A 48,863-nucleotide genomic window follows, 5' to 3' on the forward strand; every position below is an offset into this window, starting at 1 on the left:
TCCGTGCTGCAGCGCGTGCGCGGCGTGCTGACCGACATCGACGGCACCCTGACCACCGACGGGCGGCTGCCGGCCTCGACCTACCTGGCGCTCGACGGGTTGCGCCGCGCGGGCCTGCACGTGATCCCGGTCACCGGGCGCTGCATCGCCTGGGCCGAGATCCTGACCCGGCTGTGGCCGGTCGACGCCATCATCGGCGAGAACGGTGCGTTCTACTCGCACCTGCACAACGGCCGCCTGCAGACCCGCTTCCTGGACGATGCCGCCACGCGCGCGCGCAACCTGGCGCGCATCGAAGCGCTGGGCCAGCACATCGTGCGCGAAGTGCCGGGCTGCGCGCTGGCCTCGGACCAGGCCTGGCATGCCGCCGACCTGGCCATCGACCATGCCGAGGACGTCGCGCCGTTGCCTGCAGACGCCGTGGCCCGCATCGCCGCCATCATGCGCGAGGCCGGCATGACCGCCACGGTCAGCTCGATCCATGTCAACGGCTGGTTCGGCCTGCACGACAAGCTGTCGATGAGCAGGCTGTGCGTGGCCGAACTGCTGGGCGAAGACGTGGACGCGCGCCGCGACGAATGGCTGTTTATCGGCGATTCGGCCAACGATGCCAGCATGTTCGCCCACTTTCCGCTGTCGGTTGGCGTGGCCAATGTGCGCGACATCCTGCCGCAGCTGCCGGTGCCGCCGGCCTATATCACCGCAGCGGCCGGTGGCGAGGGCTTTGCCGAGATGGCGCAGCGGCTGGTCGAAGCGCACGGCTGAATACCCCACGCATAACAAAAAAACCGGCCGGGAAAGTCCCGGCCGGTTTTTCTTGTCACCCGCCCTGCCCTGGCTCAGTCGAACCCAAGCTCCTGCAGCTTGCGCGTGATGGTATTGCGCCCGATCCCGAGCCGGGTCGCCGCCTCGACGCGGCGCCCGCGCGTGACACCCAGCGCGGCCTCCAGCACCGCCTTCTCGAAGCGGCGCGTCAGCACATCCATGACCTCCGGCTGGCCGGCTTCGAGCATTGCCCGTGCCTCGCCGGCGAGCAGGCTTTCCCAGCCGGCCGGGGCCAGGGCCGGGACCACCGTCGCCACGGACGCGGGCCGGACTGCGGTGGCCGTGTCGGCCTCTGCCACCGGCGTCGCATACCCGCCGTAGTCGGCCAGGTCAGGCGCGCTTTCATACTCGGGCGCACGCGCTTCGGCAACGCGCTCGGGCCGCGGCGCATTGACCGGCTCGCTGGTGCCGGCTTCCAGCATCTCGCGTGGCAGGTCCTTGACCTCGATGGTCTGGGCCGGCGCCATCACGGTCAGCCAGTTGCACAGGTTCTCCAGCTGGCGCACGTTGCCGGGGAACGGCAGCGTGCTGACATAGGCCAGCGCTTCGTCGGACATGCGCTTGGGCTCGACGCCCAGTTCCTTGGCGCTCTTCTGCAGGAAATGACGCGCCAGCAGCGTGATGTCCTCCGGGCGTTCGCGCAGCGGCGGCAGGCGCAGCCGGATCACGTTCAGGCGGTGGAACAAGTCCTCGCGGAACAGCCCTTCCTTGACGCGCAGCTCCAGGTTCTGGTGGGTGGCGGCAATCACGCGCACATTGGCGCGCAAGGGGTTGTGGCCGCCGACACGATAGAAGTTGCCATCGGACAGCACGCGCAGCAGGCGCGTCTGCAGGTCGAACGGCATGTCGCCGATTTCGTCGAGGAACAGCGTGCCGCCCTCGGCCTGCTCGAAGCGGCCGCGCCGCATGGTCTGCGCACCGGTGAAGGCGCCGCGCTCATGGCCGAACAGTTCGGATTCGAGCAGGTCCTTGGGGATGGCTGCGGTATTGAGCGCGATAAAGGGCCCGTTGGCGCGCGGGCTGTGCTTGTGCAGCGCGCGTGCGACCAGCTCCTTGCCGGTGCCGGACTCGCCGGTGATCATCACCGTCACGTTGGACTGCGAGAGCCGGCCGATGGCACGGAACACGTCCTGCATCGCCGGCGCCTGGCCGAGGATCTCGGGCGCATCGACGAGGCGGTCGTCCAGCTCTTCCTCACGCAGGCTTTCTTCGAGCGCGCGGCGGATCAGCTCGACCGCCTTGTCGACATCGAAGGGCTTGGCCAGGTATTCGAAGGCGCCGCCCTGGAACGCGGCCACGGCGCTGTCCAGGTCCGAGTAGGCCGTCATCACGATGACCGGCAGGCCCGGATGCCGGGCCTTGATGGCCTGCAGCAGGTCCAGGCCCGATCCGCCGGGCATGCGGATATCCGATATCAGCACCTGGGGCTGGTCTTCTTCCAGCGCGGCCAGCGCATCCCGCACATTGGTGAAGCTGCGCGAGAGCAGGCTTTCACGGGCCAGGGCCTTTTCCAGGACCCAGCGGATTGATTGATCGTCGTCGACTATCCAGATCGGCTTCATGTGCGTCGCTTGTCTGCTCGGTGTCATTTGGTCTTCCGCATGCCCGGCCACGGCGGATGCACCATCGCTCGCGGACGCCGGCAAAAGCTAGTGCAGCGGCAGCAGGATGCGGAAGTCGGTACAGCCCGGCCTGCTCTCGCATTCGATCAAGCCCTCGTGCTGCTGCACGAAGGTTTGAGCGAGTGTGAGACCGAGTCCGCTGCCGCCATCCCTGCCCGATACCAGCGGATAGAAGATGCGTTCGCGGATGTCTTCGGGAATTCCCGGGCCGTTGTCGATGACATGCAAGTCCAATGCCAGCTTGAACAAGCGCTTGGCAATCGTGACCTGGCGCGCCACGCGCGTGCGCAGCACGATCTGCGCATCGCCGCGCGCCATGCGGTCGGCCAGCGCCTGCGCGGCGTTGTGCACGATGTTGAGCACGGCCTGGATCAGTTGCTCCATGTCGCCCTGCAGCTCGGGCAGGCTGGCGTCGTAGTCGCGCACGATCTCCAGCCCGTTGGGAAACTCCGCCAGCACCACCGAGCGCACGCGCTCCAGCACTTCATGGATATTCAGGCTGGACACGATATGCGGATGCCGGTGCGGCTCCAGCAGCCGGTCCACCAGCGTCTGCAGCCGGTCCGATTCCTTGATGATGACCTGCGTGTATTCGCGCAGCGAGCGCTCCGGCAGCTCGAACTCCAGCAGCTGCGCCGCGCCGCGGATGCCGCCCAGCGGGTTCTTGATCTCGTGGGCCAGGTTGCGGATCAGTTCCTTGTTGGCCGAGGTCAGGTCCAGGATGCGCTCTTCGCGTTCGCTGCGCACCTTCTGTTCGTTGGGCAGGATTTCCACCACCACGGTGTCGCCCACCGCTTCCAGCGCAGAGATCACCACGTGCACATGGGCCGGCTCCTGCAGCGGCGGGTGCAGGATCAGGTCCTGCCGGCGCACGTCGAACTGCCGCGTGACCACGGTGTCGATCATGCTGTGCAGCTCATCGGAACGCCCGAACAGGTCAGGCAGCGTCAGCTCCACCATGCCCTTGCGCGACACGCCGAAGGTGGCTTCAGCCGCCGGGTTCGCAAAGACCACGCGCAGCCCCGGCTGCTGCACCAGCAGCACCGGGTTGGCCACTACGTCCAGGCCTGCATGGAACGCCACGGCGCCCATGGTCAGCACCTGGGCGCTGCCTTCGGCCGGCGCCGCGTCAGCCGCCGGCGATTCGCCACGGGCGCCGTCGGCACCGCCGGCCTTGCGCGACACTCCGCGAATCAGGCGACGCATAAGACTAGTCCTTCAAATTGCCAAGCTCGCGCCGCAGCGACGCCGCATTGGCCTCGCTGCGGGCGATGTCGTCGCGCAGCGCTGCGGTGCGGTCGAGGTATTTCTGATAGTTGCGCTCATTGCCCTGGCGCTCCGGCTGGCCGTTGTTGTACTCGGCGCGCAGCGCCTGCAGCTTGGCCTCTTCGGCCTGCAGCTCCTGCGCGAGCACCGCGCGGCGCTCGCCGTCGCGGCTCTTTTGCGTGGCGCTGTCCACGCGCGGGAAGCTGGTGCCTCCAGCCGCCGCGCCGGCGGTGCTGCCAGCGCCCTTGGCCGGCGCAGCGATGCGCCCGCCCGGAACCGTCACCACCTCCGGCAGTTTCAGCTTCTTGCAGCCCTTGCCGGCGTTGCCATTGCGATACTCGGGCACGCCATTGGGCCCGGTGCAGACATAGACGTCCGAGGACTGCGCGGCAGACTGCCCGGCCCATGCGCCCAGCGTCAGCGCCACGGCACTCACCAGAACAGGGAATCCGAGACGAAATTGGTGCAGAGAGCGGGGCAAGGTCAGGGTCCGGCAGGCCGTGCGTGAAGAGGCGTCCATGAACATGGCGTTAGGTTTGAACGGGGGTGGGAACACGATTCCCCATTCTAGCGAGCAAAGCAAAAAGGGACAGCCGAAGCCGCCCCTTTCTGGTGCAACTGTTGCCCGGTCACAACCTGTGTCATTCCCGGGCAAGGGCCGCTTACAGCGAGTAGTACATTTCGAACTCGACCGGGTGCGTGGTCATGCGGAAACGCGTGACTTCTTCCATCTTCAGTTCGATGTAGGCATCGATCATCGAGTTCGAGAACACGCCGCCGCGGGTCAGGAACTCGCGGTCGTTGTCCAGGTACTCCAGCGCCTGGTCCAGGCTCGAGCACACGGTCGGGATCTTTGCATCCTCTTCCGGCGGCAGGTCGTACAGGTTCTTGTCGGCAGCTTCGCCCGGGTGGATCTTGTTCATCACGCCGTCCAGGCCGGCCATCAGCAGCGCCGAGAAGCCCAGGTACGGGTTCATCAGCGGATCCGGGAAGCGGGTCTCGATGCGGCGGCCCTTCGGGTTGGCCACGTACGGGATGCGGATCGAAGCCGAGCGGTTGCGGGCCGAGTAGGCCAGCTTCACCGGAGCTTCGAAGCCCGGCACCAGGCGCTTGTACGAGTTCGTGCCCGGGTTGGTGATGGCGTTCAGGGCGCGGGCGTGCTTGATGATGCCGCCGATGTAGTACAGCGCGAATTCCGACAGGCCGGCGTAGCCGTTGCCCGCGAACAGGTTCTGGCCGTCCTTCCACACGGACTGGTGCACGTGCATGCCCGAACCGTTGTCGCCGACGATCGGCTTCGGCATGAAGGTGGCGGTCTTGCCGTAGGTGTGGGCGACGTTCTGGATCACGTACTTCTGCATCTGGGTCCAGTCGGCGCGCTGCACCAGCGTGCTGAAACGGGTGCCGATTTCGTTCTGGCCCTGGCCAGCCACTTCGTGGTGGTGGACTTCAACGGGGATGCCCAGCGATTCCAGGATCAGGCACATTTCCGAACGCATGTCCTGGAAGGTGTCGATCGGGGCGACCGGGAAGTAGCCGCCCTTCTTGCCCGGACGGTGGCCGCTGTTGCCATGCTCGAATTCCTTGGCCGACGACCACGGGGCTTCTTCGGAGTGGATCTTCACGAAGCAGCCTTGCATGTCGACGTTCCAGGTCACGCCGTCGAAGATGAAGAACTCGGGTTCCGGGCCAAAGAAGGCGGTGTCGCCCAGGCCGGTGCTCTTCAGGTAGGCTTCGGCGCGCTTGGCGATGGAACGCGGGTCGCGGTCATAGCCCTTGCCGTCCGACGGCTCGACCACGTCGCAGGACAGCACCAGCGTCGGTTCTTCGTAGAACGGGTCGATGTGGGCGGTGTTCGAATCCGGCATCAGCAGCATGTCCGAAGCTTCGATACCCTTCCAGCCGGCGATCGACGAACCGTCGAAGGCGTGGCCGCTTTCGAACTTGTCTTCATCGAAGTGCGACACGGGCACGGACACGTGTTGCTCCTTGCCTTTGGTATCGGTGAAACGGAAATCGACGAACTTGACGTCGTTTTCCTTCACCAGCTTCATCACGTCTGCAACGCTGTGGGCCATGCCAATCTCCTGGATATTCGGCGGAAGTCTGAGAAAGCCAATTCTTGGGCCTGTCGTCACCGGCGCCGATGCATGCTCTGCCGCGCCGTCCCGACCAGCCACGAAAGGACGAGGAATGTTAGCAGAAAGCGTGCCATGCAAACGCCCCACCGCCACCGGCAGCCCGAAAAATGTGCAACGTCGGCGAACCGCGCACCGCGGCGGCGTAAGGAAAGCAGCGGCTCCACTGCCGAGTGGCGCACCGGTTACACGCATTCCGACGTAGCGCCCCCTAATGAAACACCACAATGGTGCATCCAGCAAGGTACCGCACTGAAGCAGTGCATTTGCACCAAAAATAGTCATCAGACGCCCCAGCAGCCGGCAATGAGGTTTCGAATCGGCCCGGCGCTATAGAATAGTGTGTTGCGGCTTTGCCGCCCCCAATTCCATTCCTCAAATTTGTCACGCAGATGACCACCCGAGACGATCTCCTCCAGGCCGCCCGCCAGCGCCAACAACAGAACCAGCTCCCGTATTTCGGCGCGCTGTCGCCGCAGGAAGCCTTTGCGCTGCTGCAGAACGATCCTTCCGCCGTGCTGGTCGATGTGCGCACCCAGGCCGAGCTGGACTGGGTCGGCGGCGTTGACGTGCCGGACGCGCAGTTCGCCCATGTCGAATGGATGTCCTATCCGGGCGGTGCGCAGAATGCCCGCTTCGTCGAAGAGCTGAGGGCACGCGTGCCGGCCGACGTGCCGGTGCTGTTCCTGTGCCGCAGCGCGGCGCGCTCCAAGCACGCCGCGCGCGTGGCCACCGAAGCCGGCTACCACTTCGCCATGGATGTGCTGGAAGGCTTCGAGGGCAACCGCGACGACCACCACCACCGCAAGACTGTTGAAGGCTGGTGCGTGCGCGGACTGCCGTGGCACGGCGCCTGATCGCGGTCGGGCCAGGATGAGAGAAGGGGCAGCCAAGGCTGCCCCTTCTTCTTTTTGCGACCCGTGCCGCCTTAAGCCTGCGCCGCTTCGCGCGGCGGCTGCTCCACGGTCTCGAACCCCATCGCCTGCACGCCTGCGAGCAGCATCGCATAGGCCGGCGCCAGCAGGTCGGCCGGGCCCTTGACCCCCAGGTCGATATGGCGGCGCGCGAAGCGGTCGCCGCGCTGCACGTCGCCGACCGACGGCAGGCTGAACACACGGATGCCCGGATGCGCCGCTTCGACCGTCTCCATCAGCGGCGTCAGCGTGGACTCTGGCGCCTCGAACACGTAGAAGGCCCGCTCCTGCTGCTGCACCTGGTGGAACAGGTGCGCATAGTCGTGGTCCAGCACCCATTCCATCATCGGCCATGCCATCACCGGGAAACCCGGCATGAAGTGGTGGTGACCGACCGAAAAGCCCGGGATGCGGTTGTAGCTGTTGGGGATGATGCGCGCGCCCTCGGGGAACTCACCCATTTTGAAGCGGTGCTGGTTTTCCGGCTGGTTCAGGTCGGCTTTGACCGGGTCGCCGCCGGCGGTCTCGGCAATACGCAGCGCAATCAGCTCGCGCGCGTCGGGATGCAGCACCAGCGGCACGCCCAGCGCGGCGGCCGCGCACTGGCGGGTGTGATCGTCCGGCGTGGCGCCGATGCCGCCGGTGCAGAACACCACGTCCGGGCCGGCCAGCGTGCGCCGCAGCGTGGCGGTGATGCGGGCGCGGTCATCGCCGACGTATTCGGCCCAGTCCAGCGCCAGGCCGCGCGCGCCCAGCAGTTCGATGGTGCGGCGCAGATGCTTGTCTTCACGCCGCCCCGACAGGATCTCGTCGCCAATGACGATCAGGCCAAAACCCATATTGCCCTCGCTTCAGGAGTTTTCGATGCGGCGCACGTCGCTCGGCGCCAGGTCGATGACGTCGCCGTCAAGCGCCGGCTGGTCCGGCTGAGGCACCGGCGGCTGGGCCGGCACCGCCGCGCGCTCGGACCGCAACTGCGCCAGAGCGCGCAGGCAGAAGTGGCCGAACCACAGCGCCGAGAAAATAAAGATCAGCACATACAGCCACAGCGTGCCGGCCAGCACGAACGGAAACAGGAAGATCACCGCCGCCGACGACACCCACAGCAGCGTCGGCGCCGAGCCCAGCAGCCCCACCGCCACCCCGATCACCAGCAGCGGCGTGCGGTGGCGGCGCACCAGCGTCTTGCGCTCTTCGGCGCTGGCGTGGTCGGCGAGCGCGTCATACGTCATCACGCGGTAGGTCAGCCAGCCCCACAGCACCGGCGGGATCAGCGCAAAGAACGGCGGGATCAGCCATAGCGGCAGCGTCACCAGCACCAGCACCAGGAACACCAGCGTGCTGCCCAGCGACTGGAGCACGCTGCCCAGGATGCTGCCGCCATGGGCCTTGGCCAGGTCCGGGTAGCTGCGCTCCAGGTGGCGCACCACCGCCGGCACCGAGAACACGCCGATAAACATCAGCATCGAGGCAATCACCAGCGGGATCGCCAGCGCCGCCACGAACAGCGGCGCCACGATGGTGCGCATCGATTGCAGGCCGAACCAGTCGAGCGCACTGTAGATCCAGCTGGTCAGGATGGAGGTTTCCAGGAAGCTGCGCGTGGCGCCCATGATGGGGTCCCAGCCCCACCAGAGCAGACCGCCCCACAGCAGCGTGGCCAGGACGAAAGGCAGCACGGTCAGCATCAGCATGCGGGGATGCAGCTGGCTGACCAGCGCGCGGCCAAACGAGCGGAAGATATCGTTCATGCAGTCGAAGGCAAACAGGAGGAAAGGCGCCGGGCGCGGCAGAAGTCCGACTGGGCCGGACCGGCGGCAACCCGGAACACTAGCATACGCCGCTTGCCGCCGCGGCGCGCCGTGTTGCGCCGCGGGTGGAGGACTGCCTCCAGACCCGCCGTTTCAGCGCAGCCGCAGCAGCCGCTTGATGCCGTACCACTGGTGCGCCAGGAAGCCCGCGCCGTAGTCGTGGCCCTTGCCCAGCGGCGGCGGCAGCTGGTCGCGGATGCCGGTCGGATGGTAGGTCTCGGTGAAGACCGCGGTGCCGAGCAGCATGTCCCACCACGGGAAGATCACGCCGTAGTTGCAGCCGCCCAGCTTGGCCGGTGCGCCGTCGGCCTCATGGCCGATGCCCACGGCGTGGTGGGTGCGGTGAAAGCGCGGCGAGATCAGCAGCCGCTCGCCGATGGCGCCGAAGTGCAGCCGCACGTTGGCATGCTGCAGGCTCTGCAGCAACTGCGACAACGCCACCAGCAGCACGTACTGCGACGGCTCCACGCCCACGCCCAGCGCCACCAGCGCGAACACCAGATCGCGCAGCATGTCGTCCAGCAGGTGGTTGCGGTTGTCGCTCCACAGCGTCATCTGGCGCTGGCTGTGGTGCACCGCATGCAGATGCCACCACCAGCGGAACGAATGCGACAGCCGGTGGTACCAGTAGTCGAGGAAGTCGAACAGCAGCAGGTAGACAAAGAAGCTGACCAGCGGCACCGAGGTCACGCCCGGCCACCAGTCTTCCACATTGATGCGGTGCCAGCCCATCAGCCGCAGGTCGCCTTCCAGGGCGTCGGTCAGCGGCGCGAGCAGGAAGAACATGGCCAGCCGGAACAGCCCGAGCCGGTGGATCACCGTGTAGAAGATATCGGTGCGGATGCCGGCGCGGTCGGATACCGGCTCGACCGGGCGCCATTTCTCCAGCGGCCCCAGGATCAATGCCATCACCACGATCTGCACCAGGCCCACCAGCAGCCACTCGGTGCCGGTGAAGGCTTCCTCGGCATAGCGGCCAAACCCGAGGTCGTAGACCACGGGCAGCACCACGTCCTGGAACAGCGTGCCCTCGACCTGGCCGATCCAGCCGTTCAGCGTCTCCCACATCAGCGCCTGCCCTCCTTTTGCCCGACTGGCTGCGGCCTGGCGATCCAGTCGCGGTAGGCCGGGTGCTCGCGCAGCGTCGCGAAACAGAATCCCTTGCGCTCAAGGCCGGCGAGCAGCGGCTCCAGCACGCCGGGCGCCCACGGATCCTTGCGCGACCAGATGCCCAGGTGCGCCATGGTGATATCGCCGTCGCGCAGGTTGGCCAGCGCGCGTTCCAGCAGTGCCGCGTTGGGATAGCGGTCGGACGACAGCTCGTCGCCCAGGAACCCGGCCGGCGCCCAGCCGACGTGGCGGAAGCCGCACTGCTCGGCCCATTGCACCGTCTGCGGCGCGGTGCGCCCGCCCGGGGCGCGCCACAGCGGCACCATGGCGGCGCCGGTCATGTCGTGGAAGGCGTCGGCGCTGCGCCGCAGCTCCTGGCAGAATCCGGCCGCATCCATGGCCATGTCCTTGCCCGCCTGCGCGCCGAACTGCGGCCGCATGGTCACATGCCCGGCGCGCACGCTGCGCAGGTAGACATGGTCGAAGGTATGCGTGCCAAAGGCGTGGCCGTCGGCCACCAGCGACTTCCAGTACGGCGCCCAGGATGGGTCCAGCGAACTGTCCTGGCGCACGGTCGGCTCATTGGCCAGGAAGAATGTGGCGCGGATATGGTGGCGGCGCAGCGTATCGGCGATCAGCTGCGCCTGGCTCATGCTGCCTGTGTCGAAGGTCAGGTAAAGCGTGCCGGCCGGGCACGCCTTGGCGGCAGGCTTGGGCGCGTCAGCCGCCTGCAGCGCAGATGGCAGGCCGCAGGCAAGCGCCAGCGCAGCCAGCAGCCTGCCCAGCCGTCCGGATCGCGATGCCCTGGTGTCATCCATGGTCCCTGCCCTGCCCGGTCAATACAGCGGCGCGCGCGTGCGGAAATAGATGCCGTGCGGCGAGCGCCCGACGCGCACGGTCTTGACCAGCTTGCGGCTGGCCACGTCGACCAGGCCGACCGAGCGCGCCCAGCGGAAGGTGACCCACAGCGTCTTGCCGTCGGCGGTCAGCTCCATGTCGTCCGGGCCCGGCGGCAGGCCGGTGATGTCGCCGACCTTGGTCAGCGTCTGCTGGTCGATGATGCTGATGCTGCTCGTGACCCGGTTGCTGAGGAACAGGTGGCGCTTGTCGCCGACCGCGCGGAAGTTGTGCGCGCCCTTGCCGGTCTGGATCTGCTTGACCACCGTGCGCGTGCGCCAGTCGATCACGGCCACATAATCAGCCCCGGTCATGCCGACCAGCAGGTATTTCTGGTCCGGCGTGACCCAGATGCCCGCCGGCGCCGAGCCGGTTTCCATGCGCCACATCACGTTCTGCGTGACCAGGTCGATAGCCGCCACCTCATTGGAGTCCTGCAGCGTGATGAAGGCGATGCGGCTGTCGGCGGTAAAGGCGATATGGCTGGGGGTCTTGGCCAGCGGGAACTGCTTGGCCAGCTTCAGCGCCTTGCCGTCCCAGCGGTAGAGGTCGACACGGTCGAGCCGGTTGCCGGTGGCGACAAACCACTTCTGGTCCGGCGAGAAGCCGATCTGGTACGGGTCGTCGACATTGGGCACGCGCTGCTGGACCTTGCCCGAGACCGGGTCCAGGAACACCAGGTCGTTGCCGACCGCGTTGGCAACGATCAGCGACTTGTCGTCCGGCGTTGCGATCAGGTGGTGCGGTTCCTTGCCGATCGGGAAGGTCTCCAGCACCTTCTGCGTATCCTTGTCGATCAGCGTGACGGTTGCATCACCTGAATTCAGTATCACCACCACTTCTGCCGATGCCGGTGCGGCCAGCAGGCCCAGCGCCAGGGCGCCCACCGTGAAACCACCAGCTACAACACGACGCAATGCGAACCGCAGCGCAAACATAAGACCCGCCAGAAGAAGACTGAACCGGCGATTCTAACGGTTGAGCACGAAAATCCGCTGACGCCGCGGCCGATCCCGATCAAGATTTTGGCAGATTGTTGCGCCGGAGCGACCATTTGCGGTTCGCCCCGGCATTGCGCCCCGCGCCGGCGCTCAGCGCTGCATCGATTCCCACACTTTCTGCAGCCGCTTGACCGACATCGGCACCGGTGTGCGCAGCTCCTGGGCGAACAGCGCGATGCGCAGCTCCTCCAGCATCCAGCGGAATTCCTCCAGCCGCGCGTCCTCGCCGCCGCGGCCCTGGGTGCGCAGCTGCTTTTCGGCCCGCTGCCACTGCTGCACCAGCGGCGCCATCTCCTGCGTGCGCTGGGTGTCGCGCGCCGGGTCGCCCTTGAGCTTGTCCACGCGCATGGCGATGCCCTTCAGGTAGCGCGGGAAATGGACCAGCTGCGTGTACGGGGTCTCGCCGACAAAGCGCTTGCCCATCAGCCGCCCGAGCTGCGCTTCCATGTCCGCATGAGGCCCGGCGAACGGCTTGGCCTGCAGCAGCTTGCGCGGCAGCCCGGCGTATTCGGCCAGGATGGTCCCCACCAGCCGCGCGATCTCCTGCGCCAGCAGCGACAGCCGGGTGCGGCCCTCGTCCTTGCGCGCATTGAACTCGGCCTCGTTGCGCGGCAGCGGCGCCTGCATGCAGGCACGCTCCAGCGCCAGCATCACGATCTGTTCGCGCAGCATCTCCTGCGTGCCCAGCGTCATGTACTGCATCGCCATCTGCTGCAGGCCCGGGATGTTCTTCTCGATGAACTTGACCTGCTCGCGCAGCTGCAGCGCAAACAGCCGGCGCAAGCCCAGGAGGTGGACGCGGGCGGCTTCCTGCGGGTCGTCGAAGACTTCCACGTCGCAGTGCGTGCAGCGGTCGACCAGCGCGGGGTAGCCGAACAGGGTCTGGCTGCCCTTGCGGATCTCCAGCAGCTCGGGCAGCTCACCGAAGCTCCACCCGGTCAGGCCCTCGTACTTGCCGGGCTCGGCCGCGGCCAGCGGCGCCGCCTGCTCCGGGGACTGGGTTGCCGCCTGTGCCGCGGCTTGCGCGGCCACCCGCTGGAACGACTGCTGCGCCTGCCCGCCCAGCTCGGCACGCAACTGGGCCAGGTTGCGGCCCATCTCAAGCTGGCGGCCGTGCTCGTCGACCACCTTGAAGTTCATCGTATGGTGCGCGGGCAGCGTTTCCAGCTTGAAGTCGGCGCGCTTGACCATGGTGCCGGTCTGCTCGCGGATATCGGCGATCAGCATGTCCAGCAGCTCGCCCTCGCCAAGCGGCTGGCGCGCGACAAAGCCCGCGGCATATTCCGGCAGCGGCACGCAGTGGCGGCGCAGCTTCTGCGGCAGCGACTTGAGCAGCAGGTGCACCTTCTCCTTGATCATGCCCGGCACCAGCCAGTCGGCGCGCTCCTGGCGCACCTGGTTGAGTGCGTACAGCGGCACGGTCAGGGTCACGCCGTCGCGGTGGCTGCCTGGCTCGAAGTGGTAGGTCAGCCCCATGTCCACCCCGGCCACGTTCATGGCCTTGGGGAACAGGTCGGTGGTGATGCCGGCCGCCTCGTGCCGCATCAGCTCGTCGCGGTTCAGGTACAGCAGCTTGCGGTCCTTGCCGCTGTCTGCCTGGTACCACTGCTCGAAGCTGGCCTGCTGGCAGATGTCGGCGGGAATCGCGCGATCGTAGAAGGCGTAGATCAGTTCGTCGTCGACCAGCACGTCCTGGCGGCGAGACTTGTGCTCCAGGTTCTCGATCTCGCGCACCAGGCGCTGGTTGTGCGCATAGAACGGCAGGCGCGTGTCGAACTCGCCCTCGACCAGTGCACGGCGGATAAAGATCTCGCGCGCTTCCTGCGGGTTCATCGGGCCGTAGTGCACGCGCCGGTGCTGGTAGACCACCAGCCCGTACAGCGTGGCGCGCTCCAGCGCCAGCACCTGGCCCGCCTTCTTTTCCCAGTGCGGATCGCTCCAGCTGACCTTGAGCAGGTGGCGGCCCACCTGCTCCAGCCATTCCGGCTCGATGCGCGCCAGCGTGCGCGCGAACAGCCGGCTGGTCTCGACCAGCTCGGCCGCGACAATCCAGCGCCCGACCTTGCGCGCGATCAGCGAGCCCGGCCACAGGTGGAACTTGATGCCGCGCGCGCCCAGGTATTCGCGGCCCTTGCCGTCGCCATCCTCGATGCGGCAGCCGACATTGCCCAGCAGGCCGGTCAGCAGCGCCTTGTGCACCTGCTCATAGGTGGGCTCGCTGTCGTTCAGGCGCCAGCCCTGCTCGGTCACCGTGGTCAGCAGTTGCGAATGCACGTCGCGCCACTCGCGCAGCCGCAGGTGCGACAGGAAGTGGGCGCGGCACTGGTCCTGCAGCTGGCGGTTGGACTTCTTGTGCGCGACCGCGTCCTCGAACCACTTCCACAGCTTGACCCAGCCCAGGAACTCGGACTTCTCGTCCATGAACTTGCGGTGGGCCTGGTCGGCGGCTTCCTGCGCCTCCTGCGGGCGGTCGCGCGGGTCCTGCACCGACAGCGCGCTGGCGATGACCAGCACCTCGCGCAGGCAGTGATGCTCGCGCGCGGCCAGGATCATGCGCGCCACGCGCGGGTCCAGCGGCAGCTTGGCCAGCTGGCGCCCGGTGCCGGTAAGCTGGTTGGCGTCGTCGACCGCGCCCAGTTCCTGCAGCAGCTGGTAGCCGTCGGCAACGGCGCGGCCCAGCGGCGGCTCGATAAACGGGAACGACTCGATCTCGGTCAGCCGCAGTGCCTTCATGCGCAGGATCACCGCGGCCAGCGACGAGCGCAGGATCTCGGGGTCGGTAAAGCGCGGCCGGCCGGTGAAATCGGACTCCTCATACAGCCGGATGCACACGCCGTTGGCAACCCGGCCGCAACGGCCGGCGCGCTGGTTGGCGGCGGCCTGCGAGATCGACTCGACCTGCAATTGCTCGACCTTGTTGCGGTACGAGTAGCGCTTGACCCGCGCCAGCCCGGTATCGACCACGTAGCGGATGCCCGGCACCGTCAGCGAGGTTTCGGCGACGTTGGTCGCCAGCACGATGCGCCGCGCGTTGGACGGCTTGAACACCCGCTCCTGCTCCTGCACCGACAGCCGCGCAAACAGCGGCAGGATCTCGGTATGCGGCGGGTGATGCTTGCGCAGCGCCTCGGCGGCTTCGCGGATCTCGCGCTCGCCGGGCAGGAACACCAGCACATCGCCGGGACCGACGCGGCACAGCTCGTCGACCGCCTCGACAATGCCATCGTACAGGTCGCGCTCGCGCGCCTGCGGGCTGCGCGGCGCGCCCGCGGGCACGGCCTCGGTGATCGGGCGGTAGCGCACTTCCACCGGGTACAGGCGGCCGCTGACCTCGATCACCGGCGCCGGCTTGTCGCCCGAGGCGAAATGCTGGGCAAAGCGCTGGGCATCGATGGTGGCCGAGGTGATGATCACCTTCAGGTCCGGGCGCTTCGGCAGGATCTGGCGCAGGTAGCCGATCAGGAAGTCGATGTTCAGGCTGCGCTCGTGCGCCTCATCGATGATCAGCGTGTCGTAGGCGCGCAGCAGCGGATCGTTCTGAGTCTCGGCCAGCAGGATGCCGTCGGTCATCAGCTTGACCGACGCCCCCGACGACATGGTGTCGTTGAAACGCACCTGGTAGCCCACGTGCTCGCCCAGCGGCGTGCCGATCTCCTGCGCGATGCGTTTGGCGGTCGAGGTGGCGGCGATGCGCCGCGGCTGGGTGTGGCCGATCAGCCCCCCACCCTCGCGCCCCGGGCCGCGCCCGATCGACAGGCAGATCTTGGGCAGCTGGGTGGTCTTGCCCGAGCCGGTCTCGCCCGAGACGATCACCACCTGGTTGGCCAGCAGCGCCGCGGCGATCTCGTCGCGGCGGCCGGAGACCGGCAGGGCCTCCGGGAAGGTGATGGGCGGCAGCGGGTTGACCGGCCTTGGCGTACGCGGCGCACGCGCCTCGCGGGGACCGCGTGGCGGGCGCTGCCCGGCTTCACCGGCCGGCCGGGCAGCGGCTGGCTGCGCACGGACGTCCGGCTTCCTGGCCGGGCCTGGGGCCGGCCGGGGCTGGGTTGGGGGGGCTGGCTGAGCGGCACCGGCGCGCTGGCGCGGCGCGGCGGGTGGTTTAGGCTTGACGGGGCGTTGTTCTGACATTGGCCGGGATTATAATCCGCGGGATGAACGCCAGAACCGACGCGCCGCAGACGGCGCCTGCCTCCTCACCCGCCGCCCCCGTGCCGGCGGAGCCGCCCGCGGCTGAACTCCCCGCGCCTGCCCCGGCCTCTCCCGTGTCCGCCACCCCGGCGCCCACGGCGGCCGAGCCCGAGCGCAGCGGCCCCGACCACCAGCAGTTCGTCGACTGGCTGCGCATGGTGGCGCCGTATATCCATGCCTTCCGCGGCAAGACCTTTGTGATCGCCTTCGCCGGCGAACTGGTCAAGTCGGGCGTGCTCAATGCGCTGGTCAACGACGTCGCCCTGCTGCACGCCATGGGCATGCAGATCGTACTGGTGCATGGCTCGCGCCCGCAGGTGGAAGAACAGCTGGCGCTGCGCCATGTCGAGTCACAGTTCGTCGATGGCGTGCGCGTCACCGACAACGCCGCGCTCGAATGCGCCAAGGAAGCCGCCGGCGAATTGCGCCTGGACATCGAGGCCGCCTTCAGCCAGGGCCTGCCCAATACGCCGATGGCCGGCGCCCAGCTGTCGGTGATCTCCGGCAACTTCGTGACTGCCCGCCCGGTCGGCATCGTCAATGGCACCGACTACCAGCACACCGGCCTGGTGCGCAAGATCGACGCCGAGTCCGTGCGCATGTCGCTGTCGCACGGCAAGGTGGTGCTGCTGTCGCCGCTGGGCTTCTCGCCCACCGGCCAGGCCTTCAACCTGTCGATGGAAGACGTGGCCAGCGCCACCGCGACGGCGCTCAAGGCCGACAAGCTGATCTTCATCACCGAGGTGCCGGGCGTGCCCGACCCGGTCGGCAAGATGATGCAGGAAATGTCGCTGCGCACGGCGGTGGAGCGCCTGCAGAACAACCACCTGCCGCCGGACGTGGCCAACTACCTGCAGCACCTGGTCAAGGCGCTCAAGGGCGGCGTGCCGCGTGCGCACCTGATCCCCTATTCGCTCGACGGCGCGGTGCTGCTGGAACTGTTCCTGCACGACGGCGTCGGCACCATGCTGTCAGACACCGACCTGGAAAGCCTGCGCGAAGCCACGCTCGACGATGTCGGCGGCATCGTCCAGCTGATCGCCCCGCTGGAGCAGGATGGCACGCTGGTGCCGCGCGGACGCCACCTGATCGAGCGCGATATCTCCAACTTCTCGGTGATCGAGCACGATGGCGTCCTGTTCGGCTGCGCGGCGCTCTACGACTACCCGCGCGAGAACATGGGCGAGATGGCCTGCCTGACGGTATCGCAGGAAGCCCAGGGCACCGGCGACGGCGAGCGCCTGCTCAAGCGCATCGAGCGCCGCGCCCGCGCGCTCGGCCTGGAGAAGCTGTTCGTGCTCACCACCCGGACCGAACACTGGTTCCTGAAGCGCGGTTTCGTCCACGCCAACGTCGACGACCTGCCCGAGGACAAGCGCAAGCTCTACAACTGGCAGCGCAAGTCCATGGTGCTGATGAAAAAGCTCTGAAGCCGTAGGGGCAATCGCCGCAGCGCCGCGGCCCGGTGCCCCGCTTGGCTACAATAGCGCCAGCGCCGAAGCTCTAACGAACATACCAAGGAGTCCCCATGGCCCGCATGGTCCAATGCATCAAGCTGAACAAGGAAGCCGAAGGCCTCGACTTCCCGCCGCTGCCCGGCGAACTGGGCAAGAAGATCTGGCAAAGCGTGTCGAAGGAAGCCTGGGCTGGCTGGCTCAAGCACCAGACCATGCTGATCAACGAAAACCGCCTGAACATGGCCGATGCGCGCGCGCGCCAGTACCTGCTCAAGCAGACCGAGAAGTACTTCTTCGGCGAAGGCGCCGACCAGGCCCAGGGCTACGTGCCGCCGCAGTCCTGAACCGGGACCGGCCAATGACAAAAGGGGTGCCTCAGGCACCCCTTTTTGCTTGGCCGCGGACGGCTTTGCTCAGTAGTCAGTGCGCTGCACGCCGTCGCCGGTGCCCAGCAGCAACACATCCGCGCCGCGCAGCGCGAACAGGCCCACCGTGACCACGCCCGGCACCTGGTTGACGGCCTGTTCCAGGCCGCGCGGATCGTCGATCTTCAGGCCGACCACGTCCAGGATCACATTGCAGTTGTCGGTCTTGTAGATGCCGCCTTCCTTGGCCATGCGCAGGCGCGGCTGGCCACCCAGGGCCTGCAGCTTGCGCGCCACCGCGGCACGTGCCATCGGAATCACCTCGACCGGCAGCGGGAAGGTGCCCATGGTCTGGACCAGCTTGCTGCCGTCGGCGATGCAGACAAAGCGCTTCGCGACCGAAGCCACGATCTTCTCGCGCGTGAGCGCCCCGCCACCGCCCTTGATCATGGCGCCGCTGGCGTCGATCTCGTCGGCGCCGTCGACATACACCGGGATCTCGTCGACTTCGTTCAGGTCCAGCACCTTGAAGCCGTGCTGCTGCAGGCGGCGCGTGGAGGCCTCGGAGCTCGACACCGCACCGGCGAAGCGCTCCTTGAATGCCGCCACGGCGTCAATGAAGAGATTGGCGGTGGAGCCAGTGCCCACGCCGAGCACTGCCCCTTCGGGCACTTCCTGCTTCACGTAGTCGGCGGCAGCTTGCGCGACCAGCGTCTTGAGTTCATCCTGAGTCATGACAACAGCCAGATTGCGTTGGGGGAAACGCGTAGTGTAGCGGATTGCGGCGGCAGGTCACGCGGGCGACGGTACAATGGACCGGACCGGGTGCCGTACGCGCACCCCTGATGCCCGCGACCGATTTTGCAGACGCTCAAGCAGACGACCAAGCGACCATGAACCAGCTCGAACAACTCAGGCAATTCACCACGGTAGTGGCCGATACCGGCGACTTCCAGCTGATGAAGCAGTACACCCCGCAGGACGCGACCACCAATCCGTCGCTGATCCTGAAGGCCGTGCAAAAGCCCGAATACCGGCACCTGCTGGAGAAGGCGGTACAGGACCACCACGGCAACGGCGGCGTCGATGCGGTGATGGACGAAGTGCTGATCGCCTTCGGCTGCGAGATCCTGGCGATCGTGCCGGGCCGCGTCTCGACCGAAGTCGATGCGCGCCTGTCCTTCGACACCGAGGCCAGCGTGGCCAAGGCGCGCCACCTGATCCAGCTGTACGAGCAGCGCGGCATTGCGCGCGAGCGCGTGCTGATCAAGATTGCCTCCACCTGGGAAGGCATCCGCGCGGCCGAGATCCTGCAGCGCGATGGCATCCGCTGCAACATGACGCTGCTGTTCTCGCTGGTGCAGGCGGTGGCGTGCGCCGAGGCCGGCGCGCAGCTGATCTCGCCCTTCGTCGGCCGCATCTTCGACTGGTACAAGAAGCAGGCCGGCGAGCAATGGGACGCGGCCGCCAATGGCGGTGACAACGACCCCGGCGTGCGCTCGGTGCGCCAGATCTACGACTACTACAAGAAGTTCGGCTACCCGACCGAGGTAATGGGCGCCAGCTTCCGCAGCACCGCCCAGATCCTGTCGCTGGCCGGCTGCGACCTGCTGACCATCAGCCCCGAGCTGCTCGAGCAGCTGGCCGCCGGCCAGGGCCCGGTGGCGCACAAGCTGTCGGTGGACCAGGCCCAGGCCGCCAATATCGCCCGCATCGCAGCCGACGAGCCGGCCTTCCGCTGGCAGTTGAATGAGGATGCGATGGCGACCGAGAAGCTGGCCGAAGGCATCCGCCTGTTTGCGGCGGATGCGGTCAAGCTGGAGAAGCTGATCGGCGAGATTGCGAAGTAAGGACGGTCCGGGCGGCAACGCCCGGATCCAGGCTCAGCCGGCCGAGGGTGCCGGCTGCGGCCACAGCAATGGCAGACATGCCCCCGCCGCGGCGGACAGCACGATATCCGCGGTCTGGTCCAGCGCCGACGGCTGCGGATTGACCACGATCACCGGCGCGCCATGCTCGCGCGCCAGGCCCGGCAGCCCCGCCGCCGGATAGACCAGCCCCGAGGTGCCGACCACCAGGCACAGGTCGCAGTTCTGCGCCGCATGCTCGGCGCGGTAGCGCGCCACGCGCGGCAGGTCCTCACCGAACCACACCACGCCCGGACGCATCAGCGCGCCGCACAGGTTGCAGCGCGGCGGCATGCCGGGCAGCGCGGTTGCCTCGTTGCAGCGTCCGCACCCGTCCAGCCATTTGTTGGCGAACAGGTTCCCATGCAGCTCGATCACGCCCGCGCTGCCGGCGCGCTGGTGCAGGCCGTCCACGTTCTGCGTGACCAGCGTAAAAGGTTTCTGCGCAGCCAGCGCGACCAGCGCATGGTGCGCCGGGTTGGGATGCACGGCTGCGACCAGCTCGCGCCGGTGCAGGTACCACTCCCAGACCAGCGCGGGCTGGCGGCGGTAGGCGTCCTCGCTGGCCAGCTCTTCCGGGTCGAACTGTTCCCACAGCCCCGTCATCGCGTCGCGGAAGGTCGGCACGCCGGATTCGGCGGAAATGCCGGCGCCGGTCAGCACGAGGATGTTGCCGGCGGCCGCGATCAGCCGGCGTGCTTCCTCAAGCCCCGGCATGTCAAGGAGACCGGAATCAGCGGCCATGGACTTATCGCGGCAGGCGCCGCTGGCGCACGGCTTCGTACAGGCATACGCCGCTGGCGACCGAGACGTTCAGGCTTTCCACGCCACCCGCCATCGGGATGCCGACCAGCTCGTCGCAGGTCTCGCGCGTCAGGCGGCGCATGCCCTCGCCTTCGGCGCCCATCACGATCGCGGTCGGGCCCTTGAAGTCGATGTCATACAGCGACTTTTCGGTGCCGTCGGCGGTGCCGATGACCCAGATGCCGCGTTCCTGCAGCTCACGCAGGGTGCGGGCCAGGTTGGTGACGGTGATATAGGGCACGGTCTCGGCGGCGCCGCTGGCGACCTTGGCCACGGTGGCATTGAGGCCGACGCTGCGGTCCTTGGGGGCGATCACGGCATGCGCGCCGGCGCCGTCGGCCACGCGCAGGCAGGCGCCCAGGTTGTGGGGGTCGGTGACGCCGTCCAGCACCAGCAGCAGCGGCGTGCCTTCGATGCCGTCGAGCAGTTCATCCAGGTTCAGCGCCAGCGCCACGTCTTCGGCACGTGCCACCACGCCCTGGTGGCGGTCGGTGCCGGCCATGCCGCGCAGGCGCTCGGCATCGACCGGATGCAGGCGCACGCCCAGGCTTTCGGCCAGGCGCACGAAGTCCTGCATGCGCCGGTCGCGGCGCGCGGATTCGATATAGACATCGGTCACGCCCTTGGCATCTTGGCGCAGGCGTGCGGTGACGGCGTGAAAGCCGATCAGGAGTTTGTTTTTAGCCATGGCGCGATTGTACTCGCCCTCACGCCCCCGGCAGCCGGCCGGGGGCGTGAGTCGGCGGCATGGCGGCCGCCGCAGGCTTCAGCGCTTGCGCGGGGTGCGCGGGCTCTTGGCCGGCGTCTTGCCCGCCGGCTTGGCCTGGTGCGACTTGGAGGCCGGCTTGCGCGGCTTCTCCAGGTGCGAGGGCTTGGGCTTGGCCGCGCGCTTGGCCGGCTTGCCGCCGGTCTTCACGTGCGGCCTGAGCGGCGTGATCACCGCCTCGAACACCGGCTGCTCCTCGATCACGCGGTCCAGCGTCTCGTCGAACGACTCTTCCGGCTTGGACGAGCCGCCCAGCAGCGCCGCCAGCTGGCGGCCCTTCTTGCGCGCCGGCACCGCATGGGCGGCGGGCACCCGCGGCTGGGTCTCGGTGCCCCCCGCGCGGGCGCGCAGGGTTTTCGCCGACGGCTCCTGCACCAGGCGGAAGTCGATCTTGCGCGCATCCAGGTCCACGCGCGACACCTGCACGCGCACGCGGTCGGTCAGGCGGTAGCGGATGCCGGTGCGCTCGCCGCGCAGTTCGTTGCGGGCCTCGTCGTACTGGAAGTAGTCGCTGCCCAGCTCGGTCACGTGGACCAGGCCTTCCACGTACAGCTCGTCGAGCTGCACGAAGATGCCGAACGAGGTCACGGCGCTGACGGTGCCGGCGTAGTCGCTGCCCAGCTTGTCGCGCATGAAGTAGCACTTGAGCCAGGCCTCGACATCGCGCGAAGCCTCGTCCGCGCGGCGCTCATTGGCCGAGCAGTGCAGGCCGAGCTCGTCCCAGATGGCCTCGTTGCGCCTGGCGCGCGCCGCGGTCAGTTCCGCCTTCTGCTCGGCGTCCTTGGCCTGCAGCCGGCGCGCCTTGGGCGAGATCGCGGTATTCAGCTCGGTCCCGTGCGCAAACGCCGGCTGGTACTTGGTATGTGCCAGCACCGCCTTGATCGCGCGGTGCACCAGCAAGTCGGGGTAGCGGCGGATCGGGCTGGTGAAGTGCGCGTAGGCCTCGTACGACAGGCCGAAGTGGCCGATATTGTCCGGGCTGTACACCGCCTGCTGCATCGAGCGCAGCAGCATGGTCTGCAGCATCGGCGCGTCGGGACGGGACTTGATCTTGTCCATCACCTCGGCGTAGTCCGATGCCTGCGGCTTGTCGCCCCCGCCCAGCGACAGGCCGGCGGTGCGCAGGAAGTCGCGCAGGTTCTTCAGCTTCTCTTCGCTGGGGCCCGCGTGGATGCGGTACAGCGCCGGGTGCTTGAAGCGTTCGAGGAAGTCGGCCGCGCAGACGTTGGCGGTCAGCATGCACTCCTCGATCAGCCGGTGCGCATCGTTGCGCGTGCGCGGCAGGATCTGCTCGATCTTGCCCTGCGCGTTGCAGACGATATAGGTCTCGGTGGTGTCGAAGTCGATCGCGCCGCGCGCGCGCCGTGCCTTGAGCAGGACCTGGAACAGCTCATACAGGTTCTGCAGGTGCGGCACCAGCTCGCCGCGCTTGTGCGCCTCGGGGCCCTTGGTGTTGGACAGCACCGACCAGACCTCGTTGTAGGTCAGGCGCGCGGTCGAATGCATCACGGCCGGGTAGAACTGGTAGCCCTTGAGCTCGCCCTTGGCGGTGATCACGGCATCGCACACCATGCACAGCCGGTCCACGTGCGGATTGAGCGAGCACAGCCCGTTGGACAGCTTCTCCGGCAGCATCGGGATCACGCGGCGCGGGAAGTAGACCGAAGTGGCCCGGTCCAGGGCATCCGCATCCAGCGGCGTGCCGGGGCGCACATAGTGCGACACGTCGGCGATCGCCACGATCAGGCGCCAGCCCTTGGCGCGGCCGATCTTGACCGGCTCGCAATAGACCGCGTCGTCGAAGTCGCGTGCGTCTTCGCCGTCGATGGTCACCAGCGGGATGTCGCGCAGGTCGATGCGGTGGTCCAGGTCGGCCTGGCGCACCTCGTCGGGCAGCGCGGAGGCTTCCTGGGCTGCGGCCGGAGAGAACGCATGCGGCACGCCGTACTTGCGCACGGCGATCTCGATCTCCATGCCGGGATCGTCGATTTCGCCCAGCACCTCCACCACGCGGCCCACCGGCTGCACGTAGCGGTCGGGGAATTCGATCAGCTCGACGCTGACCACCTGCCCCACCCGTGCCTTGCCCTGCGCCTTGGGCGGGATCAGGATGTCCTGGCTGATGCGCTTGTCTTCAGGCGCCACCACCAGCACGCCGCCTTCACTGAGCAGACGGCCGATGACAAAACGGTTGGCGCGCTCGATGATCTCGACGATCTGCCCTTCGGGGCGCCCGCGCCGGTCGTAGCCCACCACGCGCACCTGCGCGCGGTCGTTGTGCATGGCCTTCTGCAGCTCGCGCTCGGGCAAGAAGATGTCGTCTTCACCGTCGTCGCGGATCAGGAAGCCGAAGCCGTCGCGGTGGCCCTGCACCCGGCCGGTGACGAAGTTCGGCTGATGGGCCAGCTCATAGCGGCCCTTGCGGTTCAGCTCGATCTGGCCGTCGCGCTCCATGGCCGCCAGGCGCTTCTGGAAACCGTCATGCTCTTTGCGCGTGACGGAGAGGGCCTTGGCAATATCGCCGGCCGACTGGGGGGATCCCGACGTTCTCAGCACGCCCAGGATTTCTTCCCGGCTGGGGATCGGATAGTTGTTCTGATTCAATTTTTTCTGGAAACTATTTGACAAAATTCTCGCGCTCTCTATAATGAGCGCTTCGGTTGTTTCGACACCTGCCCAGGTGGCGGAATTGGTAGACGCACTAGGTTCAGGTCCTAGCGGTGGCAACACTGTGGAGGTTCGAGTCCTCTCCTGGGCACCAAGTTACCGGAAAACCCGCAGCGCTTTCGAGCCCTGCGGGTTTTTTGTTTTTGACGCCTGTTTCGCGCATCAGATCCGGCAACTTGCACTCCTTGCTTGGCGGCCATGCCGCGATGTCATACCTGCGAGCGTACGGGTTTTTTCCCGTCCGTGAAACCGCGCACCGTACCCCGCGCGGCAGCCGAACCACAACGGTACGGCAATGTCGAGGAGTGTAACAGCTTCAGTGGCGATTCCGGCATTCCACCGGCCATTGGCTGCCACTTCGGCGTATTACCTCCTTCCCTCCCGGTACTCCGCCCTCCTTGCGCTCCTGTCCGTGCTTGACATGCCCGACCATGTGTAACTATCATGGTTTCACATTGCACCTGACATCCCGAGCACAAGCGTTGAGCACAAGCAGCCGGTTCGCCGTGGCGGTCCACATCCTTACCCTGCTCGCCGGTTCGGCCGAGCCGGTGCCCTCGTCGCTGATCGCCGGCAGCGTGGGCACCAACCCGGCGCTGATCCGGCGGCTGATCGGTCAACTGGCTGAAGCCGGCCTGGTGGCGACCACCATGGGCAGCACCGGCGGCGCCACGCTGGCGCGCCCGGCTGCGTCAATCACGCTGCTCGACGTGTTCCGCGTGGTGGAAACCACCGCGCTGATCACGCTGCACCAGAGCGCGCCCAACCCGGCCTGCCCGGTCGGGCGCGAGATCACCGGTGCGCTGCGCAAGGTCGCGGACCGTGCGCAGGCGGCCATGGACGATACCCTTGCCGGCATCACCATCGCCAGCATGCTCGCCGATGTCGAAGGCAACAGCCAGCGCCGCAAGCGCTGAATTTTTTTGCCCCGATATGTAACCACAATGGTTTCATATCAACCTGACCGAAAGAAGGAGTGACCATGAAGATCGCAATCATCGGCGCCACCGGCCGTGTTGGCACGCGCCTGACCGACGAAGCCCTGCGCCGCGGCCACCAGGTGACCGCCATTGCGCGCCAGGCCAGCAAACTGCCCGCACGCGACGGCGTGACCACCGCGGACGTGGACGGCGCCGACGTCGCCGCACTGGCTGCCGCCCTGGCCGGCAACGACGTGGTCATCAGCAGCGCGCGCTTTGCGCAGCTGAACGCGCAGCAGGTGACCTCGGCCGTGCGCCAGGCTGGCGTGCCGCGCCTGCTGGTGGTGGGTGGTGCCGGCAGCCTCTATGTCGCGCCGGGGGTGCAATTGGTCGACACCCCGAACTTCCCCGATGCCTACAAGCCCGAAGCCCTCGCAGGCCGCGACTTCCTCAACGCGCTGCGTAGCGAACAGCAGATCGACTGGACCTTCCTGTCGCCGTCGGCACTGTTCGAGCCGGGCGAGCGTACCGGCAAGTTCCGCGTTGGCGAGGAAAACCTGCTGAGCGACGCAGCAGGCAAGAGCTGGATCTCGATGGAAGACTATGCCATCGCGATGCTCGATGAGATCGAAAAGCCGGCGCATTCGCGCCAGCGTTTCACGGTCGGCTATTAAGCCGGCCGCCGGGGGCCGCCCGTAGCGACAGGCCCCGGCACAAGCGCTTCAGGCCTGCGCGGCGTCGTCCTGGCTGGCGCGCTTGCCGCGCTTGAGCCAGGCGGCCAGGTTGTGCGGGCGCAGCGTGTCGTACTCTTCGAACGGCTGGTGGATCCACGGGTTCGACGGCAGGAAGGTCACGTGGTAGTCCGGCTCGACCTTCGAGCACGCCTTGTACCACAGCACGGCCGAACGCACCTCGGTTACGGCCGGATAGCGTTCCTTCAGGTGGCGGCCCACGCGTTCCAGCGTGATGCCAGAATCCACCAGGTCGTCGACCAGCAGCACCCTGCCCGTCAGTTCGCCGCGGGTCATGGTGATGTACTGCGCGATGTCCAGGTTGCCCTGCTGCGTGCCCGCGGCCTCGCGGTAGCTGCTGGTGGCCAGGATGGCCAGCGGCACGTCGAAGATGCGCGACATCTGGTCGCCCACGCGCAGCCCGCCGCGCGCCAGGCACAGGATCTTGTCGAACTTCCAGCCCGACTCATGCACGTTCAGCGACAGGCGTGCGATCAGGCGATGGTATTCGTCCCAGGAGACCCACAGGTTCTCGTCATCGTTCGTTGGCAGGTTCATCGTTTTACTCTTTGTATCGTCGGGTCGGTTGACCGATATGGCTCGGCCCGCTTGCGCGGGCCGATTTATTTCTGGCGGGCCGCAGCGCTCGTGGCGCCGCAGCCTGGTGGTGGGCTGCTGCCGGGTCAGGCCTTGTACGGATGACGCAGCAGGATGGTCTCGTCGCGGTCCGGGCCGGTCGAGATCATGTCGATCGGAATCCCGACCACTTCTTCCACGCGCTTCAGGTAGACGCGGGCCTGCTCGGGCAGCGCGTCCCACGTCTTCACGCCGAAGGTCGACTCGTTCCAGCCGGGGAATTCCTCGTAGACCGGCACGCAGCGAGCCACGGCATCAGAGCCGCGCGGCAGGATGTCGACGGTCTTGCCGTCGAGCTCGTAGCCCACGCACAGCTTGATGGTTTCCAGGCCATCGAGCACGTCCAGCTTGGTCATGCACAGGCCCGACACGCCGTTGATCTGCACCGAGCGCTTGAGCGCGGCGGCATCCAGCCAGCCGGTGCGGCGCGGACGGCCGGTGACCGAACCGAATTCCTTGCCGACGTTGGCCAGGCGCACGCCGACCGGGTCCTGGCGCGACGGGTTGTCGTTGTCGTACAGCTCGCTCGGGAACGGGCCCGCGCCCACGCGCGTGCAGTAGGCCTTGGTGATGCCCAGGATGTAGTTCAGGCGGCCCGGGCCGACGCCGGCGCCCGCTGCGGCAGCACCGGCCACGCAGTTGCTCGAGGTCACGAACGGATAGGTGCCGTGGTCCACGTCCAGCAGCGTGCCTTGCGCGCCTTCGAACATCAGGTTGCCGCCGGCGGCATTGACCGCATACAGCTCGGCCGACACGTCGGCCACCATCGGCGCCAGGCGCGGCGCGTAGGCCAACGCTTCGTCCAGGGTCTGCTGGAAGTCCACGGCTTCGGCGCCCAGGTACTGGGTCAGCATGAAGTTGTGATAGTCCAGGTTCTCGCGCAGGCGTTCGGCGAACTGCTGCGGATCGAACAGGTCCTGCACGCGCAGCGCGCGGCGGGCCACCTTGTCTTCATAGGCCGGGCCGATGCCGCGGCCGGTGGTGCCGATCTTGGCGGCGCCACGACGCGCTTCGCGCGCCTTGTCGATGGCAACGTGGTACGGCAGGATCAGCGTGGCGGCCTCGGAAATGCGCAGGCGGCTCTGCACCTGCAGGCCGGCGCCTTCGAGTTCTTCGATTTCACGGAACAAAGCTTCGGGCGACAGCACCACACCGTTGCCGATGTAGCAGACCGTGCCGTCACGCATGATCCCGGACGGGATCAGGCGGAGAATGGTCTTCTTGCCACCGATGATCAGCGTGTGGCCAGCGTTGTGGCCACCCTGGAACCGCACCACGCCCTTTGCCTGGTCGGTAAGCCAATCGACGATTTTTCCTTTGCCTTCGTCACCCCATTGGGTGCCGATCACGACGACATTGCGTCCCTGGCCTACTGCGGATGCGGACATATTGCTTTGGTCAATAGGTTAAAAACGTATTCTACTCTTGTTGCCGGGCGATTCTCGATTTTTGGGCACGCCCGGCGCCCAAGCGTCAGCGCGGCACCACGGCCCAGCCGGCATCCTGGCGCACCAGCTGCCGGTCGCAGTTGAATTCATCGAGCTCGTGGGTATGGCCGGGCAGCGACTGGATCACGATCTCGCCGGCCGCGCGCAGCGCGGAAATCGCGGCCCGGAGTGCCGGATCCGCATCCCAGGGCGCAAAAATCGCCTGGGCGCGCACTTCCACAGGCGACAGCGCAGCCACTTCTCGCAGATCCAGCGAGAATCCCGTGGCCGGGCGCGCCCGGCCGAAGGCTTCGCCCACCTTGTCGTAACGGCCGCCACGCGCCACGTAATTGGGCAGGCCGGCAACATAGGCCGCGAACATCACGCCACTGTGATAGTGGTAACCGCGCAAATCCGACAGGTCGATATTCACGCTGGCACCGCGCACCTGCACCGCCAGTGCCGCCAGTTCATCCAGCGCGCGGCCGATGGCCGGGCTGGCCGGCAGCGTCGCGCGCGCGCGCTCGATCACGTCCACGCCGCCGTACAGCGTCGGCAGCGCCAGCAGCGCATCGCGCTCGGTCTGCGGCATGCCCACGGTCAGTTCGCGCAGGGCCGGCACATCCTTGGTTTCCAGCGCGGCAAAGAGCGCGTCCTCGATCTTGCGGATCGACGGTAGGCCCGCCAGCAGCGCTTCCAGAATGCCGGCATGGCACATGTCGATGCGGACATCGGACAGCCCCGCCGCCTGCAGCGCGGCCAGCATCAGGTCCTGGATCTCGACGTCGGCTTCCAGGCCGGCATGGCCATAGATCTCGGCGCCGATCTGGATCGGCTCGCGCGTGGCGTGGAAGCCCGCCGGGCGCGCATGCAGCACGTTGCCCGCGTAGCACAGGCGGGTCACGCCCGGGCGGTTCAGCAGGTGCGCGTCGATGCGCGCCACCTGCGGCGTGATATCGGCACGCAGGCCCATGGTGCGGCCCGACAACTGGTCCACCAGCTTGAGCGTGCGCAGGTCCAGGTCATGGCCGGTGCCGGTCAGCAGCGACTCCAGGTATTCCAGCATCGGCGGCATCACCAGCTCATAGCCGTAGGTGCGGAACAGGTCCAGCATGCGGCGGCGCAGTTCTTCGATCTTGCGCGCTTCCGACGGCAGCACGTCGGCAATGTTTTCTGGCAGCAGCCAATGGTTGGACATAGTGAATCTCTTCTCAGTCAATCTCTTCTCAGTCATTCTGACCACCTCGCGAGGCAATGCCCCCAAGGCACCGGTCCTTGACCAGAAACGTCATCGCAGGCGCCACGCGCCCGCGCCATCACTCGGCGAGGATGGCTCCAGCCGGACAAAACCCCGGCAAGCCGGGGTTTCGTCAATTCGCCACACGGACAAGCGACGGTGCTAGCGCTTGCCTCCGGATCCGCCCGAGGCGGCCGCGGCGGCACCGCCGCTGGAACGCATGTAGCGGAAGAACTCGGAGTTGGGCTCAAGCACCAGCACGTCGCGCTTGTCGCGGAAGGTGTTGCGGTAAGCCTCCATGCTGCGCCAGAACTGCGCGAACTGCGGATCGCGGCCAAACGCGTCGGCATAGATCTGCGAGGCCTTGGCATCGCCCTGGCCCTTGATCACCTGGGCGTCGCGGTAAGCCTCGGCCAGCACCACTTCGCGCTGGCGGTCGGCATCGGCGCGGATCTTCTCGCCCTCGGCGGCGCCGGTGGAGCGCAGCTCGTTGGCCACGCGCTTGCGCTCGGCCTCCATGCGGCGGTACACCGATTCGCTGATCGCGGGCAGCAGGTCAACGCGCTTGAGGCGCACGTCCAGGATCTCGACGCCGACCGACTTGGCATATTCAGCCATGCCGTTGCGGATGGCCTGCATCACCTGCTCGCGCTCGCCGGCGACCACGTCGGCCACGGTGCGCTTGCCGAACTCCTCGCGCGCCACCGAGTCGATGCGCTGGGTCATGCGGTCCTGCGCGCCGCGCAGGTTGCCGCCGAAGGCGACGAAGAACTTGCGCGGATCGGTGATGCGCCACTTGACGAACCAGTCCACCACCATGCTCTTCTTCTCGGCGGTCAGGAAACGCTCGTTGGCGGCGACGTCGATGGTCTGCAGGCGGCGGTCCATGAACACCACGTTCTGGAACGGCGGCGGCAGCTTGAAGTGCAGGCCGGGCTCGCGCACCACCTGCTTGATCTGGCCGAAGGCGAACACCACGGCGTACTGGCGCTGGTCGACCACGAACAGCATGGACGAAACCACGGCCAGCAGGATGAAAAAGCCAATCGCGAAGGAAATCAGTCGGTTCATGACGGTCTCCTCAGCGCGAGTCGCGGTCGCGGTTGCGCAGCGCTTCGCGCGAACGGGCGTCCGTCGAGGCATCCGGCGCGGACGCCGGCGGGCTGGCCGCACCCGGTTGGCCCGGCTGCGGCGCAGCGCGGCCGTCGGCCTGTGCCATCAGCTTGTCCAGCGGCAGGTAGAGAAGATTGTTGCCCTGGCGCGCGTCCACCAGCACCTTGGTCGAATTGGTGTAGATCTGCTGCATGGTTTCCAGATAGATGCGGTCGCGCGTCACCTGCGGCGCCTTGGCGTATTCGGTCTGCACCGAACGGAAGCGCGAGGCATCGCCCTCGGCCTGCGCCACCACGCGCGAGCGGTAGGCTTCGGACTCTTCCTTCAGGCGCGCCGCGGTACCCTTGGCGCGCGGGAGGATGTCATTGGCATAGGCCTGGCCTTCGCTGATCGCGCGCTCGCGGTCCTGGCTGGCCTTGTTGACGTCGTCGAACGCAGCCTGCACCTGCTCGGGCGGCTGCACGCTCTGCACGTTCACGGACAGCACGCGGATGCCGGTCTTGTACGCCGTCAGGATGGCCTGGATCGACTTGGCCAGTTGCTGCGCGATCTGTTCGCGGCTCTCGTACAGCACCGCGTCCATCTTGTTGCGGCCGACGATCTCGCGCACCGAGGTCTCGGCGGCCTGCGTCACCAGCTCTTCATCGCCACCGCGGTCGGTCTTGTTGAAGAACAGGAATTCGCCGGCGTCCTGGATCACGTACTGCACCGTAAAGCGCACGTCGATGATGTTCTCGTCCTGCGTCAGCATCGACGAGTCCTTCAGGTTGCTGTCCTTGATCGAGGTGGAGCGCCCCACCTCGACCGAACGCACGGCCGACAGGTTGACGATCTCGGCCGACTGGACCGGCCAGGGCATGCGCCAGTTGATGCCGGGGCCAGTGGAGTACTTGAACTTGCCGAACTGCAGGATCACCGCGGTCTGGCCTTCCTGAACCATGAAGAAGCCGCTGGCCAGCCAGATGCCGACCACGGCCGCCACGATCACGCCAGCGCCCACCCCCGAGCCCTTGCCCGGCGTGCGCGGACCGCCAAAGCCCTGATTGTTGCCGCCGCCGTTGTCCTTGCGGCCGAGCAGGCCGTTCAGGCGGCGGTTGAAGTCGCGCCACAGTTCGTCCAGGTCGGGCGGGCCGCCGTCCTGCTGCGGGCGCTGGTTCTGCTGGCGGTTGTCGTCGCGACCGTCCTTCTTGTCGTCGTCGTCCTGACCGTTGCGACCCCAGCGCGGATCGTTCAGCGAGAAGATGGCGCGCAGGCGCTGCCAGCCCGCGCGCAGCGCGAAGCGGCCGCCTGGTGTCAGGCTCGAATCAGCATTCCGGGGAAACTGGGGCATGAAGTGCACGGGTCCGGGGAAGTTTGTAACAGGGGGATTCTAGCAGTCATCCGAGCCACTTTTGGCCAATTCGCGCAATCCCGGCAGCAATTGCACCGGGATTGGGCAGAACGGCCGGAGCACTGGCGGCGAACTGACGGCAACTTGACAGGCTACAGCCTGCCCGAATCCCCCGCGTCGGCGTCGTCGCTGCTGTCAGCCACGCCGCCCTCATCTGCACTGCCATCATCGCCGGCATCGGCGTACTGGGGCACGTCGGCCAGGCGCGGGTCATAGGGTTGCGGCTCGGGCGGGCGGCTGGCCAGCCATTGCGCCACCTCGACCACGGCCTCGCGCAGCGTATCCAGGCCCATGCCCTCGCGCGCGCTCAGGAACACGCGGGTGGGGATGCCGTCCTCGTCGCGCTCCAGGCGCGGGCCCTGCTCCAACAACTCGGGCGCGGCATCGATCTTGTTCATCACCACGATCTGCGGGATGTCCAGCGCGTTGATTTCCGCCAGCACGCGGTTGACCTGCTCGATCTGCTCGTGGCGCACCGGGCTCGATGCATCCACCACATGCAGCAGCAGGTCGGCATGCACGGTCTCGTCCAGCGTGGCTCGGAACGCCGCCACCAGTTGCGTGGGCAGGTCGCGGATAAAGCCGACCGTGTCGGACAGCACCACGTTGCCCAGCCCGTCCAGGAACAGCCGGCGCGAGGTGGTGTCGAGCGTGGCGAACAGCTGGTCGGCCGCATAGGCGCCAGCCTTGGTCAGCGCATTGAACAGCGTCGACTTGCCCGCGTTGGTATAGCCCACCAGCGAAATGCTGAGCGTGTCATTGCGCGCGCGCGCGCGCCGCTGCGTGCTGTGCTGGCGCTGCAGCCGCGACAGATCGGACTTGAGCCGCTTGGCGCGCTCGTCCAGCATGCGCCGGTCCAGCTCGAGCTGGCGCTCGCCGGGGCCGCCGCGCATGCCGATGCCGCCCTTCTGCCGCTCCAGGTGGCTCCACGCGCGGACCAGCCGCGACGCGCGGTACTGGACCTGCGCCAGCTCCACCTGCACCTTGCCCACGTGGCTCTGCGCGCGCTGCCCGAAGATGTCCAGGATCAGCCCGGTGCGGTCGATCACGTGGCGGTTCAGGAAGCGTTCCAGGTTGCGCTGCTGCGCCGGGCTCAGGGCGTGGTTGAACACGACCACGTCGGCATCCAGGGCGTCGGCGGCCTCCTTCAGCTCCTCGGCCTTGCCCGAGCCGATGAACAGCGCCGGATCCGGCCGCGAGCGGCGGCCCGTCAACGTATGCACCGGCAGAGAGCCAGCGGTAGAGGTCAGCAGCGCCAGTTCGCTGAGGCTTTCCTGGAAATCATGCTTGCCGAAGTCGACGCCGACCAGAATGGCGCGCGAAGGGGCGGTATTGGAAGTGGCTCTGGGGTCCAAGGGAGGGCGCGTAAGCGCAGGGAAAAACGGGTTCAGGGGGAAGGCGGGCGGATGTCGGACACTGTCCCGGCCCCTGCCGGGACAGGCCGCCGCATGATGCGGAACGTGGCGGCAGCGGTGGCGGCATTGGCAACCGCCGGGCCGCGCGGCACCGGGCGCGATGGCGCACCGGCGCCGGGCATCAGTGCGGCGCCGCGGGGCGCCCGCACGATGCCCGCAAGGAGATCAGGCCTCGGCGGCGTCATCCACGCGGAAATTGACCGCGCGCGCAGGAACGACAGTGGAAATCGCATGCTTGTAGACCATCTGCGTCACGGTGTTGCGCAGCAGGACGACATACTGGTCGAACGATTCGATATTGCCTTGCAGCTTGATGCCATTGACGAGGTAGATGGAAACCGGCACGTGCTCTTTGCGCAGCGCGTTCAGGAACGGGTCTTGTAGCAGTTGCCCTTTGTTGCTCATGGCACACTCCAAATTTATAGGTTTAGTGGTGAATGATGGGGATGGAAATCCCCGGTTCAAGTCAGTCGGCGCAAAAACGCGCCAGAAAAAAGATCAAAAACGGTACCAAGTCGGCGTCAATGCACAGGGAACCCCCTGCTACCGCAAATTTAGCCGCAGTTCCAAACGAACGCAAACGAAAACTTGCCCCGCCAGGAATCCGATTCCGGACTCAATCCTTCGAGTCCGCGTACGGATTTTTGTTCGTACGAAATTCGATGCGAAGAGGGGTGCCCTTGAGCTTGAATGCCGTACGGAAACGATTTTCCAGGTAGCGCCGGTAGGTTTCCGCAACGCCCGAGAGCGCATTGCCGTGGATCACGATAATGGGCGGATTCGAGCCGCCCTGGTGCGCGTAGCGCAGCTTGGGCCGCGACGCGCCGACCCGCTTGGGCTGCTGGAATTCCACCGCTTCCTGCAGCACACGCGTGAGCTGCGGCGTCGGCAGCTTGACCATGGCAGCGGCGAACGCATCATCGACCGAACGCATCAGCGCGCCAATGCCGGTACGCTCGCGCGCCGAGACAAAATGGAAATTCGCAAAGCTCAGGAATTGCAGCTTGCGTTCCAGGTCATGCTTGATGCGGTCGCGGGTATGGCCGTCCAGCCCATCCCATTTATTGACGCCCACCACCAGCGCGCGGCCCGACTCCACGATAAAGCCGGCGATATGCGCGTCCTGGTCGGAAATATCCTGTTGCGCATCGAGCAGCAGGATCACCACGTTGGCATCGGCGATCGACTGCAGGGTCTTGACCACCGAGAACTTCTCGATCGCCTCGAACACCTTGCCGCGCCGGCGCAATCCGGCCGTGTCGATCAGCGTGTAGGGCTTGCCGCCGCGCTCGAACTCCACGTAGATGGCATCCCGGGTGGTGCCGGGCATGTCGAACGCGATCACGCGCTCTTCACCGATCAGCGTGTTGACCAGCGTGGATTTCCCCACATTGGGGCGCCCGACGATGGCGATCTTGACGCCCTTGCCTTCGTCCGGAATCTCTTCGCCCAGCTCGGGGCGCTCCTGGACCGCGAGTTCGATGGCCTCGTCGACCAGTTCGCTCACGCCGTCGCCGTGGGCAGCGGAGATCGCGTACGGATCGCCCATGCCCAGCTCATAGAAATCGGCCGCCACCGAGGTGTACTTCATGCCCTCGGCCTTGTTGACCGCCAGCATGATGCGCCGGCCGGTCTTGCGCAGGTAGTCGGCGATGGCGCGATCCTGCGGCGCCAGGCCCAGGCGGCCGTCGACGATGAAGATCACCACGTCGGCCTCGACCACGGCCTGCTTGGTCTGCTTGGCCATCTCGGCGACGATGCCTTCCTTGACCACCGGCTCAAAGCCGCCGGTATCGATGGCGATGAACGGACGTTCGCCGATGCGCCCTTCCCCGTAATGGCGGTCGCGCGTCAGGCCCGGCAGGTCGGCGACAAGGGCGTCGCGCGATCGGGTCATGCGGTTGAATAGCGTCGACTTGCCCACATTGGGGCGGCCGACAAGTGCGATAACTGGTTTCATGCAATAAACGGAAACGGGGGCCGGCACGCCGCCCCCCGGTAACTCCGGAGTCAATGGATCCGACGGCACGCCGCGCCACCTAGGGCGCGGTCTGCCGCTTGTCCTGTCGGGCGCGGTGCCGGGTCAACGGACCCGCTGCAATTGCCGCGCTAAGGATCATGCTACCGGATTCGGCGCTAGACGTACCGACAGGTGTACGGCAGCGCGCATTGGATTCCTGTCAGCCAGGCTGGAAACCGTAGACGTCGCCGTCGCGGGTCTGGATTACCAGGGTCTGCCCCGCCACCACGGGCGCGGCGGTGATGGCACTGCCATCGGTCTTCATGCGTGCGATGACCTGGCCGTCTTCGCGCGACAGGAAGTGTACATAACCTTCAAAGTCGCCCATAACCACCGAGCGGCCCAGGGCCAGCGGCGCGCCCAGGCGGCGATTGCGCAGGTCGTTGTTCTTCCAGCGCTCGTTGCCGTTCTGGCGGTCGAACGCATGCACGACCGACTGCTCGTCGCTGGCGTAAATTGCATTGTCATCCTGCGCCGGGCCGCTCGGCGACGAGAAATCCTTGCCCCACTGCGGCTGCCCGCTGGCCAGCTCCAGGCAGGCCACCCGGCCCTGGAAGGTAGTGGCGCAGACCTGGCGCCCGCTCACCATCGGCAGGCCGGTGACGTCGTTCAGGCGCTCGATCTCCGACACGCCCTTCGGGTACGAGACCGCACTCTCCCAGCGCAGCACGCCGTTGCCCGGCGTCAGCACGCCCAGCTTGCCGCCGGGGAAGCCCATCACGATGCCGTCGCCGGCAAACACCATCCCCATCGCCGCGCGCAGGTTCAGCGGCGTCTGCGAACGCTGGTAGATCCAGCGGCGCTCGCCGGTCTCGGCGTCCAGGCCGAATACGCGCGTGTCGGTGGTGCGCACCACCACCAGGCCGTTGCCGACCAGCGGCGCCGACAGCACCTCGCCGTTGACCTGCTTCTTCCAGATCTGCTTGCCGCTGGCGTCAAAGGCATAGATGGCGCCCTTCTCGCCGGCGACCGCCGTCACCGAGCCATCGCTGCCCGGGCCCGAGGTCAGGTCCAGGTCGGCCTTGGCCTTCCACAGCACGCGTCCGCTGGCGCCTTCCAGCGCCATCACGTTGCCGTTGTTGGACGAGACGTAGACGTTGTTGCCCGCCGCGGCCGGCTGCATCGAATAGGGGCCGCTCTTGCCCACGTCGGCCTTCCAGGCCTGGCGCACCGACAGCGTGCCCGAGATCGGCTTGAGCTCGGCGGGCGGGTGCTTGTTTTCCTTGCTGAACAGCGAGCAGCCGCCCAGTGTGGCCAGGCAGGCAACCGCCACCAGCGCACGGGTCATGGCGCGGGCGGGCTGGCGATGTACGGCACGGGAAAGCACTGACGTCATAGGGTTACGGTCCTGTTTATACGATCCGCTGGATATGCGGTGTTTGCATGCGTTCGGGAGCGGCCGGATCAGGCCGTGCCCAGCGCATCAAGCTTGAACTGGATGATCTGGCGCATCGCCGGCTCATCCTGGCCCAGCTTGTCCAGCGCCTTGCGATAGGCCGTGCGCGCATCGTCGCGCTTGTCCTGTGCGGCGAGCAGGTCGCCGCGGCGGTCGGCATACAGTGCCACGAACGCTGCCGGCGGTTCATCCTTGAGCAGCGCCAGGCCCTTGTCGTAGGCCTTCTCGTCGAGCAGCACGCCGGCCAGGCGCACGCGCGCCAGGTGCGAATACTCCTGGTCGCCATGGTCGATGGCCCATTGCAGCTGGCTCTTGGCCGCGGCGAGGTCGCCCGCATCGTACAGCACGCGGCCCGCGACCAGCGCGCTCATCTGGCCATAGGCGGTGCGGCCGTACTTGTCTTCCAGGTCGGTCGCGGCGCGCTTGATGCGCTCGATGTCACGCGCCTCGGCGGCCTTGAGCACCTGCTCGTACAGCACCGCGGCCTCGCCGGCCTGCTTGCGTTCCCAGTACTTCCAGCCGTTCCAGCCGGCGAACGCCAGCAGCGCGACGATCAGCACCCAGGTCAGCGCATTGCCGTACTGGCGCCACCAGGCCTTCAGATTCTCAAGCTGTTCCTGTTCTTCTAGATCGTAAGCCATGTCGAGGCAATCACCTGCGTTGGGTTAGGTACTCGTGTACTGGGGTTTTCCGGCTGGCCGGCGCGCGATTTATTCGCTGGCGCCGACCATGGCGTCGATCAGGTAATCGACCAGTCCCTCGGCCGGCACGGTGGCCTGTTGTCCACCGCCTTCGGCCTGCTCGCGCTGGCGAAGTTCCTTGACCTGGACCACGCCGGCAGCCACTTCGTCGTCGCCAATGATAACGGCATAGGCCGCGCCGCTTGTGTCGGCACGCTTCATCTGCGACTTGAAGCTGCCGCCCTTGCCGTCGGGGCTGGCGTGCAGCACCACGTCCAGGCCCGCGTCGCGCAGCCGTTCCGCGGCGATCATCGCCTGCTGCGCGGCGGCTTCGCCCTGGTGCACCAGGTAGACGTCGCAGCCCGCCGCGTCGGGCACCACGCCCTCTTCGCGGATCAGCTCGATGATGCGCTCGATGCCCATGGCCCAGCCGCAGGCCGGCGCCGGCTTGCCGCCCATCTGCGCGATCAGCGGGTCATAGCGCCCGCCGCCGGCGATGGTGCCCTGCGCGCCCAGCTTGTCGGTGATCCACTCGAACACCGTCAGGTTGTAGTAGTCGAGGCCACGCACCAGGCGCGGGTTGATCTTGAACGGGATGTTGTTGGCCTTGAGCAGGCGCTGCACGCCCTCGAAGTGCGCCAGCGACTCCTCGCCGAGGAAGTCGATCAGCTTGGGCGCGTTGGCCGCCATCTCCTGCAGCGCCGGGTTCTTGGTGTCCAGCACGCGCAGCGGGTTGGTGTACAGGCGGCGCTTGCTGTCGTCGTCCAGGATGTCCTGGAAGCCTTCCAGGTACTTGATCAGCTGTTCGCGGTGCGCGGCGCGTTCATGGGCCTGCCCCAGCGAATTGAGCTCCAGGCGCACGCCAACCAGGCCCAGGTCGTCCCACAGGCGCTGGCACATCAGGATGATTTCGGCATCCACGTCCGGGCCGGCAAAGCCCAACGCCTCGGCGCCAAGCTGGTGGAACTGGCGGTAGCGGCCGCGCTGCGGACGCTCGTGGCGGAACATCGGGCCGGTGTACCACAGGCGCTTGGGGCCGTCGTACAGCAGGTTGTGCTCGATGGTGGCGCGCACGGCCGCGGCGGTGCCTTCGGGGCGCAGCGTCAGCTGCTCGCCGTTGAGCGAATCGGTGAAGGAGTACATCTCCTTCTCGACGATGTCGGTGACCTCGCCGATGCCGCGCACGAACAGCTGCGTATGCTCGACGATCGGCGTGCGGATCTGCTGGTAGCCGTAGGCACGCAGCATGGCGCGTGCGGCATTCTCGAAATGCTCCCACAGCGGCGCGTCCGCCGGCAGCATGTCGTTCATGCCCTTCACGCCCTGCAGGGCCTTGGCGGGGCGCACCTTCGGTTCGGTCTTGGCACCGCCTGCGGCGGCCACGTTCTCGGATTGCGTCATTCTGTTCTTGTCAGGCTGCTGGCACCCGGCCGGTCCGGCTCAGGCTGCCACTTCTTTGTCGGCCCGCGCAGCGCCCGGGCCGTAATGCGTGCGAACGTATTCATCTACGATCGCCTGGAATTCTTCTGCAATGCGCTCGCCGCGCAGCGTCTTCACCTTGACGCCGTCGACGAACACCGGCGCCGCCGGCGATTCACCCGAGCCCGGCAGCGAGATGCCGATATTGGCGTGCTTGCTCTCGCCCGGGCCGTTGACGATGCAGCCCATCACGGCCACATCCATTTCCTCGACGCCCGGGTAGACGGTCTTCCATTGCGGCATCTGCTCGCGCAGATAGGCCTGGATGCTTGCCGCCAGCTCCTGGAAGACGGTGCTGGTGGTGCGGCCACAGCCCGGGCACGCAATCACCATCGGGGTGAAGTTGCGCATGCCCATGGTCTGCAGGATCTCCTGCCCCACGTACACCTCTTTCTCGCGCGGCGCGCCGGGTTCAGGCGTCAGCGAGATGCGGATGGTGTCGCCGATACCTTCCTGCAGCAGCACCGACAGCGCCGCGGTCGACGCCACGATGCCCTTGCTGCCCATGCCGGCCTCGGTCAGCCCGAGGTGCAGCGCGTAGTCGCAGCGGCGTGCCAGCTCGCGGTACACCGCGACCAGTTCCTGCACCTGCGACACCTTGCACGACAGGATGATCTGGTCGCCCGGCAGGCCGATTTCCTCGGCCTTCTTGGCCGAGTCGATGGCCGAGGTGATCAGCGCCTCGATCATCACGCTCTGCGCCGGCCACGGCTCGGCGCGCCCGGCGTTCTCGTCCATGATCCGTGCCAGCAGGTCCTGGTCCAGGCTGCCCCAGTTCACGCCGATGCGCACCGGCTTGTTGTAGCGGCACGCCATCTCGATCATCTGCGCGAACTGCGTGTCGCGCTTGGCGCCCTGGCCGACGTTGCCGGGGTTGATCCGGTACTTGGACAGCGCCTCGGCACAGGCCGGATAGTCCTGCAGCAGCTTGTGGCCGTTGTAGTGGAAGTCGCCCACCAGCGGCACGTTCACGCCCATGCGGTCGAGCTGCTCGCGGATCGACGGCACCGCGGCGGCGGCCTCGGGCGTGTTCACCGTGATGCGCACGATCTCCGAGCCCGCACGCGCCAGTTCCTTGACCTGGATGGCCGTGCCGATGGCATCGACCGTATCCGTGTTGGTCATCGACTGCACGCGCACCGGCGCACTGCCGCCAATGGTCACCACATTGTCGCCCCACGCAACGCGCGCCTGGCGCGTCTGGCGGCGCGGCAGCGGACCGGGCAGGACCGGGAGACAGAGCTGTTGGTTCATAGCGTTACCACCTTGCAAAGACGCACCGCGCGCCCGCGTCAGGGCAGCGTCAGGCGCGCCACGTTGTTGCGGTTGGCTGCCTTCAGGTCGACCGGCGTGCCATTGCGCGTCAACGACTCGACGCCCTTGACGTTGCCGATCACCACCTTGTACGGGGCCGTGCCGCCACCGGCCACGGTCTGGCCGGCCTTGGCGGTACCGCCCATGACGATCTTGCCGCTATTGTCCCGGATCTCATACCAGGTATCGCCGGCAAAGCGGATCTGCAGTTCGCCCTCGCCTGCTGGCGCAGCCGGTGCCGCGGCAGCTGCAGGCGCGGAAGCGGCTGCGGGTGCCGTCGCGGCCACGGGAGCTGCGGCGGCACTGGCCGGAGCGGTTTCGGCAGACGGCGCCGGCGAATCGCTGGCGGCCATGACCGGCGGCAGCGCCGCCGTCACGGTGCCAGCTTCCGTGCTCTGGATCACGGCAGGCGCTTCAGCCGTTACGGTCTCGGCAGCGCTGCTGCGCGCATCGATCCATGCGCGGATATGGTCAAGGCCGAACCAGCCGCCCGCGGCCACCAGCACGGCCACCAGCGCCAGCCAGACCCAGCGGCCGCCGTTGCCGCCCGAGCGGAAGCGGTTGCGGTCGTCGAAGGCCGCATTGATGCCACCCTCGCGCTGCCGGGCAATTTCCGCCACCTGCGCCACCGGGCGCGGCTGGAAGCGTGCCAGCAGCGGGTCGATGTCGACGTGCAGCATGCGCGCATAGGCACGCATCACGCCCTTGGCGAAGGTCACGTCGGGCAGTGCCTGCAGGTTGCCGGCCTCGATCGCGCGCAGCTTGCCTGCAGCCACCTTCAGGCGCGCGCTGACGTCTTCCACCGACATGCGCTGCGCCTCGCGCTCGCGCGCCAGCGCTGCGCCGATCTCGCGTGCGGCAGCTTCGCGTTCTCCTTCGTGCGCGCCCCCGCCGACTTGTTGCGTCGGTACGGCCTGGCCTGCGGCGCGGTCGTGCTCACTCATCCCATGCTCCTTGTTCGTAGGCGGTCAACTCACGCGAGTCGGGGAAGCGGCTGCGCAGTTGCGCCCCAAGCGCATCCTGCGTGCGGCTGTCGCCCTGACGGTGGGCAATGCGCGCTCCCAGCCAGAGGGATTGCGCATTGACAAATTGGCTGTTGTTGACGCGCTGGACATATTGCCGGGCCTGCGCGAAATCGCCGCGCCGGTAGAAGACCAGCGCAAGGTTGGTGTTGGCCACCGGGTTGTTGCGGTCGTAGCCGAGCGCGGCCTTCAGGTTCTTTTCCGCTTCGGCGCTGTGGCCCTGGCGCAGCTCGCACGCGCCCAGGCTGATCAGCGGCTTGGCGGGGCCGCCTGCGGACGGCGCCGACATCGCGCGCTGCAGCATCGGCACGGCCTCGCCGTAGCGCCCTTCCTGGCACAGGAACCAGCCGTAGTTGTTGAGCAGGTCGCCGTCGTTGGCACGCATCGACACCGCCGTGCGGAAGCTGTCATCGGCCAGCGTCCGCTCATTCATGTTCATGTAGATCAGCGCGCGCACATGGTAGGCGTCGGCGAGCGCCGGATCGATGGCAATGGCCTGCTTGATCTCGTCAAGGGCGACCGCGTTCTGGCCCGCCTCCAGGTAGTTGGTGGCAAGCTGCAGCCGGATGCCGGCGCGGCGCCTTGCATCGGTCTGGTCGGAAGCGGTCTGGGGATCCTGCGCCGGCGCATGCGGCAGCTGGCAGCCGGACAACATCAGCAGCCCCAGCAGGGCCGCAGCGAGCAGACGGATCATGCAGGGCGAACCTCCCGAGGCTGGCCGGAAGCAGCGACCGGCACCAGTGGCGTGATCTTGCCGAACTTGCCGCGCTCGGCCAGGCGCGTGCGGTCCTTCACTTCCCCGGCCAGCTGGCCGCAGGCGGCGTCGATATCGTCGCCGCGGGTCTTGCGGATGGTGGTCACGATGCCTGCGTCCATCAGCACCTGCGCAAAGCGCCGGATCTGATCGTTGTTGGAACGCTTCAGGCCCGATTCGGGGAAAGGATTGAACGGGATCAGGTTGAACTTGCACGGCACGTCGGCCACAAGCTTCAGCAGTTCCCGCGCATGCTCGACACCGTCGTTGACGCCGTCCAGCATGCAGTATTCGAAAGTAATGAAATCGCGCGGCGCGAATTCCAGGTAGCGGCGGCATGCCGCCATCAGTTCGGCCAGCGGGTACTTCTTGTTCAGCGGCACCAGCACGTCGCGCAGGGCGTCGTTGGACGCGTGCAGCGACACGGCGAGAGCCACCGGGAGATCCTTGGACAGCCGGTCCATCATCGGCACCACGCCGGAGGTGGACAGCGTCACGCGGCGGCGCGACAGGCCGTAGGCGTTGTCGTCGAGCATCAGGCGCATGGCCGGCACGACAGCATCGTAGTTCAGCAGCGGCTCGCCCATGCCCATCATCACCACGTTGGAGATGACGCGGTCGTCCTTGGGGCCGCGGCCCAGTTGTTCGCGCATGGCGAACTCCGCCATCCACAGCTGGCCGATGATTTCACCGGTGCTGAGGTTGCGCGAAAAGCCTTGCTTGCCGGTGGAGCAGAAGCGGCAGTTGACGGCGCACCCCGCCTGCGAGGAAACGCACAGCGTGCCGCGCGTTTCCTCGGGGATGTAGACCGTTTCCACCGCGTTGCCCTGGCCCACGTCGAGCAGCCACTTGCGCGTGCCGTCGGCCGACAGGTGGTCGGTGATGGCGGCAGGCGCGCGGATCTCGGCCCGCGTCGCGAGCTTTTCGCGCAGCGACTTGGCGAGATCCGACATGGCGTCGAAGCGGCTGGCACCGTAGTGGTGGATCCAGCGTTGCAGTTGCCGCGCACGGAACGGCTTCTCGCCGAGCTCGCCGCAATAAGCGGTGAGCGCGTCCGCGTCGAGGTCGAGCAGGTTGACGAGAGCGTTCATGACGGCAAACTCAGCTTCGGTGTCAGTCTAGTCCTGGCAGCAGCGCCGGACAATCAGCGGCTGTAGACGTTCATGCCCGGGAAGAAGAACGACACTTCCACGGCAGCCGTTTCAGCGGCGTCCGAGCCGTGCACGGCGTTGGCGTCGATGCTGTCGGCGAAATCGGCGCGGATGGTGCCCTTCTCGGCCTTCTTCGGGTCGGTGGCGCCCATCAGGTCACGGTTCTTGGCGATGGCGTTCTCGCCTTCCAGGGCCTGGATCATGACCGGGCCGGAAACCATGAAATCCACCAGGTCCTTGAAGAACGGACGCTCCTTGTGGACAGCGTAGAACTGCTCGGCTTCGCCGCGCGACAGGTGCACCATCTTGGCAGCAACGATCTTCAGGCCGGCGGCCTCGAAACGGGCGTAGATCTGGCCAATGACGTTCTTGGCCACGGCATCCGGCTTGATAATCGACAGGGTGCGTTCGATCGCCATGAAAAACTCCGAAAAATGAAGGGGTTACAAATGGATTAAACGTGCGATTCTAGCACGAAGACTATGACCCTTTCGAGGGTCTTCCCTGCTCTCGCGTGTGTCGGGCCGCCCTTGCCGCACAACCGGACGCCAAGTATGCCAATGAACACATTACAACCTTGTCATGCCAGGAACACGCCGCCCCGGCTAACATCCAATGTGAGCGGCACCGAACGGCGCAAAGCAATGCAAGAGGTGACTCATGAGTTACCCCGCCCTTGCAATTCCACCTCCCAGGTGCCACATTGACGATGGTTCCGTCCGGGTTCCATACGAATCTTCGCATCCGAAGCCTCGCAGCCCGGCGCCTCACCGTTTTGAGACAGGAGTCACCATGGATAACAAGCTGAACACCTACGGTTTCGGCAACAGTGCGTCGACCGTCACTGACGTCGTCGTTCGCAACCGGGTCTTGCGCAACACTTACTGGCTGCTGGCCCTCTCGATGATCCCCACCGTGCTCGGTGCGTGGATCGGCGTGGCCACAGGCTTCAGCTTCATGGCGGGCAACCCCTTCCTGTCGCTGATCCTGTTCCTGGGCATCGCGTTCGGGTTCTTCTACGGTATCGAGAAGACCAAGAACAGCAGCATGGGCGTGGTCCTGCTGCTGGCCTTCACGTTCTTCATGGGGCTGATGCTGTCGCGGCTGATCGGCGTGACGCTGCAGTTCTCCAACGGGCCGGCGCTGATCATGTATGCCTTTGGCGGCACGGCGGCGGTATTCGGTGCAATGGCGACCATCGCCACGGTCAGCAAGCGTGATTTCTCCGGCCTGGGCAAGTTCCTGTTCGTCGGCGTGATCCTGCTGATCCTGGCCAGCGTCGCCAATATCTGGCTGCAGCTGCCCTCGCTGATGATCACGGTGTCGGTGATCGCCATCGGTATCTTCTCGGCGTACATCCTGTTCGATGTGCAGCGCGTGGTGAATGGCGGCGAGACCAACTACATCACCGCCACGCTGGCAATCTACCTGGACGTGTACAACGTCTTCGTCAACCTGCTGGCGCTGCTGGGCATCTTCGGCGGCAGCCGCGAGTGACGGCAACCTCCCCTGCAGCATGAAAAAACCGGCCTGATGGCCGGTTTTTTCTTTGGTGCGACTTGCGCGATCAGCCGCGATCGAACACCGCGATCGACTCCACGTGCGAGGTGTGCGGGAACATGTTGACCACGCCCGCGCCGGCGAGCCGGTAGCCCGCCTCGTGCACCAGCAGGCCGGCGTCGCGCGCCAGCGTGGCTGGGCTGCACGATACGTAGACGATGCGCTGCGGCAGCACGTCGCTACCCTGCTGCGCCAGTTCGCCCAGCGCCTTGCATACCGCCAGCGCGCCTTCGCGCGGCGGATCGACCAGCCAGCGGTCGAAGCGGCCCAGCGCGGCAATGTCCTCGGCCGTGACCTCGAACAGGTTGCGGCAGGCAAACTCGGTCCTGGCCGCCAGCCCGTTGTATTCGGCGTTGGCCAGCGCTCGCGTGGTCAGCGCCTCGCTGCCTTCGATGCCCATCACCGACTTGCCCTGCGTGGCCAGCGGCAGCGTGAAGTTGCCGATGCCGCAGAACAGGTCGAGCAGGCGGTCCTGCGGCTGCGCGTCCAGCAAACGCAGCGCGCGGCCGATCAGCACGCGGTTGATCTGGTGGTTCACCTGGGTGAAATCGGTCGGCTTGAACGGCATGCGGATGCCGAATTCCGGCAGCGTATAGGCCAGCTCGGCATCGGCCGGATAGAACGGATAAACCGTATCCGGGCCCTTGGGCTGCAGCCAGAACTGCACCTTGTGCTGGTCGGCGAAGGCGCGCAGCAGGTCCTTGTCGGCATCGGTCAGCGGCTCCAGGATGCGCAGCACCAGCGCGGTGACTTCCTGCCCCACGGCCAGCTCGATCTGCGGCATGCGGTCGCGGATCGACAGGCCGCCAACCAGCTCGCGCAGCGGCACCAGCATGGCCGACACATGCGGCGGCAGGATCTCGCAACGGGTCATGTCGGCCACATAGCTGCTCTTGCGCTCATGGAAGCCGACCAGCACCCCACCCTTCTTGGCCACATGGCGCACAGTCAGCCGCGCGCGGTAGCGATAGCCCCAGTCCGGCCCGGCGATGGGGCGGAACACCACATCGGGCTTCACCCTGGACAGGTGCCACAGGTTGTCTTCCAGCACGCGCTGCTTGATTGCCAGCTGGGCGCGCGAATCGAGATGCTGCATCGAGCACCCGCCGCAGACCCCGAAATGCTGGCAGCCGGGCTTCACGCGCATCACCGATTCCTGCCGGACCTCGATCAGGTGGGCCTGCTCGTAGCTGGGCTTGCGGCGAAAGCTGCGGTAGCTGACGGTCTCGCCGGGCAGCGCGCCTTCGACGAAGATCACCTTGCCGGGCGTGCCGTCCTCATTCACCAGGCGGCCAACGCCGCGGGCCTCCATGTCGAGGCTGTCGATCGACACCACGGGATCGGCCGCGGGGGCGCCAGCGTCGGCGCGGACACGGGACTCTTTTGCGACGGGAGCAGCACCTTGAGCGGCAACAGCGGCCGGGGCTGCCGGCGTTTCTTGTGGGGAGGACACGGCTTGGGACACCAGACGAAACCTGACGTATTGTTTTGTGAAAGCGGGATTGTATGCCAGACCGGGCCGGCACCGGCGGCTGCTTCCCGGCGACGTGACGGAGACGGCAAATGGAACTGATTTCCTGGAATATCCAATGGGGTCGCGGCGCCGACGGGCATGTCGACCTGGGCCGCCAGGTCGACACCCTGCGCGGCATTGCCGACGCCGACGTCATCTGCCTGCAGGAGGTCACGCGCGGCTTCGGCGAACTGCGCGGCAGCCCGGGGGAAGACCAGGTGGCGGAGTTGACCGCCCTGCTGCCCGGCTACCACCTGCTCTACGCGCCTGGTGTCGACCGGCGCACCGCCACCGGAGGGCGCAAGCAATTCGGCAACCTGATCGCCACGCGCCTGCCGGTGCGCGAAGTCTTCCGCCACGCCCTGCCCTGGCCGGCGGACCCGCAGGTGGCGTCGATGCCGCGCGTGGCGCTGGAAGCCACGGTCGAAGTCGGCACCCGGCGGCTGCGCGTGATCTGCACGCACCTGGAGTATTACTCATCACACCAGCGCGCCGCGCAAGCCGAAGCCTTGCGCACCTGGCACGCCGAAGCCTGCGACCATGCGCGCCGCCCCGGCCGCAGCGAGAAATGGCCGGGCCCGTTCACGCCGGAGCCGCGCCCGGCCGAGGCTGTCCTGTGCGGCGACTTCAACAGCAAGCCTGACGATATTGCCTACCGCCGTGTGCTCGAGCCCTTTGACGACGCCACGCCGCCCTGGCGCGATGCCTGGCTGCACACACACCCAGGCCAGCCGCATGCGCCGACCTGCGCCCTGTACGACAAGGAGCAATGGCCGGAGGCGCCGTTCGCCTGCGATTTCATGTTCGTGACGGAGAATCTCGCCGGGCGGATCCGGCGCTGCGAGGTCGATGCCGATACGGCCAACTCGGACCACCAGCCGATCCTGCTGTCGCTGGATTTGTGAATTCGTGTCGGCGGCGCGTCGCCGCCGTGCTCAGTCTAGGTCTTCGGCTTCGGGCGTGAGACGCTGCAGCCGGAATGCCTGCAGGTATTCCATCCACTGCTCGCCGGGCAGCTCGGCCAATGACTCCTGGACGAACTCCATCTCGACGTCGAACTCGCGCGGCGACATGCCGCCGCGCATCAGCTGGAAGCGGCAGTACATCAGGTAGGTGTTGACGACGTCGGTCTCGCAATAGGCGCGGATCTCGTCGAGCTGGCCGGCCTGGAACGCCTGCCAGACCTTGCTGCCGTCCATCCCCATCTTGCCCGGGAAGCCGCACAGCTTGGCCAGGTCATCCAGCGGCGCGCTGGCGCGGGGCTGGTACATGGCCAGCAGGTCCATCAGGTCCAGGTGCCGCATGTGGTAGCGGCTGATGTAGTTGTTCCACTTGAAGTCGCGGCTGTCGTCGTCGCGGCCCTCTCCCATCTCCCAGTAACGCGGCGCGGTGACGCCGTTGACCAGGCCGCGATAATGCAGCACCGGCAGGTCGAAGCCGCCGCCGTTCCATGAAACCAGTTGCGGGCTGTAGCGCGCGATCAGTTCATAGAACTTCTGGATCAGCGTGGCCTCGCCGTCTTCCGGCGTGCCCAGTGAGCCGACGTGGAACACCGCCGAGCCGTCGCGGTGCGTGCGGCGCAGCACGCAGGAAATCGCGGCGATGCGCTGCAGGTAGTGCGGGAGAAAATCGCTGCCGGTCTTTTCGCGGCGGGCGGCAAACGCATGCTCGGCGACTTCGGCGTCGCTCATCGCATCGGGATGGTCATGCAAACGGCGCAGGCCGGCAACATCGGGAATGGTCTCGATGTCGAATACCAGCACAGGGGTCATAGAACAGCATCCTTCCTGACACCTTGCGAAGCGAAATGCCGCTTGAGCTTGACCAGCGCCTCCTGCTGGATCTGGCGCACGCGCTCGCGCGTGAGGCCCATTTCCTCGGCCAGCTCTTCCAGCGTGGCGGGCTCGATATGGTTGAGGCCGAAGCGGCGCTCCACCACATAGCGATGCTTTTCCGACAGGCGCGCCAGCCAGAGCTTCATCAGCCCTTCCAGCTCGCGGTGCGCCACCTCCTGGTCGGGGGCGGCGTTGTGCTCGTCGGAGAGGAAATCCAGGAGGCTCGAGCCGGGATCGAGATCGAACGGCGTATCGAGCGAGGTGGTATGTTCGTTGAGTGCCAGGACGTCCTGCACTTCGTCCGGCGTCTTGCCCAGCAGGTGGGCAATGTCTTCAAGGCTGGCGTCGCGCCCGTCGGTGCCGCCCTTCTCCAGATGGCGCTTGGCGCGCAGCACCTGGTTGAGTTCGCGGATCACGTGGACCGGCAGGCGGACCGTGCGCGCCTGGTTCATGATGGCGCGCTCGATGCTCTGGCGGATCCACCAGGTCGCGTACGTCGAGAAGCGGAAACCGCGCGACGGATCAAATTTTTCAATCGCGTGCATCAGGCCCAGGTTGCCTTCCTCGATCAGGTCGAGCAGGGGCACGCCACGATTGAGGTAGCCCTTGGCGATGCTGACCACCAGCCGCAGGTTGCGCTCGATCATGACCTGGCGTGCGGCAAAGTCGCCGTCCTTGGCCAGCGTGGAAAAATGCAGTTCTTCCGGGGCCGACAGGAGCGGCTTGATGCTGATGCGGTTCAGGTAGTGCTGGACGGTGTCCGCAGCCAGCTCGGTATGCAGCACGGTGCGGAAATCATCATGCTCGGGGGCGGCACTGTCGGTGCCATTTTCCGCGCTCTCTTCTTCCTCGTCTTCCGACTCGTCCTCATCGTCGTCGCGCACGATGCGCTCACTGTCGTCGGCAAGCAGGTCGGCCTCGCGCAGGCCCACCGAAGTGGACGTGGCGATGGGCTCGTCGGTCACGGGAATCAGTTCGGCGGCGAGATCAGGCTCGAAGCCTTCAGCATCGGCGCGCGCGTCGGGATGTGCCACACCAGCCTTCACTTCCGGCTGCTTGGGACGGCGAGCCCTGCTTACGGTTCCGGAGGAGACAGTTTTCTGGCGTGGCATGAACCCTCACTGTGGCGGCAGGTACCGCATCGGATCAACCGGTTTTCCGTTCTTGCGGACTTCGAAGTGAAGCTTTACCCGGTCGGTATCGCTGTTGCCCATCTCCGCAATCTTCTGGCCTTTTCGGACCGCGGATTGCTCAGCCACGAGCACCTTGTCGTTGTGCCCGTAAGCAGTAAGAAATGTCTCGTTGTGTTTGATGATGACAAGATTCCCGTAGCCGCGCAAGGGGCCAACGTGAATCACCCGACCATCGTCCGCAGCCAGCACCGCATCGCCCTTCTTGCCCGCAATATCGATGCCTTTATTACCCTTGTCGTCGAATTTCCCGACCGTCTGGCCGGTTGCCGGCCAGGCCAGCTTCATCGAGCCATCGGCGACCGGCGCCGCGGCCGCGGCGGGCGCGGCGGGCGTTGCCGC

At 66.8% G+C, this 48,863-nt stretch carries 43 protein-coding genes and 1 tRNA gene (1 of these 44 cut by a window edge); 10 read left to right on the forward strand and 34 right to left on the reverse strand.

Features of this window, described 5'->3' with window-relative positions:
- Window positions 1-765: the 3' portion of an HAD-IIB family hydrolase gene (locus AC3WLE_RS26250; protein WP_492319903.1), read on the forward strand. 27 nt of this gene lie to the left of the window's left edge; the window shows 765 of its 792 coding nt (coding positions 28-792); its start codon lies beyond the left edge, outside the window; the stop codon is at window positions 763-765.
- Between the two features lie 74 nt (window positions 766-839).
- Here AC3WLE_RS26250 and ntrC read toward each other — a convergent pair whose 3' ends face one another.
- The 4 genes from ntrC to AC3WLE_RS26270 all read right to left on the reverse strand — a co-directional run bounded on the left by ntrC (window position 840) and on the right by AC3WLE_RS26270 (window position 5,791).
- Complete coding sequence (ntrC, locus tag AC3WLE_RS26255; RefSeq protein WP_492319902.1) at window positions 840-2,387, reverse strand: nitrogen regulation protein NR(I); 1,548 nt, start codon at window positions 2,385-2,387, stop codon at window positions 840-842.
- Window positions 2,388-2,474: 87 nt separating this feature from the next.
- Window positions 2,475-3,653, reverse strand: a complete 1,179-nt coding sequence (gene glnL, locus AC3WLE_RS26260; RefSeq protein WP_492319901.1) for a nitrogen regulation protein NR(II) — start codon at window positions 3,651-3,653, stop codon at window positions 2,475-2,477.
- Window positions 3,654-3,657: 4 nt separating this feature from the next.
- Complete coding sequence (locus AC3WLE_RS26265; protein WP_492319991.1) at window positions 3,658-4,233, reverse strand: DUF4124 domain-containing protein; 576 nt, start codon at window positions 4,231-4,233, stop codon at window positions 3,658-3,660.
- 142 nt (window positions 4,234-4,375) lie between these two features.
- Entirely contained in the window at window positions 4,376-5,791 is a 1,416-nt protein-coding gene (locus tag AC3WLE_RS26270) for a 3-hydroxylaminophenol mutase (RefSeq protein ID WP_010809454.1), read from the reverse strand.
- Between the two features lie 452 nt (window positions 5,792-6,243).
- Here AC3WLE_RS26270 and AC3WLE_RS26275 point away from each other — a divergent pair, with 452 nt between their 5' ends.
- Window positions 6,244-6,708 (forward strand): rhodanese-like domain-containing protein, encoded by a 465-nt coding sequence (locus AC3WLE_RS26275; RefSeq protein WP_010809453.1) that lies wholly within the window; start codon window positions 6,244-6,246, stop codon window positions 6,706-6,708.
- 71 nt (window positions 6,709-6,779) lie between these two features.
- Here the strand turns inward: AC3WLE_RS26275 and AC3WLE_RS26280 are convergent, their stop codons facing one another.
- The 6 genes from AC3WLE_RS26280 to hrpA all read right to left on the reverse strand — a co-directional run bounded on the left by AC3WLE_RS26280 (window position 6,780) and on the right by hrpA (window position 15,712).
- Window positions 6,780-7,604, reverse strand: a complete 825-nt coding sequence (locus AC3WLE_RS26280) for a competence/damage-inducible protein A (RefSeq protein WP_492319900.1) — start codon at window positions 7,602-7,604, stop codon at window positions 6,780-6,782.
- Between the two features lie 12 nt (window positions 7,605-7,616).
- Window positions 7,617-8,516 (reverse strand): EI24 domain-containing protein, encoded by a 900-nt coding sequence (locus AC3WLE_RS26285; protein ID WP_492356944.1) that lies wholly within the window; start codon window positions 8,514-8,516, stop codon window positions 7,617-7,619.
- A 153-nt stretch (window positions 8,517-8,669) separates the two neighbouring features.
- Window positions 8,670-9,644, reverse strand: coding sequence for a sterol desaturase family protein (locus AC3WLE_RS26290; protein ID WP_011615615.1), 975 nt, complete (start codon window positions 9,642-9,644; stop codon window positions 8,670-8,672).
- Window positions 9,644-10,504: a polysaccharide deacetylase family protein gene (locus AC3WLE_RS26295; RefSeq protein WP_492356943.1), complete on the reverse strand. Its 861-nt coding sequence runs from the start codon at window positions 10,502-10,504 to the stop codon at window positions 9,644-9,646. The genes AC3WLE_RS26290 and AC3WLE_RS26295 overlap by 1 nt, the downstream gene beginning before the upstream one ends.
- A gap of 18 nt (window positions 10,505-10,522) precedes the next feature.
- Window positions 10,523-11,521: a YVTN family beta-propeller repeat protein gene (locus AC3WLE_RS26300; protein ID WP_492319897.1), complete on the reverse strand. Its 999-nt coding sequence runs from the start codon at window positions 11,519-11,521 to the stop codon at window positions 10,523-10,525.
- Between the two features lie 153 nt (window positions 11,522-11,674).
- A complete protein-coding gene (gene hrpA, locus AC3WLE_RS26305; protein WP_492363599.1) occupies window positions 11,675-15,712 on the reverse strand; it encodes an ATP-dependent RNA helicase HrpA in 4,038 nt (1,345 codons plus the stop codon).
- 134 nt (window positions 15,713-15,846) lie between these two features.
- Here hrpA and argA point away from each other — a divergent pair, with 134 nt between their 5' ends.
- Window positions 15,847-17,202, forward strand: coding sequence for an amino-acid N-acetyltransferase (gene argA / locus AC3WLE_RS26310; protein WP_492357321.1), 1,356 nt, complete (start codon window positions 15,847-15,849; stop codon window positions 17,200-17,202).
- A gap of 98 nt (window positions 17,203-17,300) precedes the next feature.
- The gene (locus tag AC3WLE_RS26315) at window positions 17,301-17,573 is read left to right on the forward strand and encodes an oxidative damage protection protein (RefSeq protein ID WP_010809445.1); all 273 of its coding nucleotides are present in this window, start codon (window positions 17,301-17,303) and stop codon (window positions 17,571-17,573) included.
- Window positions 17,574-17,642: 69 nt separating this feature from the next.
- Here the strand turns inward: AC3WLE_RS26315 and rpiA are convergent, their stop codons facing one another.
- A complete protein-coding gene (gene rpiA / locus AC3WLE_RS26320; RefSeq protein WP_492357320.1) occupies window positions 17,643-18,329 on the reverse strand; it encodes a ribose-5-phosphate isomerase RpiA in 687 nt (228 codons plus the stop codon).
- 158 nt (window positions 18,330-18,487) lie between these two features.
- On the opposite strand from rpiA, the gene tal reads away from it, so the two are divergent.
- On the forward strand, window positions 18,488-19,444 hold the full coding sequence (gene tal, locus AC3WLE_RS26325) for a transaldolase (protein ID WP_492319893.1): 957 nt from the start codon (window positions 18,488-18,490) through the stop codon (window positions 19,442-19,444).
- 33 nt (window positions 19,445-19,477) lie between these two features.
- Here the strand turns inward: tal and AC3WLE_RS26330 are convergent, their stop codons facing one another.
- The 3 genes from AC3WLE_RS26330 to rnr form a co-directional block, all read right to left on the reverse strand.
- On the reverse strand, window positions 19,478-20,245 hold the full coding sequence (locus AC3WLE_RS26330) for an SIR2 family NAD-dependent protein deacylase (RefSeq protein WP_492357319.1): 768 nt from the start codon (window positions 20,243-20,245) through the stop codon (window positions 19,478-19,480).
- 4 nt (window positions 20,246-20,249) lie between these two features.
- Window positions 20,250-20,993 carry a 23S rRNA (guanosine(2251)-2'-O)-methyltransferase RlmB gene (gene rlmB / locus AC3WLE_RS26335; protein WP_010809441.1) on the reverse strand — a complete coding sequence of 248 codons (744 nt, stop codon included), beginning with the start codon at window positions 20,991-20,993 and terminating at the stop codon, window positions 20,250-20,252.
- Window positions 20,994-21,071: 78 nt separating this feature from the next.
- Window positions 21,072-23,675, reverse strand: a complete 2,604-nt coding sequence (gene rnr, locus AC3WLE_RS26340) for a ribonuclease R (RefSeq protein WP_492319891.1) — start codon at window positions 23,673-23,675, stop codon at window positions 21,072-21,074.
- A gap of 70 nt (window positions 23,676-23,745) precedes the next feature.
- Between rnr and AC3WLE_RS26345 the strand changes: the two genes are divergently transcribed.
- The 3 genes from AC3WLE_RS26345 to AC3WLE_RS26355 all read left to right on the forward strand — a co-directional run bounded on the left by AC3WLE_RS26345 (window position 23,746) and on the right by AC3WLE_RS26355 (window position 25,332).
- A tRNA-Leu gene (locus AC3WLE_RS26345) sits at window positions 23,746-23,832 on the forward strand.
- Window positions 23,833-24,220: 388 nt separating this feature from the next.
- A complete protein-coding gene (locus AC3WLE_RS26350; protein WP_492319890.1) occupies window positions 24,221-24,655 on the forward strand; it encodes an Rrf2 family transcriptional regulator in 435 nt (144 codons plus the stop codon).
- A gap of 65 nt (window positions 24,656-24,720) precedes the next feature.
- Window positions 24,721-25,332 carry an NAD(P)-dependent oxidoreductase gene (locus tag AC3WLE_RS26355; RefSeq protein WP_492319889.1) on the forward strand — a complete coding sequence of 204 codons (612 nt, stop codon included), beginning with the start codon at window positions 24,721-24,723 and terminating at the stop codon, window positions 25,330-25,332.
- A 48-nt stretch (window positions 25,333-25,380) separates the two neighbouring features.
- Here AC3WLE_RS26355 and AC3WLE_RS26360 read toward each other — a convergent pair whose 3' ends face one another.
- The 16 genes from AC3WLE_RS26360 to ndk all read right to left on the reverse strand — a co-directional run bounded on the left by AC3WLE_RS26360 (window position 25,381) and on the right by ndk (window position 42,842).
- On the reverse strand, window positions 25,381-25,947 hold the full coding sequence (locus AC3WLE_RS26360) for a phosphoribosyltransferase (protein WP_492319888.1): 567 nt from the start codon (window positions 25,945-25,947) through the stop codon (window positions 25,381-25,383).
- A 125-nt stretch (window positions 25,948-26,072) separates the two neighbouring features.
- Entirely contained in the window at window positions 26,073-27,413 is a 1,341-nt protein-coding gene (locus AC3WLE_RS26365) for an adenylosuccinate synthase (protein ID WP_492319887.1), read from the reverse strand.
- Between the two features lie 85 nt (window positions 27,414-27,498).
- Window positions 27,499-28,650 (reverse strand): ATP phosphoribosyltransferase regulatory subunit, encoded by a 1,152-nt coding sequence (locus AC3WLE_RS26370; protein ID WP_492319886.1) that lies wholly within the window; start codon window positions 28,648-28,650, stop codon window positions 27,499-27,501.
- A 201-nt stretch (window positions 28,651-28,851) separates the two neighbouring features.
- Entirely contained in the window at window positions 28,852-29,760 is a 909-nt protein-coding gene (gene hflC, locus AC3WLE_RS26375) for a protease modulator HflC (protein ID WP_010809434.1), read from the reverse strand.
- 10 nt (window positions 29,761-29,770) lie between these two features.
- Entirely contained in the window at window positions 29,771-31,132 is a 1,362-nt protein-coding gene (hflK, locus tag AC3WLE_RS26380) for an FtsH protease activity modulator HflK (protein WP_010809433.1), read from the reverse strand.
- 152 nt (window positions 31,133-31,284) lie between these two features.
- Window positions 31,285-32,547 carry a GTPase HflX gene (hflX, locus tag AC3WLE_RS26385; RefSeq protein ID WP_492319885.1) on the reverse strand — a complete coding sequence of 421 codons (1,263 nt, stop codon included), beginning with the start codon at window positions 32,545-32,547 and terminating at the stop codon, window positions 31,285-31,287.
- A gap of 225 nt (window positions 32,548-32,772) precedes the next feature.
- Entirely contained in the window at window positions 32,773-33,012 is a 240-nt protein-coding gene (gene hfq, locus AC3WLE_RS26390; protein WP_010809431.1) for an RNA chaperone Hfq, read from the reverse strand.
- Between the two features lie 211 nt (window positions 33,013-33,223).
- Window positions 33,224-34,567, reverse strand: a complete 1,344-nt coding sequence (der, locus tag AC3WLE_RS26395) for a ribosome biogenesis GTPase Der (RefSeq protein WP_010809430.1) — start codon at window positions 34,565-34,567, stop codon at window positions 33,224-33,226.
- A gap of 220 nt (window positions 34,568-34,787) precedes the next feature.
- A complete protein-coding gene (gene bamB, locus AC3WLE_RS26400) occupies window positions 34,788-35,963 on the reverse strand; it encodes an outer membrane protein assembly factor BamB (protein WP_492319883.1) in 1,176 nt (391 codons plus the stop codon).
- 68 nt (window positions 35,964-36,031) lie between these two features.
- Window positions 36,032-36,664, reverse strand: a complete 633-nt coding sequence (locus AC3WLE_RS26405) for a tetratricopeptide repeat protein (protein WP_439670731.1) — start codon at window positions 36,662-36,664, stop codon at window positions 36,032-36,034.
- Window positions 36,665-36,733: 69 nt separating this feature from the next.
- The gene (gene hisS / locus AC3WLE_RS26410) at window positions 36,734-38,104 is read right to left on the reverse strand and encodes a histidine--tRNA ligase (RefSeq protein WP_010809427.1); all 1,371 of its coding nucleotides are present in this window, start codon (window positions 38,102-38,104) and stop codon (window positions 36,734-36,736) included.
- A 39-nt stretch (window positions 38,105-38,143) separates the two neighbouring features.
- Window positions 38,144-39,436, reverse strand: a complete 1,293-nt coding sequence (gene ispG / locus AC3WLE_RS26415) for a flavodoxin-dependent (E)-4-hydroxy-3-methylbut-2-enyl-diphosphate synthase (protein ID WP_492319882.1) — start codon at window positions 39,434-39,436, stop codon at window positions 38,144-38,146.
- Window positions 39,437-39,474: 38 nt separating this feature from the next.
- Window positions 39,475-40,440: a RodZ domain-containing protein gene (locus AC3WLE_RS26420; protein WP_492319881.1), complete on the reverse strand. Its 966-nt coding sequence runs from the start codon at window positions 40,438-40,440 to the stop codon at window positions 39,475-39,477.
- Window positions 40,433-41,212, reverse strand: coding sequence for a type IV pilus biogenesis/stability protein PilW (gene pilW, locus AC3WLE_RS26425; protein WP_492319880.1), 780 nt, complete (start codon window positions 41,210-41,212; stop codon window positions 40,433-40,435). Before pilW ends, AC3WLE_RS26420 begins: the two co-directional genes overlap by 8 nt.
- The gene (rlmN, locus tag AC3WLE_RS26430; protein WP_010809423.1) at window positions 41,209-42,363 is read right to left on the reverse strand and encodes a dual-specificity RNA methyltransferase RlmN; all 1,155 of its coding nucleotides are present in this window, start codon (window positions 42,361-42,363) and stop codon (window positions 41,209-41,211) included. Before rlmN ends, pilW begins: the two co-directional genes overlap by 4 nt.
- A 53-nt stretch (window positions 42,364-42,416) precedes the next feature.
- Entirely contained in the window at window positions 42,417-42,842 is a 426-nt protein-coding gene (ndk, locus tag AC3WLE_RS26435; RefSeq protein WP_010809422.1) for a nucleoside-diphosphate kinase, read from the reverse strand.
- A gap of 373 nt (window positions 42,843-43,215) precedes the next feature.
- Here ndk and AC3WLE_RS26440 point away from each other — a divergent pair, with 373 nt between their 5' ends.
- Window positions 43,216-43,920: a Bax inhibitor-1/YccA family protein gene (locus AC3WLE_RS26440; RefSeq protein ID WP_010809421.1), complete on the forward strand. Its 705-nt coding sequence runs from the start codon at window positions 43,216-43,218 to the stop codon at window positions 43,918-43,920.
- 70 nt (window positions 43,921-43,990) lie between these two features.
- Here the strand turns inward: AC3WLE_RS26440 and rlmD are convergent, their stop codons facing one another.
- Window positions 43,991-45,295 carry a 23S rRNA (uracil(1939)-C(5))-methyltransferase RlmD gene (gene rlmD, locus AC3WLE_RS26445; RefSeq protein ID WP_492352826.1) on the reverse strand — a complete coding sequence of 435 codons (1,305 nt, stop codon included), beginning with the start codon at window positions 45,293-45,295 and terminating at the stop codon, window positions 43,991-43,993.
- 251 nt (window positions 45,296-45,546) lie between these two features.
- On the opposite strand from rlmD, the gene AC3WLE_RS26450 reads away from it, so the two are divergent.
- Window positions 45,547-46,401 (forward strand): endonuclease/exonuclease/phosphatase family protein, encoded by an 855-nt coding sequence (locus tag AC3WLE_RS26450; RefSeq protein WP_492352821.1) that lies wholly within the window; start codon window positions 45,547-45,549, stop codon window positions 46,399-46,401.
- A gap of 30 nt (window positions 46,402-46,431) precedes the next feature.
- Here the strand turns inward: AC3WLE_RS26450 and AC3WLE_RS26455 are convergent, their stop codons facing one another.
- From AC3WLE_RS26455 to AC3WLE_RS26465, 3 genes are all read right to left on the reverse strand, one after another.
- A complete protein-coding gene (locus tag AC3WLE_RS26455; protein ID WP_492319878.1) occupies window positions 46,432-47,268 on the reverse strand; it encodes a 3'-5' exonuclease in 837 nt (278 codons plus the stop codon).
- Window positions 47,265-48,443 (reverse strand): RNA polymerase sigma factor RpoS, encoded by a 1,179-nt coding sequence (gene rpoS, locus AC3WLE_RS26460; protein WP_011615628.1) that lies wholly within the window; start codon window positions 48,441-48,443, stop codon window positions 47,265-47,267. The genes AC3WLE_RS26455 and rpoS overlap by 4 nt, the downstream gene beginning before the upstream one ends.
- Window positions 48,444-48,449: 6 nt before the next feature.
- The coding region (locus AC3WLE_RS26465) for a murein hydrolase activator EnvC family protein (protein WP_492363600.1) at window positions 48,450-48,863 on the reverse strand (414 nt) is incomplete at its 5' end.

The organism is Cupriavidus sp. FW306-1B-F12B, assembly GCF_058781795.1.

What these genes read in the sequence shown, in the direction of transcription:
- ntrC (WP_492319902.1), bottom strand. Translation starts at nt 2,387, where the DNA reads ATGAAGCCGATCTGGATAGTCGACGACGATCAATCAATCCGCTGGGTC.
- glnL (WP_492319901.1), bottom strand. Translation starts at nt 3,653, where the DNA reads ATGCGTCGCCTGATTCGCGGAGTGTCGCGCAAGGCCGGCGGTGCCGAC.
- AC3WLE_RS26265 (WP_492319991.1), bottom strand. Translation starts at nt 4,233, where the DNA reads ATGGACGCCTCTTCACGCACGGCCTGCCGGACCCTGACCTTGCCCCGC.
- AC3WLE_RS26270 (WP_010809454.1), bottom strand. Translation starts at nt 5,791, where the DNA reads ATGGCCCACAGCGTTGCAGACGTGATGAAGCTGGTGAAGGAAAACGAC.
- AC3WLE_RS26275 (WP_010809453.1), top strand. Translation starts at nt 6,244, where the DNA reads ATGACCACCCGAGACGATCTCCTCCAGGCCGCCCGCCAGCGCCAACAA.
- AC3WLE_RS26280 (WP_492319900.1), bottom strand. Translation starts at nt 7,604, where the DNA reads ATGGGTTTTGGCCTGATCGTCATTGGCGACGAGATCCTGTCGGGGCGG.
- AC3WLE_RS26285 (WP_492356944.1), bottom strand. Translation starts at nt 8,516, where the DNA reads ATGAACGATATCTTCCGCTCGTTTGGCCGCGCGCTGGTCAGCCAGCTG.
- AC3WLE_RS26290 (WP_011615615.1), bottom strand. Translation starts at nt 9,644, where the DNA reads ATGTGGGAGACGCTGAACGGCTGGATCGGCCAGGTCGAGGGCACGCTG.
- AC3WLE_RS26295 (WP_492356943.1), bottom strand. Translation starts at nt 10,504, where the DNA reads ATGGATGACACCAGGGCATCGCGATCCGGACGGCTGGGCAGGCTGCTG.
- AC3WLE_RS26300 (WP_492319897.1), bottom strand. Translation starts at nt 11,521, where the DNA reads ATGTTTGCGCTGCGGTTCGCATTGCGTCGTGTTGTAGCTGGTGGTTTC.
- hrpA (WP_492363599.1), bottom strand. Translation starts at nt 15,712, where the DNA reads ATGTCAGAACAACGCCCCGTCAAGCCTAAACCACCCGCCGCGCCGCGC.
- AC3WLE_RS26315 (WP_010809445.1), top strand. Translation starts at nt 17,301, where the DNA reads ATGGCCCGCATGGTCCAATGCATCAAGCTGAACAAGGAAGCCGAAGGC.
- rpiA (WP_492357320.1), bottom strand. Translation starts at nt 18,329, where the DNA reads ATGACTCAGGATGAACTCAAGACGCTGGTCGCGCAAGCTGCCGCCGAC.
- tal (WP_492319893.1), top strand. Translation starts at nt 18,488, where the DNA reads ATGAACCAGCTCGAACAACTCAGGCAATTCACCACGGTAGTGGCCGAT.
- AC3WLE_RS26330 (WP_492357319.1), bottom strand. Translation starts at nt 20,245, where the DNA reads ATGGCCGCTGATTCCGGTCTCCTTGACATGCCGGGGCTTGAGGAAGCA.
- rlmB (WP_010809441.1), bottom strand. Translation starts at nt 20,993, where the DNA reads ATGGCTAAAAACAAACTCCTGATCGGCTTTCACGCCGTCACCGCACGC.
- AC3WLE_RS26355 (WP_492319889.1), top strand. Translation starts at nt 24,721, where the DNA reads ATGAAGATCGCAATCATCGGCGCCACCGGCCGTGTTGGCACGCGCCTG.
- AC3WLE_RS26360 (WP_492319888.1), bottom strand. Translation starts at nt 25,947, where the DNA reads ATGAACCTGCCAACGAACGATGACGAGAACCTGTGGGTCTCCTGGGAC.
- AC3WLE_RS26365 (WP_492319887.1), bottom strand. Translation starts at nt 27,413, where the DNA reads ATGTCCGCATCCGCAGTAGGCCAGGGACGCAATGTCGTCGTGATCGGC.
- AC3WLE_RS26370 (WP_492319886.1), bottom strand. Translation starts at nt 28,650, where the DNA reads ATGTCCAACCATTGGCTGCTGCCAGAAAACATTGCCGACGTGCTGCCG.
- hflC (WP_010809434.1), bottom strand. Translation starts at nt 29,760, where the DNA reads ATGAACCGACTGATTTCCTTCGCGATTGGCTTTTTCATCCTGCTGGCC.
- hflK (WP_010809433.1), bottom strand. Translation starts at nt 31,132, where the DNA reads ATGCCCCAGTTTCCCCGGAATGCTGATTCGAGCCTGACACCAGGCGGC.
- hfq (WP_010809431.1), bottom strand. Translation starts at nt 33,012, where the DNA reads ATGAGCAACAAAGGGCAACTGCTACAAGACCCGTTCCTGAACGCGCTG.
- der (WP_010809430.1), bottom strand. Translation starts at nt 34,567, where the DNA reads ATGAAACCAGTTATCGCACTTGTCGGCCGCCCCAATGTGGGCAAGTCG.
- bamB (WP_492319883.1), bottom strand. Translation starts at nt 35,963, where the DNA reads ATGACGTCAGTGCTTTCCCGTGCCGTACATCGCCAGCCCGCCCGCGCC.
- AC3WLE_RS26405 (WP_439670731.1), bottom strand. Translation starts at nt 36,664, where the DNA reads ATGGCTTACGATCTAGAAGAACAGGAACAGCTTGAGAATCTGAAGGCC.
- hisS (WP_010809427.1), bottom strand. Translation starts at nt 38,104, where the DNA reads ATGACGCAATCCGAGAACGTGGCCGCCGCAGGCGGTGCCAAGACCGAA.
- ispG (WP_492319882.1), bottom strand. Translation starts at nt 39,436, where the DNA reads ATGAACCAACAGCTCTGTCTCCCGGTCCTGCCCGGTCCGCTGCCGCGC.
- AC3WLE_RS26420 (WP_492319881.1), bottom strand. Translation starts at nt 40,440, where the DNA reads ATGAGTGAGCACGACCGCGCCGCAGGCCAGGCCGTACCGACGCAACAA.
- pilW (WP_492319880.1), bottom strand. Translation starts at nt 41,212, where the DNA reads ATGATCCGTCTGCTCGCTGCGGCCCTGCTGGGGCTGCTGATGTTGTCC.
- rlmN (WP_010809423.1), bottom strand. Translation starts at nt 42,363, where the DNA reads ATGAACGCTCTCGTCAACCTGCTCGACCTCGACGCGGACGCGCTCACC.
- ndk (WP_010809422.1), bottom strand. Translation starts at nt 42,842, where the DNA reads ATGGCGATCGAACGCACCCTGTCGATTATCAAGCCGGATGCCGTGGCC.
- AC3WLE_RS26440 (WP_010809421.1), top strand. Translation starts at nt 43,216, where the DNA reads ATGGATAACAAGCTGAACACCTACGGTTTCGGCAACAGTGCGTCGACC.
- rlmD (WP_492352826.1), bottom strand. Translation starts at nt 45,295, where the DNA reads ATGGAGGCCCGCGGCGTTGGCCGCCTGGTGAATGAGGACGGCACGCCC.
- AC3WLE_RS26450 (WP_492352821.1), top strand. Translation starts at nt 45,547, where the DNA reads ATGGAACTGATTTCCTGGAATATCCAATGGGGTCGCGGCGCCGACGGG.
- AC3WLE_RS26455 (WP_492319878.1), bottom strand. Translation starts at nt 47,268, where the DNA reads ATGACCCCTGTGCTGGTATTCGACATCGAGACCATTCCCGATGTTGCC.
- rpoS (WP_011615628.1), bottom strand. Translation starts at nt 48,443, where the DNA reads ATGCCACGCCAGAAAACTGTCTCCTCCGGAACCGTAAGCAGGGCTCGC.